The organism is Actinoplanes sp. NPDC019969 (assembly GCF_055562375.1).
The window spans coordinates 283005-340675 of record NZ_JBVHFK010000008.1; the positions used below are offsets into that span (position 1 = coordinate 283005).

Consider the following 57671-nt stretch of genomic DNA (forward strand, 5'->3'; position numbering starts at 1 on the left):
GCACCAGGTCGTCGCCTGCCCGGACGTGCGGCTCTACCTCGACTACCGGCAGTCCGAGCACCCGGACGAGCCGACTCCCGTCGGGACCCTGCTGACCCTCCAGGACGTGTACGCGTACGAGCCACCCGCCGACCCCCTCGTCATCGGCGCGCAGGCGAACATCTGGACCGAGCACATGGAGTCGCTGCGGCGCGTCGAGTACATGGCGTTCCCCCGGCTGTGCGCGTTCGCCGAAGTGGTGTGGGGGCCCGCCGAGCGCGACTTCGCCGACTTCTCCGCCCGGCTTCCGGGACATCTGGAACGCCTCGACGCGCTCGGGGTGAACTACCGGCCGCTGTCCGGGCCACGGCCGTGGGACGCCCGGCCGGACGCGCCGGGCTTCCCCCGTACCCTCGAAGATCGTCTCGCCGAACTCCACGAGATGACAGCGGACCTGCGGTGACCGTCCCAAGACCGCGTGTTGAGTTCGGCCGTCATGCGCGCCTCAACTCAACACGCTGGGGGTGTGCGGTTCGGTGTGTTGAGTTCGGCCGTCATGCGCGCCTCAACTCAACACGCGGGAAGCAGTGGGGCCAGTCGCTGCGCCAGGCGGAGCGGGCGGCCGGTGACCGCGCCGTCGCCCTCGAACGTCCACACCTCGGAGAGCACCGCCTGCACGAAACCCCAGGCCAGCACCCGCTCCTCCGGCATGCCGAGACCGTCGGCGAGCTGCTCGATCCGGGCCTCCGCGAGATGCAGGACGGTGTCGTCGGCGGCCTCCGGATCCGGGTTGTAGAGCAGCGCGCCGATCTCGTACCCCGGATCGCCGACCACGCCGTGCGGGTCGATCGCCAGCCACGGCTCCCGCTCCGCCGCGAGCACGTTGTCGTGGTGCAGGTCGCCGTGCAGCACCACCCGCTCGGCCGCGCTCGCGCACAACTCGGTGAACAGGCTCGCCGCCCGCTCGACGAGAACCCGGGGCATCGGATCGTCGCCGGGGAAGCGCGCCAGGTAGCCCCGGAACGAGGCGATCCGCCCGGACAGCTCGGGCAGCGCCACCCCGGCCGGCGCCGGCCGGTGCAGCCGCCGCATCATCGCGATCAGGGCGGCGGTCGCCTCCTCGTCCCGGTCCGGCACCAGGTCACGCAGCTGCGTCCCGGGCCGGGCCTCCTCCAGCAGCAGGGCGCCCCGGGCGTCGTCGCGGGCCAGCACCTCGACCGCGCCGCGCCCGGCGAAACACTCCAGCGCCGTCGCCTCGTCCGCCAGGTGGGCGGCCTCCGGCACGCCCAGCTTGAGCACCGCCGTCGTGCCGTCCGCCCGGCGCACCCGGCCCACCCAGTTCATGCTCAACGGCAGCGGCCCGGCCGGTTCCAGCGCCCAGTCCCGCATCACCTCGTCGCGTACCCGCGGCAGCCGGGCCAGCCAGCGGCGGCCGTCGTCACCCCAGCAGTTCTCGACGGTCTGAGTGAAGGTGTCCGGAAGCATGACGTCCGTTATAGAAGACTCTCTCCACGAGAAGGGGACCGGTGTGACCATCGACTGGCGCAGCAAGGGGTTCTGGCAGCCGGACGGCTCGCGGAGCGCGGCCGAGATCGCCGCCGGGCGGCCGGGCATCTTCGGCGGTGACTTCACCTGGCCGCTGCTGACCGTCCGGCAGGCCGCCGTGGAGGCGAACATCGCGACCATGGCCGCGTACTGCCGGCGGCACGGGTTCGACTTCGCGCCGCACGCCAAGACCACGATGGCGCCGGGACTCCTCGACGCCCAGATGCGGGCCGGGGCCTGGGGCATGACCGTGGCCACGCCCAACCAGGCGCTGGTGATGCGGCGGCTCGGGATCGACCGGGTGCTGATCGCCAACGAGATCCTCGACCCGGTGGCCCTGCGCTGGCTCGCGGGGGAGAGCGCCGCCGGGTGGGAGGTGTACTTCCAGGCCGACTCCGTCGCCGGGGTGGACGCGGCCGCCGCGACGGGTGGGCCGCTGCGGCTCCTGGTCGAGCTGGGGCATGCGGGTGGGCGTACCGGTGTGCGGGGTCTCGACGAGCTGGAGACGGTGGCACGGGCCGTCCACGCGGCGCCCGGGCTGGAACTCGCCGGAGTCACCGGGTACGAGGGCCAACTGCATGATCAGGACGAGGTCGACGCGTTCCTGGACGAACTGGTCGCCGGAGTGGCGCGGCTCGCCGGGGCCGGGCTGCTGCCGGACCGGCCGATCGTGTCGGCCGGTGGCAGCGCCTGGTTCGACCGGGTCGCCGGCCGGTTCACCGCCATCGGCGTCCCGGCGCGGCTGATCCTGCGCAGCGGCGCCTCGGTCACCCACGACGACGGGTTCTACCGGGAGAAGACCCCGTTCCTGCGGGTGCCCGGGGAGGGGCCGCTCGCGGCGGCGCTGGAGATCTGGGCGCAGGTCCTGTCCGTGCCGGAGCCGGGCCTCGCGCTGGCCGGGATGGGCAAGCGGGACGCCCCGTTCGACGAGGGCCTGCCGGTGCCGATGGAGATCCGCCGCGGGGACGGGACCGTGGAACCGGCCACCGGGCTGGCGGTGACCAAGCTGAACGACCATCACACGTACCTCGCCGTCGATGGTGTCGCTCTCGCGCCCGGTGACCTGATCCGGTTCGGCATCTCGCACCCCTGCACCGCCTTCGACAAGTGGCGGGACATCCCGGTGGTCGACGAGGACCGGCACGTCGTGGACGTGCTGCACACCTACTTCTGAGGCGGTTCCACCAGCAGCCGGGCGTACTCCGCCATCGACGTGCGGTACTGCGGCAGGTGGCGGGCCAGCGCGCCGACCGCGACGGAGACCGCCTCCCGCTCCCGGCCCACGTCGGTGAGCGCCAGCGCGAGGACGGTCTTCACCGCGTCGTCCAGGTGGTCGGAGCCGGCGGCCAGCTCGGCGGTGAGCAGGGTGACGCTCTCCGCCGAACGGTCCACCAGGCGCAGCGTGCTCGCCAGCTGGATGACCGCCTGCCGGCGGCGCTCCCCGCCGAGACCGTCGGCGAGCGCCTGCCGATAGAGCGCCACGGCCTGCTCGGGAAGGTCGGTGGCGTCGAAGGCCGACGCCCGCTCGAAGGCGCCGATCGGATCCCCGGCCGGCAACTCCGCGACCAGGTCGTCGATCGCCCGCCGTACCTCCGCAGGGGTCAGCCCGTCGAAGCCGTCCCAGACCGCGGCCAGCCGCTTCTCCCACTCCGCTGTGCTCACCGGGGAAGCCTCGCAGACCCGCCGTGACCCGGAAAAGCGGATGTGACGATCGACTACCGCCTGCCAGACTGCCGGCCGTGAAGACGTTGACGTTGTGGCGGCCGACCGGGCCGAACGAGCTCGCCCTGGTCCGGGACAGCGGCTGGCGGCGCTGGCCGCCGCGGCTGCCGGACCAGCCGATCTTCTACCCGGTGCTGAACGAGGAGTACGCGACGATGATCGCCCGGGACTGGAACGTCCCGGCGTCCGGCGTGGGGTACGTGACCCGGTTCGAGGTCGACGCCGCGTTCGCCGGGCGGTACCCGGTACGCCAGGCCGGCGGCGACTCCATCCTGGAGCTGTGGGTGCCCGCCGAGGAGCTCGAGGAGTTCAACGACCACATCGTCGGCCCGATCGAGGTGGTCAGCGAGTTCCGCTGAGCCGCAGTGCCCCGGGCGGGGGATGGCCCACTCGATCAATGAAGTTTACGTTGATTGAGCGCTTTACCCGCTGCGCCCTTGGAGTCCGTCATGTCGGCTTTTCCTGGTGCTCACTCCCCGCTGCCCCAGCGCCGCCCCGGCGCCCCGCCCCAGGAGGGGCCCACCGAGCCGCTCGGGGCGCTCCTGCCGACCAGCGCGCCACCGCCCGAGCAGGAACCCGCCCCGGTTGCCGAACCGCGCCGGACCGGAGCCCGGGCGGCGCTGGTGATCAGCGTCGTCGCGCTGCTCACCGCCGCGGCGGCCGGACTCCTCTCGTGGCGCACGTTCCGGACGGTCACGGCGCTCCGGCCGGTTCCGGCGCCGTCGGCACCGATGCCGGAACGGGCCCGGCAACCCGAGCCGGTCACCTACCCGGTCTCCTACGCCAAGGAGCCGTTGCGGCTCGACCTGGCGTGCGCGGCGGTCGTACACCTGGACCTGGACGAACCCCGGGCCGACGCCGCCGAAAGCCTGGCCGACCTCCGCTACGAGAGCCGGTGCGGCAGCCTGCCGCCCCGGTTGAGCCTCGGCGCCGGAGCCGCCGGCGGCAGCCGCCAGGCCGGCGCCGACAGCGACGCGGAAGCCTGCGAACGGGCCATCCGCACCAGCCCGCTCGGGCGCGGGCTCGAGGTCGAGGTCCGCAAGGGCGCCGCGCTCTGCGTACGGACCGCCGCCGTGCCGGCCGAACTGGTGCTCGTGGAGATCATCGACGTCGGCAGTTCCGGCACCGCGGGCCTGCGCGCGACCTCCTGGCGGGTGCCCAAGTAGATATGCGGTGGCCGGGGCACGGGGTGCTCCTGACAGAATGTCGGGTGCGCCCCGCGAACCCTGTTAGGAGACGTTTCCGTGATCCGTACCCATGACGCCGGCACTCTGCGCGCGAGCGACGCCGGCACGACGGTGACGCTCGCCGGGTGGGTCGCGCGCCGGCGCGACCACGGCGGTGTCATCTTCGTCGACCTTCGTGACGCCTCCGGCGTGGTGCAGGTCGTGTTCCGCGAGGAGGACGCGCACGCGCTGCGCAACGAGTTCTGCGTGAAGGTCGTCGGCGAGGTCAGCGCCCGCCCGGCCGGCAACGAGAACCCGGAGCTGGCCACCGGCGCGATCGAGGTCGTCGCCAGCGAGCTGACCGTGCTCTCCGAGGCGGCCCCGCTGCCGCTGCCGGTCGACGACACGATCACCGCCTCCGACGACCTCCGCCTCAAGTACCGCTACCTGGACCTGCGCCGTTCCGGCCCGGCGAAGGCGCTGCGCCTGCGCAGTCGCGCCAACCAGATCGCCCGCGAGATCCTGCACGCGCACGACTTCAACGAGATCGAGACGCCGACGCTGACGCGCTCGACCCCGGAGGGCGCCCGCGACTTCCTGGTCCCGGTCCGGCTCCAGCCCGGCACCTGGTACGCCCTGCCGCAGTCCCCGCAGCTGTTCAAGCAGCTGCTGATGGTCGCCGGCATGGAGCGGTACTACCAGATCGCCCGCTGCTACCGCGACGAGGACTTCCGCGCCGACCGCCAGCCGGAGTTCACCCAGCTCGACATCGAGATGTCGTTCGTCACCCAGGACGACATCATCGCGCTCGGCGAGGAGATCGTCGCCAAGCTGTGGAGCGAGCTCGCCGACTACCAGGTGCAGCTGCCGATCCCGCGGATCACCTGGACCGACGCGATGAACCGCTACGGCTCCGACAAGCCCGACCTGCGGTACGGGGTCGAGCTGGTCGAGCTGACCGAATACCTGCGCGGCACCGCGTTCCGGGTGTTCGCCGGCGCGATCGACGCAGGCGGCTACGTCGGCGCCGTCGTCATGCCGGGTGGCGCCTCGCAGACCCGCAAGGAGCTGGACGGCTGGCAGGACTGGGCGAAGGCGCGCGGCGCCCGCGGCCTGGCCTACGTGGTGCTCGACGCCGAGACCGGCGAGCCCAAGGGCCCGGTCGCCAAGAACCTGTCGCCCGAGCACCTGTCCGGCCTGGCCGACGCCGTCGGCGCCAAGCCCGGCGACGCGGTGTTCTTCGCCGCCGCCACGGAGCGCCGGGAAGCGCAGGAGCTGCTCGGCGCGGCCCGGATCGAGATCGCCAAGCGGGCCAAGCTGATCGACGAGTCGGCCTGGGCGTTCTGCTGGGTCGTCGACGCGCCGATGTTCGAGAAGACCGAGGAGGGTGGCTGGCACGCGGTGCACCACCCGTTCACGTCGCCGAACGAGGAGTGGGAGGCACGCTTCGAGGAGGCGCCCGACCAGGCCCTGGCGTACGCGTACGACATCGTCGTCAACGGCAACGAGATCGGCGGCGGCTCCGTCCGTATCCACCGCGGCGACGTGCAGAGCCGGGTCTTCGACCTGCTCGGCATCTCCGCGGAGGAGGCCGAGGACAAGTTCGGCTTCCTGCTGGAGGCGTTCAAGTACGGCCCGCCGCCGCACGCCGGCATCGCGCTCGGCTGGGACCGGACCTGCATGCTGCTCAGCGGCAACGAGTCGATCCGTGAGGTCATCGCCTTCCCGAAGACCCGCGGCGGCTTCGACCCGCTGACCACCGCGCCGACCCCGATCACCGCGCAGCAGCGGCTCGAGGCCGGCATCGACGCCAAGCCGAAGGCGGCAGCCGGGACGCCCGGCACCGACGGCCAGGCGGCGCCGGTCCAGCACTCGAACTGACGATCGCCGAAAGCCGGTTTCCGGGAACGCTCCCGGAAGCCGGCTTTCGGCGTTTCAGAACGACGGCCATCCGGGTATCAGCCAGTTCACAGGCTCTCAAACACCCCCCGGAGGAATTGATGCTCGCCATCGCCGCCGCCGTCGTTTTCGGCATCTCGCTCATCATCGACCTGCTCAACACCAACTTCGGCGCCCCCGCGCTGTTCAACGTGCCGACCCTGACGACGATCGGCCTGCTGCTCCTGGCCCTGTACCTGGCCGGTGTGGGCAGCGGCCCGCGCGCCTCGTCGGGCACCGGCTCCGGCCGTCGCTTCTACGGCCGCCGTCCGGGCCGCGGCTGACCTTTTCCTCTCCGGCCCGACCCCGCCCCCGGGTCGGGCCGGAGGCCGTTTCCCGACACGCTGCGTGAGGCCGTAGTGGCTGCTCGGGACCTTCCCACCGGCGTTTCGGATCATGCTCGGACGGCCGGTACTGTCGGTTGTGATGGATACGGAAGGGCTCTTCTCCCTCGCGCCGCCGGACGCGCCACCCCCGCCGCCGGCCGCGTCCCCCGCCTCGCCCGCCGCCGGATTCGGCCGGCCCGCCGGTGACGCGCCGCTGCCGGTGCGGATGCGGCCCACCTCGCTGGACGAGCTGATCGGGCAGGAGCATCTGCTCGCCCCCGGGGCCCCGCTGCGCCAGCTCGTCACCGGCTCCAGCCCGATGTCGGTGATCCTCTGGGGCCCGCCCGGCACCGGCAAGACCACCATCGCGCACCTGGTCGCCAACGCGACCGACCGCAAGTTCGTCGCCATGTCCGCGCTCACCGCCGGCGTCAAGGACGTCCGCGCCGTGATCGAGACCGCCCGGCGCGAACGGCGGTACGGCGGCCCGCCCACCGTCCTGTTCATCGACGAGGTGCACCGCTTCAGCAAGACCCAGCAGGACTCGCTGCTCGCCGCCGTCGAGGACCGCACCGTGACCCTGCTCGCGGCGACCACCGAGAACCCGTACTTCTCCGTCATCTCGCCCCTGCTCTCCCGCTGCGTGCTGCTCACCCTCCAATCCCTCGGCGAGGACTCGGTCCGCCGCCTGATCCGGCGCGCCGTCACCGACGAGCGCGGGCTGGGCGGCGCGGTCACGCTCTCCACCGACGCCGAGGACCATCTGGTACGCCTCGCCTCCGGCGACGTCCGCAAGGCCCTCACCGCCCTCGAAGCCGCGGCCGGTTCCGCGCTCGCCCAGGACGCGCCGGAGATCGACCTCGCCACCGCCGAGAAAGCCGTCGACGTCGCCGCCGTCCGCTACGACCGGGACGGCGACGCCCACTACGACGTGATCAGCGCGTTCATCAAGAGCATGCGCGGCAGCGACCCGGACGCGGCCCTGCACTACCTGGCCCGCATGCTGGTCGCCGGCGAGGACCCGCGGTTCATCGCCCGGCGCCTCGTGATCTTCGCGAGCGAGGACGTCGGGATGGCCGACCCGCAGGCCCTGCTGGTGGCCTCGGCCGCCGCCCAGGCCGTGCAGAACGTGGGTCTGCCCGAAGCCGGTCTCAACCTCGCCCAGGCCGTCGTGCACCTGGCCACGGCGCCGAAGTCCAACAGCGTCACCACCGCCCTCGGCGAGGCGATGGCCGACGTGCGGGCGGGCCGGGGCGGCGCGGTGCCGGCCCATCTGCGGGACGCGCACTACGCGGGGTCGAAAGGGCTCGGCCACGGCCGGGGGTACCGCTATCCGCACGACGATCCGCGAGGCGTGGTGCGCCAGCAGTACGTTCCGGACGATCTCGCCGGCACCGACTACTACCGCCCGACCGATCACGGCGCGGAGCGCGCGGTCGCGGAGCGGGTTCCCCGCTTGCGCCGGATCGTACGGGGTTCCGGCCCTTCATCCCGTCCGGCTTCCGCTGGCCCTTCTTCTCCGGGCACCGCGTCCTCTTCCGCACCCACCGCTCCTTCTGCGGCGGCCGCTTCCCCAGCCGCCGCCTCCCCACCCACCTCCCCTTCTTCGCCCATCGAGTCCGGGGCGGCTGCCGGGGGTGCGGAAGCGGCCGGTAGCCCCTCCCCGGATGGATCGCCTGCCGCGTTGGATCCCTCGGAGGCGGGTAGTGGGGAAATCAATTCCGCGTCGGTGAGCAGGGCGGTCACCGCTTCGGCGGGGGTGCCGGACCGCGCGGCGGGTGGTGCTCGGGCCGCGGATGAGTCACAGTCGTCGGCGGACTTGAAACAGGCAGCCGAGCAAGCGGTTGCAGCACGTCACGAAGCCGTGGCGGAAAGTGTCGGCGGTCCCGGAACGGTCGACGACGATGACGAGAGCGGCGACAGCGCCGGAGAGGAACAGCGGTGACAGGGCGGGGAGCCGATCGGCCCGACGACGACGCCGGTCCGCGCGAAGGGCAGGGCGGCAAGAACCGCCGGCGCTTCGGGCGCGGGGGCCGTGCCGAGCAGCCGGCTGTTCCCGTGGAGGTCCCGCAGGAGGAGACCGGCTGGCTCGACGATCTGCGTACGGCCAAGCACGACCGTGGCGCGATCGGCCCCGGCGCCATGCCCGGAGAAGCGCGCACCAGCAAGTCCGGGCGGTTCGCGCCCGGACCGGACGACGTTCCCGACGACGATTTCGCCTTCCCCGGCGGCTCGGACGACGACTTCACCGCCCCGCCCGTCCGGGGTAACGGCGATCCTGCCGGTGGCCGGCAGAACGCCGGCCCTGGTCCGGCGCAGGTTCCGCCCGGTGCGGCCTCTGGCCGGATTCCTCCCGGGGCAGCGCCTTCCGGACCGGCCGGTCAGGTGCCGGCGGGCCGTCCCGTGCCGGGTCATGGTGGTCCCGGCGTACGCGGGGGAGTCGGGTCTTCCGGCCCGGCAGCGGGTCAGCGTCCTGGCGCTCCGGGCCAGCCGGCAGCCGGTCAGCGTCCTGGAGCTTCTGGCCAGCCGGTGGCGGGTCAGCGTTCCGGCGTGCCCGGTCAGATGGCGGCCGGTCAGCGTCCCGGGGCGGTGCCGCCGGGTCAGATGGCGCCGGGACCGGTTCCTCCGGGACAGGCTCCTGGAGGCCCGGGTGCGGCTGCGGGAGCGCCCGGTCAGATGCCTCGTGGCCCGCGCGGTGGCGCGGTGCCGCCGGGGCAGGCTCAACCTGCCGGTGCTCAGCGTCCGGGTGCGGCGGGCCCGGTTTCGGGCGGTGCGATGTCCCCGGGGCACATCCCTCCGGGCGCGATGCCGCCCGGGCAGCTTCCGCCCGGTGGCGTACCCGGCCAGGTTCCCCCTGGTGGCGCGCAGATGCCGCCTGCCGGTGTGCCCGGGGGACAGCCGCCGTTCGATCAGCCGGGGCGTGGCCGTCGTGGCGCAGGTCCGGCCGGGCAGCGCCCGCCGGGCGGCCAGATGCCGCCGGGTCAGCCCGGCCCCGGTCAGCTGCCCAACGCTCTGAACCAGCCGGCTCAGATGCCGCCTGGCGGCACTCCGGGTCAGATCCCTCCGGCCGGTGCTCCCGGGCAGATGCCGCGCAGCGGTGGTCCGGGTCAGATTCCTGCGGGCGGTGCTCCTGGGCAGATGCCGCGCAGTGGCGGTCCAGGGCAGATGCCGCCGGGTGGGGGACCGGGGCAGGTTGCGCCGGGCGTGGCTCCTGGGCAGATGCCGCGCGGTGCTGGTCCGGGTCAGGTGTCTCCGGCGGCGCGTCAGGTGCCTCCGGGCGCTGGTCCTGGACAGGTGCCGCCGGGTGCGCGCCGGAACGGGCCGCAGCAGGGTGGCCGGGCGGCGGGCGGCCCCGAGACCGGTGGCGGCCGTCGTCAGATCGAGCCGGATCCGTCCGGGCAGATGTTTCCCGGCCAGGCGCCGGGGGCCGGCGGTGTCCCTGTTTCCGGCAATGCGCCCGAGCTGCCGGGATCACGGTCCATGCCGCCGTCCGCACGGGGTGCGGCGTCGAGCGCGGGACCGGTCTCTCCGGGGTCACGCCCGGTCTCGCCCGGCGCTCGTTCGGCCGGTCCGGGCATCCGGCCCACCTCTCCGGCGGGTCCCGCCCGCGACCGTTTCCGTGCGGTAGACCCGGTGTCCCCGGGCCGCCCCGACGCCGTGCATCAGTCGGGTCCGATCCCGACCGGTTATGACGCCGTGCATCAGTCGGGTCCGATCCCGACCGGCTATGACGCCGTCCATCAGTCCGGGCCGATTCCGGGGCGGCCGGACGCTGTTCATCAGTCGGGCCCGATTCCGGCTGGTTACGACGCGGTGCATCAGTCCGGGGCCATTCCGAACGGTCAGCAGGGGCACGGGGGTACCGGGACCTACGGAGGACCGGCGGCGGGGGACGAGCGGTCCAGCCGGGGCCGGAACCGGCGATCCCGAGCGGATGGGGCCGCTGAGGAACCGACCGGCCGGCACGGGCGGGGTGGCCAGCCCGGTCCTGCGGGGCCCGAGAGCGACGCCGGGCACCGTTCCGGCCGCCACGGCGCGCCCGACGGCGGGCCCCGGGTCGGCGGTGACACGGGTTCGCACGCGTATGTGCGTACCGGAACCGACACCGGCAGCCACGCTTTCGTGCAGACCGACACCGGCAGCCATGCCTTCGTGCAGACCGGGACCGACACCGGGGGACACGGGATCGTGCAGCCGGGTGGCGACACCGGGACGCACGGCGTCGTCCGGCGCCGGGGCGACGAAGAGCAGAACGAGGACGGCAGGGCGGGGCGTTCCCGCAGCGAGCGCCGCCGTCGTGAGGCGAGCCGGGGCAGCGATCCGGACGAGCCGGAGGCCGGTGGGTTCACCGGGACGCCGGACGTGCCGGCGCCGCGCCGTATCGGACCCGGCGACGGGCGCCCGGTGCGGGGCGCCGCGGTTGTTCCGCCGGTGGTTCCGGGGCGGCAGGGCGCCCGTACCCCGGCGGTGCCCGGACGTGCCGGCGCCATGGCGGACAGCACCTCCGGAGTGATCCAGCGTCCCGGAACCGGTCCGGTCCGGCGCGGAGCGGCCATCCCGCCGCAGACGGGCGAGGACCGCGGAGTCGCCGTACCCGAACAGGCCGGTCCCGGCCGTCGCGGATCCCGGGCGGAGGCGCCCGGCGCCGGCCCGTTCACCGTTGACGGCGAGGAGCACACCGGCCGGCATGGTGGCGTACGCCCGGACGGCCCTGGAACCGCCCGCGCCGCGGTACCCGCCGCCGGCGCTGTTCAGGCGATGGGGGCAGCCCCCGGCCGCGCCATGACCGGCCCGCCCGGCCCCGGTGTTCCCGCCGTGGGCCCCGGCGGAGGCCCGGCCCGTGGCGGTGCTCAGGTGCCCGGCCCCGGTCCGGCTCAGGGCGGTGCTCAGGTGCCCGGCCCCGGTCCGGCTCAGGGCGGTGCTCAGGTGCCCGGTCGCGGTCCCGCTCAGGGCAGTGCCCAGATGCCCGGTCCCGGCCCGGCTCAGGGCGCTGCCCAGATCCCCGGCCCGGGTCAGATCCCCGGCCCGGGTCCGCAGGCCCGTGGCGGTGCCCAGATGCCCGGCCCGGCGCGGGGTGGCGCCCAGGTTCCCGGTTCCGGTGGCGTTCCGGTGCCCGGCGCGGCTCAGGGCGGTCCGGGTCCGGCGCGTGGGGGCGCTCAGGTGCCCGGTCCTGGCCCGGCGCGTGGTGGCGCGGCGGTGCCCGGCAACGGGCCGGCCGGGATGCCCGGCCCTGATGGTGAGCCGACCGGTGGTTTCCGCGGTGGAGCGCCGGGCGACGGTGGGCCGGCCGGTGGCTTCCGGCGAGGAGCGCCTGGCGACAGCGAGTCGACGGGTGGATTCCCGGCGGGTCCGGATGGTGCGGCGCAGCGTCGTGGGCCGGTCGGCCCGGACGGTGTCCCCGGACCGGGTTCGGACGGACCGGCGCGGGCCCGGGGTGGCGCCGCGGTTCCGGGGCAGCCGGGAACCGGTCCGGACGGACCGGTACGTGCCGTCGGTGGCGTGGCTGTGCCGGGGCGTGCCCTTGGTGGCGCCACGGTGCCGGGACAACCTACCGGTGGCCCGGACGGCGCACCGGGCCGGAACGGACCCGGAACGGACGGCCCGCCACGGGACGGCGCCGCACCGAGCGGACCGGTGCGCGGCGGAGCGGCTGTGCCCGGCCGGGGCGCCGGAGGCCCCGACGGCGGCCCCGGAACGGCGAAGGGCGCGGCGGGCGTGGGCCCGGCAACCGGCGCGGCCGGCGTCGGGACGGCGACAGGTGCGGCGAGCGTCGGGGCGGCGAGTGTCCCCGGCGCCGGCCGCGCGCTGGTGGCTGCCGGCCCCGGGGCGCCGAGCGGTCCCGGGGCCGGGAACGGCAGGGCTGCCGCGGCGGTGCGGGGCGGTGCTCCGGGCGTACCGGAAGAGGACAGTGGGCAGCTGCCCCTCCGTGAGACGGACGCCGAACCGGAAGGCGGGCTGCGCGGCGCCGGGGCCGAACTGCGCCGCAAGATGCGCACCGAACGCCGGCTGCGGCTGGTGACGTTGATCTCTCTGGCGGCGCTGGTGCTGCTGGTTCTGCCGGCGTTCTTCAGTGTGCGGGCGATGTCGAGCGACCCGGTCTTCGCGTCGCTGAACGAGCTGCAGCTGGACAGCCGGTACTCGCAGGGGCCGGAGGATCAGGAGAGCGGCAGCACGTTCTGTTTCCTGAAGTGCTCGTTCCGGGAGCGGGAGGCCGACTCCACGGGGGATCTGAAGGAGACGACCGAGGCGTACGCGAAAGCCCTCGCCGCGGCCGGCTGGGACCAGTGGAAGAACCCCGCCTGCGAGACCCCGGCACGCCCGGAGGAGGACTCGCACACCTGCTGGCGGCGTGATGAACTCACTTTGGACCTATACGTGGGCCTGCCGGACTGTGCCGTGGACGAGTTCGCCGCGGGGCTGAACCCGACGGCCGGCGCGGAGGGCGCGGTGCCCGCGGACCCGGGCACGTGCACCGGATCGTCGGTGCGGATCAAGGTGCAGAACACCATCGCCGACCATCGGGGTGAGACGGACCCGGCGCCGGGGCCGAAGGGACAGCAGCCGGAGACGGTGCTGCGGACCGACGATCCGCTCTTACAGTCGACACCCAAGACGTCGTGACGCGCGTGGTGGTCACGGACGGTAGGGTCTGCTAGTCGTCCCGCCGAACCCCGTGACCACCCGAATAGGAGAACGCGCCACATGGATTCCGGAGATATCGCAGGGCTCGTCGCGGCGGGCGCCTTCGCCATGCTCGTCCTCGTGCTGGCCGTGCCGATCCTCAAGCTGGGGCGCACCATCGACGCCACGACCAACGCCATCAACGACCTGACCGACCGGACCGGGCCGCTGCTCACCAACGTGAACCACACGGTGGAGAACGTGAACACCGCGCTGGGTCAGGTTCAGGTCTCCTTGGACGGCGTGAACCTGCAACTGGCCAAGGTCGACACGATGACCGAGCACGCCCAGAACGTGACGGCGAACGTCGCGAACCTGGTCACCGTCGTGTCCGCCGCCGCCGCGAACCCGTTGGTCAAGGTGGCCTCGTTCGGATACGGCCTGCGCAAGGCCGCCGCCGCCCGCCGGTCCGCCGAGGATGAGCGCGAGGTCCGCGCCGCCATCAAGCAGCGCCGCAAGTCCGCCCGCTAGAGAGGTAGAGAGACGTCATGAAGCGCCTGCTGTGGCTCGGCGTCGGCTTGGCCGTCGGCGCCCTCGTGGTCCGCAAGCTCAATCAGAAGGCGAACGAGTTCACCCCTACGGGGATCGCCACCTCGCTGTCGGAATCCGCTGGCGGCCTCGTCGAGTCGCTGCGTAGCTTCGTGGAGGACGTCCGCGAGGGAATGGCCGAGCGGGAGCAGCAGATCAACGAGGCGTTCGCCGCGGGTGAGCTGTACGAGGACAAGTTCGCCGAGCTGCGTGACGACGCGTGGCCCGGCTCGCAGGAAGAGGGAAATCGATGAGAACGGCGGAAGTCAAGCGGCGCTTCCTGGCGCATTTCGAGGCGAACGGGCACACGGTGGTCCCGAGTGCCCCGCTGCCGGCCATCGACGACCCGAACCTGCTGTTCATCAACGCCGGCATGGTGCAGTTCGTCCCGTTCTTCCTGGGGCAGCAGACGCCGTCGTACGCGCGCGCCGCGAGCGTGCAGAAGTGCATCCGCACCCCGGACATCGACGAGGTCGGCAAGACCAGCCGGCACGGCACGTTCTTCCAGATGAACGGCAACTTCTCGTTCGGCGACTATTTCAAGGCGGGCGCGATCCCGCTGGCGTGGGAGCTGTCCACGAAGCCGGTCGAGCAGGGCGGTTTCGGCCTGGACCCGGAGAAGATCTGGGCCACCGTCTACCTGGACGACGACGAGGCCATCGAGATCTGGAAGCAGACCGGCCTGCCCGCCGAGCGGATCGTGCGCCGCGGCAAGAAGGACAACTTCTGGTCGATGGGCATCCCGGGCCCGGCGGGCCCGTGCTCCGAGCTGTACTACGACCGCGGTGCGGCGTACGGCCAGGAGGGCGGCCCGGAGGTCGACGAGGACCGGTACCTGGAGTTCTGGAACCTGGTCTTCATGCAGCACGAGATCACGAACGTGAAGTCGAAGGAAGAGTTCACGATCGTCGGTGACCTGCCGAAGCAGAACATCGACACCGGCATGGGCCTGGAGCGCATCGCGTCGATCCTGCAGGGCGTCGACAACCTGTACGAGATCGACGAGGTCCGCCCGATCCTGGCCAAGGCCGCCGAGATGACCGGCAAGGAGTACGGCAAGAACTCCGGTCACGCGGCGAACCAGAGCCACCCGGACGACGTGCGGCTGCGGGTGATCGCGGACCACGTCCGGACCGCGCTGATGCTGATCGGCGACGGCGTCACCCCGACCAACGAGGGCCGCGGCTACGTGCTGCGCCGGATCATGCGCCGGGCGATCCGGTCGATCCGGCTGCTCGGCTGGCAGGAGCGGGCGCTGCCGATCCTGCTGCCGATCGCGCGGGACTGCATGTCCCCGTCGTACCCGGAGCTGGCGACGGACTTCGAGCGGATCTCGACGTACGCGTACGCGGAGGAGGACCAGTTCCTCTCCACGCTGAAGGCCGGCACCACGATCCTCGACCTGGCGATCACCGAGACCAAGCAGTCCGGCGGGACCAGCCTGGCGGGTGGCAAGGCGTTCCAGCTGCACGACACGTACGGCTTCCCGATCGACCTGACCCTGGAGATCGCGCAGGAGCAGGGCCTGCAGGTCGACCAGGACGGCTTCCGCCGGCTGATGGCCGACCAGCGGGCCCGGGCGAAGGCGGACGCGGCGGCGCGCAAGACCGGCCACGCGGACCTCTCGGCGTACCGTTCGGCGCTGGACGCGGGCGGCGCGGTCCAGTTCACCGGCTACCAGGAGATCACCCGCGAGTCCACGGTGCGGGCGCTGATCGGCGGCTCGGGCCGGCTCGAGGTGGCCGGCGAGGGCGACTTCGTCGAGCTGGTGCTGGACGCCACCCCGTTCTACGCGGAGGGCGGCGGTCAGCAGGCCGACACCGGTGTGATCAACGTCGGCGGCGGCCGGCTGGAGATCGTCGACGTGCAGCAGCCGCTGCCCGGCCTGATTGTGCACAAGGCGCGCGTGGTGCGCGGCGAGGTGCGGCAGGGCGAGACGGCGCTGGCCGAGATCGACGTGACCCGCCGCAAGGCGATCTCCCGGTCGCACACCGCGACGCACCTGGTGCACCAGACGATGCGCAACTTCCTCGGCGAGTCGGCGACCCAGGCGGGCTCGCTGAACGCGCCGGGCCGGCTGCGGTTCGACTTCCACACCCCGGGCGCGGTCAACCCGTCGGTGCTGTTCGACGTGGAGCAGCAGATCAACGAGGTGCTGCTGCGCGACCTCGAGGTGAACGCGTTCGTCACCTCGCAGGAGGAGGCGCGGCGGCTCGGCGCGATGGCGCTGTTCGGCGAGAAGTACGGCGACGAGGTACGGGTCGTCGAGGTCGGCGACTACGCGCGTGAGCTGTGCGGTGGCACCCACGTCTCCCGCTCCGGCCAGCTCGGCCTGGTGAAGATCCTCACCGAGTCGTCGATCGGCTCCGGCGTGCGGCGGGTGGAGGCCCTGGTCGGCTTGGACGCGTTCGGCTTCCTGGCCAAGGAGCACCTGCTGGTGTCTCGCCTGGCCGACCTGTTCCGGGTGCCCGGCGACCAGGTCGCCGACCGGGTCGAGCAGACCGTCACGGCGCTGCGCGACGCGGAGAAGGAGCTGGAGAAGCTGCGGGCGCAGATGGTCCTCGGCGGGGCGGGCGCGCTGGCCGAACAGGCCAAGGACGTCCGCGGCGTGGCGTACGTCGGCACCGAGGCGCCGGAGGGCGCGGCCGGCAACGACGTGCGCACCCTGGCGCAGGAGATCCGCGGCAAGATCGACCAGGCGCGCCCGGCGGTGGTCGCGGTGACCGCCCGTGCCAACGGCAAGGCGTCCCTGATCGTGGCGATCAACGCGGCGGCCAAGGGCCGTGGCATCTCGGCGCAGGACCTGGTGAAGTCGGCGCTGTCCGGCCGTGGCGGCGGCAACGCCGACCTGGCGCAGGGCGGCGGCGTGCCGGCGGCGGACGCCCCGCGCCTGCTGGCGGCGGTCGAGCAGGCGGTCGCTGACAAGGCCTGATCAGTCGTAGGTGGGAGACGCCCCGGACGGTCCCGTCCGGGGCGTCTCTCGTACCCGGCGTACCTGAATGATCCTCATCATCATCTTGCTATCGTCGCGTGTCCGAATTTCCGTTCTTCCCGTTCCTTGGAGGAATGTTGCGCAAGATGTCTCTCCGGCTGCTCAGCGCTGCCGCCGGCGCCGTGCTCGCGGTCGCCGTCATGCCGGCCGCTGCTCAGGCCGCGACCGTCACCGCGAAGGTGGCGGGCGCCTCCGGCAAGGCCGTCCTGATCAAGAACGGTGACTGGCGGCTGTACGCCACCGACACCGCGTCCGACGGCCACTGCGCCCGTTGGCAGGAGCGGCAGGGCAGCGGCGCCTCGTGGAAGTGGGTCGGCTCGTCGTCGTGCAGCGGCTCCTCGGAGGCGGTCGGCTACGCCTACTCGAGCTACGACTACAAGATCTGCGTCACCGGCACCTCCCGCTGCTCGAACCCCATCGACCTCTGACAAAGGTCACGGAAAGTAGTCGCTGACGCGCGTTTCCGTGTGCCGATCCTTAGCGGATCTTTAGGCCTTGTGCCGGGCGGCGGCGCTCCGGCCAGCCATGGGGCTAAGCTCTTGGACGCGATCGGAAGGCGATCATCGAGAAGGTCGATCGCTACTCTTCGCATCAAGCGTTCGGTACGGGAGGCGCGTGTTGGTGCTGTGCAGAATGATGGCGTGAGTCAGCGCTTCGTTCGGGGCGTCCGCCTGGCGGTCGACGTCGGCCAGGTGCGGGTCGGGGTCGCCAAGTGCGATCCCGACGGCATCCTGGCCAGTCCGGTGGTGACCGTGCCGCGGGATCGGGAGACCGGTGACGACGGCACGCCGAAGGACATGACGGAGCTGGCGCGACTGGTGGCCGAGCACGAGGCGGTCGAGGTCGTGGTCGGGCTCCCGGTCGCGCTCAACGGGCGGGAGGGTGTGGCGGCCGGCCACATCCGGGCGTACGTGGAACGGCTGAGCCCGCTCCTCGCGCCGGTGCCGGTGGTTCTCACCGACGAGCGCATGTCCACGGTCGTCGCCAGCCGCCGGCTGTCCGAGCGTGGGGTGAAGGGTAAGCGCCAGCGTGCGGTCGTGGATCAGGCGGCCGCTGTGGAGATTCTGCAGAGCTGGCTCGACGCGCAGCGGAGGCAGACTTAATTGATCGGCGAGATGGAAGAGCTCAAGTTCGAGGACAACCCGGATCCCGGGCGATGGCGACATCGCAAGAAGGAGGGAGCCGGCCGGTCCGTCCTCGCGCTCGCCCTGGTCCTGGTGCTGTTCGGGGTGCTCGGGGGCGGCGCCTGGTTCGCCTATGACCGCTACGGCGGCTATTTCCTCGCCGCCGACTACGACGGTCCGGGCACCGGCGAGGTGATCGTCGCGGTCAAGAAGGGCGACGGTGGCTCCGCCATCGGCGAGACGCTCGAGTCCGCCGGTGTGGTGAAGAGTGCGCAGGCTTTCGTCAACGCGGCCAAGGACAATCCCGACAGTCAGAACATTCAAGTCGGATCGTACAAGCTCAAGAAGGAGATGAAGGCCAGCGACGCGCTGTTGATGTTGCTGGACCGGAAGAACCTCGCGGTCGACGGCGTGACCATCCCCGAGGGCTGGACGAAGATGCAGGTCTTCGAGGCGTTCTCCAAGGAGAGCGGCATCCCGGTCAAGGACTTCGAGACCGCCGCCAAGGACATCACGAAGCTCGGCGTCCCCGCGGCGTGGCTCACCCGCCGCGACGGCAAGAAGGTCGACAAGGCCAACATCGAGGGCTTCCTGTACCCGGCGACCTATGAGATCCCGGAGAAGACCACCGCCGCCGACATCCTCAAGATGATGGTGAAGAACTTCAACGCCGAGATGGCCAAGCTGAAGTTCGCCGAGACGGTGCAGGCCAACCTCAACATCTCGCCGTACGAGGCCCTCGTCGCCGCCTCGATCGCCCAGGTCGAGGCGCTGCTCGACGAGGACATGGGGCCGGTCGCCCGGGTGCTCTACAACCGGGCGTACACCGGCGACTTCCCGTGTAGCTGCCTCCAGCTGGACAGCACGGTCAACTACTGGCTGCGGCTGACCGGCAAGGGCGCGAAGTCCTCCGACAAGCTCCGGATCGACGAGATGCACAACCCGAACAACCCGTACCGCTACAACGTCAAGGGGATGGCGATCGGCCCGATCAGCAACCCCGGCGAGGTGGCGCTGAAGGGCGCGATGAACCCGCCGAAGAGCAACTACTTCTTCTTCGTGACGATCGACGCGAAGGGGACGACGGCGTACGGCGTCACCAACGACGACCACGAGGCCAACAAGAAGATCGCGTGCCGGAACGGCATCCCCATCTGCGGATGACCCTCGGGTGTTCGGCGCGGCCGGTGGGAGTTTCTCCGCCGGCCGCGCCCCGTTAGGTGGGTTGTTCCCATCCGCCCGTGCTGTCACGGGGCGCGTGACAGACGCCGGGGGTGGGCGGCGGAGCATCGATATGGGTATCGTGCGCGTCAGTGCCGGACGGCCGGACGGGGCAGCGGAGGCAGGCGACATGATCGACGAACTGGACGTGGCGTTCGAAGAGGACGCGGAATCGGGCGGGTCCCGGCGTGACCAGCGCGCGCGCAAGGGCCGGGGACGGTCCGCGATCGCCCTGTTCCTCACGCTTCTGCTGTTCGGCGTGCTGGGCGGCGGCGTCTATTTCGGCTACACCAAGGTCAAGAGCTTCTTCGTGGCCGCCGACTACGAGGGCTCCGGCAGCACCCCCATCCAGGTGACGATCGTGAAGAACTCGTCGCTCACCGAGATCGGCAACGAGCTGGTCCAGGCCGACGTGGTGAAGAGCACCAAGGCCTTCCTGAACGCGGCCGACGCCGAGCCACGCAGCAAGAACATCCAGTCCGGGACGTACGTGCTGCGCAAGCAGATGGCCGCCAAGCAGGCCGTGGCCCAGCTGCTCGACCCGAACACCCGGATCAGCCGGGGCGTCACGATCCCCGAGGGCAAGACCGTCAAGCAGACGTACGACCTGCTCGCCAAGGCCACCGGCATCGCGGTCAAGGACTTCGAGGCGGCGGGCAAGGACCCGGAGGCGCTCGGCGTGCCGGACTGGTGGTTCAAGCGCTCCGACGGCCGGCCGGTCGCCAAGACCATGGAGGGCTTCCTCTACCCCAGCACGTACGAGTTCGACCCGACCGCCAACGCCCAGCAGATCCTGCGGACCATGGTGGACCAGTTCCTCACCGTGACCGGCCAGCTCCAGTTCGCCGACAACGTGCCGAAGAACCTCGGCGGCATCGCCCCGTTCGAGGCGCTCATCGTGGCGTCCCTGGCGCAGGCCGAGGCGGGTGTCGCCGCGGATCTGCCGAAGGTGGCCCGGGTCGCCTACAACCGGGCGTACAAGAACAAGATCCCGCTGCAGTTCGACGTGACCACGAACTACTGGCTCCAGCTCAACGGCAAGGACGCCAAGCACTCGGGCAAGCTGACCGTGGCCGAGATGAACGACCCGAAGAACCCGTACAACTCGGAGATCGTGGTGGGCCTGCCCGTCGGGCCGATCAACAACCCGGGCAAGGCGGCGCTGACCGGCGCGATGAAACCGCCCACCGCCTCGTGGCTGTTCTTCGTCGCCGTCGACAAGCAGGGCCGCTCGGCGTTCGCGTCCACCGACGCCGAACACGAGAAGAACAAGGACAAGGCCTGCGCCAACGGGATCCCGCTGTCCGACTGCTGACGCCCGCGTGTGGGTGAGGGCGATTCGCACGGGTCCACCCGTAGAGTGAGGCCCGTGCAGAAGCCCGAGGAGACCCCGCCGACCGACGGGAAGCCGACCGCGCGGAAGGCCGCCGTCTGCGGCAAGCCGATCGCGCATTCGCTCTCGCCCTTCATCCACACCGCCGGTTTCACCGCGACCGGCCTGCTCGACTGGACCTACACGGCGATCGAGTGCGCCGAGTCCGAGCTGCCCGACCTCGTCGCCGGCCTCGGCCCGGAATGGGCCGGGCTGTCACTGACCATGCCCCTCAAGGAGGCCGCGCTGCGGCTGGCCGGCTCGGCGTCGCCGCTGGCCATCGCGGTCGGCTGCGCCAACACCCTGGTCCGCCAGGCCGACGGCGGCTGGCACGCGGACAACACCGACGTCGTCGGCATGGTGAGCGTGCTGCGGGAGGCCGGCCTCGGCGCCGGCACCGGCCGGCACGCCGCCAAGGTCGACCCGCCCCGGGTCACCGTGCTCGGGGGCGGCGGCACCGCCCGGGCCGCCCTGGGCGCCGCCGCGCAGCTGGGCGCCGAGACGGTGACCCTGGTGACCCGCCGTCCCGAGGCCCGCACCGAGCTGGAGCCGGTCGCCGTCGCTCTCGGCATCACCCTCACCGGGTTGGCCTGGGACGACGCGGCCACCGCGTTCGACGCCGACGCGATCGTCTCCACGGTTCCGAAGGGCGCCGCCGACCACCTGGCCGGGCAGGTCGCCTGGCGGCCCGGCAGTGTGCTCTTCGACGCCCTCTACGACCCCTGGCCGACCCCCCTGGCCGCCGCCGCCACCGCGCGGGACATCCCGGTCTTCTCCGGGCTGGATCTGCTGCTGGCCCAGGCGCTCAGCCAGTTCGAGCAGTTCACCGGCCTGCCCGAGGCGCCGGAGGAGGCCATGCGCAAGGCGCTCGGTGAGGCGGTCCGCAACCGCGCCTGAGTTCCGGAGGGCGGGATCCGGGTGGCCTGGGTGGACACCCGGTACCCGCCTCGTGCCAGACTGTTTCGGTGTTGCGCTGGCTGACTGCAGGTGAATCTCATGGTCCGGCGCTCGTCGCGCTGCTCGAGGGCGTTCCCGCCGGGGTCGAGGTGACGAGCGAGGACATCATGCGTGACCTCGTGCGCCGTCGTCTCGGCTACGGGCGTGGCGCCCGGATGAAGTTCGAGCAGGACGAGCTCGAGCTGATCGGTGGCATCCGGCACGGGGTGACCCAGGGTTCACCGGTCGCCATCCGGGTCGGCAACACCGAGTGGCCCAAGTGGCAGACCGTGATGGCCGCCGACCCGGTCGACCCGGCCGAGCTGGCCGCCCAGGCGCGCAACGCCCCGCTGACCCGCCCTCGCCCCGGTCACGCCGACCTGGCCGGCATGCAGAAGTACGGGCACACCGACGCCCGCCCGATCCTGGAGCGCGCCAGCGCCCGGGAGACCGCGGCCCGCGTCGCCGTCGGCGTCGTCGCCAAGCAGCTGATCAAGCAGGCGCTCGGCATCGACATCGTCTCGCACGTGATCGAGCTCGGCTCGGTCGCCGCCAAGCCCGGCCTGATCCCCACCCCGGACGACTTCGACCGGATCGACGCCGACCCGCTGCGCTGCCTCGACCCGGAGGCCAGCGCCCGGATGGTGGCCGAGGTCGACGCCGCCAAGCAGGACGCGGACACTCTCGGCGGCATCGTCGAGGTGCTGGCCTACAACGTCCCGCCGGGCCTCGGCTCGCACGTGCAGTGGGACCGCAAGCTGGACGCCCGGCTCGCCACCGCCCTGATGTCGATCCAGTCGGTCAAGGGTGTGGAGATCGGTGACGGGTTCACCCAGGCCCGCTCCCGCGGCTCGGTCGCGCACGACGAGATCATCGGGACGCCGGACGGCGTCAAGCGGATCACCGACCGGGCCGGTGGCCTGGAGGGTGGCATCACCAACGGCGAGCCGCTGCGGGTCCGGGCCGCGCTCAAGCCGATCTCCTCGCTGAACCGGGCTCTCCAGACGATCGACGTCACCACCGGCGAGGCGGCCACCGCGATCAACCAGCGGTCCGACGTCTGCGCGGTCCCGGCCGGCGCGGTGGTCGCCGAGGCGATGGTCGCGCTGGTGCTGGCCGAGGCGGCGACGGAGAAGTTCGGCGGCGACTCGGTCGCGGAGATCCGGCGCAACCTGCAGTCGTACCTCGACAATCTGATCATCCACTGATGGCCCCGGTCGCCGTCTTTGTCGGGGTGATGGGCGCCGGCAAGAGCACCGTCGGCGCGGCGGTCGCGGCCGAGCTGGGCGTGCCGTTCGCCGACACCGACACGATCATCGAGGAGCGGGCCGGCAAGCCGATCCCGGAGATCTTCGTCGACGACGGCGAGGACGCGTTCCGTGCCCTGGAGCGCGAGGTCGTGGCGGAGTCCCTGGCGACGTTCGGCGGCGTTCTCGCGCTCGGCGGGGGTGCGATCCTCGACGAGGGGACGCGGAAGCTCCTCGCCCCCCACATCGTGGTCTACCTGTCCGTCGAGCTGACCGACGCGGTCAAGCGGGTCGGGCTCGGCGCCGGCCGGCCGCTGCTGGCGCTGAACCCGCGCGCCACCCTGAAGCACCTGCTGGAGCAGCGCCGGCCGCTCTACCTGGAGGTGGCCACCCACACGGTCACCACCGACGGCCGCACCGAGCCCGAGATCACCGCCGAAGTGGTCGATCTGCTCCGACCCCGATAAGCGTGTTGAGTTCGGGCGCGTATGACGACCGAACTCAACACGCGGGGTCAGACGGTGCGCTGGGCGGTGGCCTTCGGCTTCTCCAGGGCGACCAGTTCGGAGACGGTGGCGAAGCGGTAACCGCGGGCCTTCAGCCCGGCGAACATGGCGTCGAGGCCGCGCAGCGACACCAGCCGGTGGTCCTTGCCGACGTCGTGGGCCAGGATGATCGAGCCGGGCCTGACGTTGTCGACGATGTCGCGGACCTGACCGTCCGGGTCGTTCTGGAAGTGCAGCTCACGCATCAGGTGCGACCACAGCACGATGTCGTAGCCGAAGGTGTCGGCGGCGAGCACCGTGGACCCGCCGAGGTGACCGTAGGGCGGGCGGAGCAGCGTCGTCTCCCGGCCGAACACCTTCGTGATCATGTCGTGGGTGCGGGACAGCTCCCGCTCCACACCGGCCCGGTCCAGAGTGGCCAGGTCGTCGTGCGACCACGAGTGGTTGGCGATCTCGTGCCGGCCCATCCGGTTGCGGACCAGGTCGGCGTGCTTCTCCAGGTTGCTGCCGACCATGAAGAAGGTGGCCGGCACGCCGGCCGCGTCGAGCGCGTCGAGCACCATCGGCGTCCAGTTCGGCGCGGGTCCGTCGTCGAAGGTGAACGCCACCACCGGCTCGTCGGTCTCGACGAAGTAGCGCACGTTCAGGTTCGCGGCCTTCAGCGCCTCGGGGGCGTCAGCCGCGGCCGCGTAGCCGCCGCTCACCGGTGGGCGGTCCCAGCCGAGCAGCTTGGGCACGCCGGCGACGCCGGTGGCGCCCAGCGCCGCGCCACCCGCGGTGAACAGTGCCGCTCGGAGCGCGGCACGGCGGTTCATGGTCATATAGATGATCTCCCCCGTGTTGCGGCCGTGAGAGTAGCGACCCGGCGCAACATGACCTTCGGCCGGGCCGTGGGCTCCCTCGGGGCAGGACGGTGACTCTCCCGGTGCGCCCTGGTTGCCGGAGCCGGCGTTTCGTCTGGTGGACCCCGCCGCGCCCGGCGGAGTTCCGCGGGCCGGGCCTAATAGGGTGGGGCCGTGGTGACGCGGATTGCGGTGACGGGCGACCGTCCATATGACGTGGTCGTGGGCCGAGGGCTGGCGGGCGAGCTGCCCGCGATGATCGAGGGCGCGGCCCGGGCGGCGGTGCTGTACCCGCCGCCGCTGCGGGAACGCGCCGAGGCCGTGGCGCAGGCGGCCGGCGTCGGGACGGTGGTGCCGATCGAGGTGCCGGACGCCGAGCGCGGCAAGTCGATCGAGGTCGCGGCCCGGTGCTGGGACGCCCTCGGCGAGGCCGGGTTCACCCGTACCGACGTGGTGGTGGGTGTCGGGGGTGGCGCCACCACCGACCTGGCGGGTTATGTCGCCGCCGCCTGGCTGCGCGGGGTCCGCTGGGTTCCGGTCGCCACGTCGGTCGCCGGCATGGTCGACGCGGCCGTCGGCGGCAAGACCGCGGTGAACATCGCCGCCGGCAAGAACCTGGTCGGCGCCTTCCACCCGCCGGCCGGCGTGATCTGCGACCTGGACGCCCTGGACACGCTGCCGCCCGCGGACATCGCGGCCGGCCTGGCCGAGGTGGTCAAGGGCGGGTTCATCGCCGACCCGCGGATCCTGGAGCTGGTCGAGGCGGACCCGGCGGCGGCCCTGGACCCGCGCAGCGACGTGCTGCGCGAGCTGGTCGAGCGCAAGATCCGGGTGAAGGCCGACGTGGTCGGGGTGGACCTCAAGGAGTCCGGGCTGCGGGAGATCCTCAACTACGGGCACACGCTGGGTCACGCGATCGAGCGACACGAGAAGTACACCTGGCGGCACGGCGACGCGATCGCGGTGGGCCTGATCTTCGCGGCCGAGCTGGGGCGGCTGACCGGACGGCTGGACGACGCGACGGCGGCGCGGCACCGGACGGTCCTGGAGTCGCTGGGGCTGCCCACGGCGTACCGGGAAGACGCTTTCGACGACCTGCTGCCCGCCATGCGCGTCGACAAGAAGGCGCGGGCGGCCACCTTGCGGTTCGTGGTCCTGGACGGGCTGGCGAAGCCGGGCATCCTGACCGGGCCGGACGAGGACCTGCTGCGTACGGCCTATGCGGCGGTGGCCCGATGATCTACGTGCTGAACGGGCCGAACCTGGGCCGGCTGGGCCTGCGGGAGCCCGGCGTGTACGGCTCCGCCACGTACCAGGATCTGGTCGACCTGTGCCAGAACGTCGCCGACGACCTGGGCGTGAGCGTGCAGGTGCGGCAGACGAACGCCGAGCACGAGATGCTGGAGTGGCTCTACCAGGCCGCGGACGAGGGCGCCGACGTGGTGCTCAACCCGGGGGCCTGGACGCACTACAACTACGCGGTACGCGACGCGTGCGCGATGCTGCGCGGCAAGCTGGTCGAGGTGCACATCTCGAACGTGCACACGCGCGAGGAGTTCCGGCACCATTCGGTGATATCCGCCATCGCCACCGGGGTGATCGCGGGCCTGGGATTCGACGGATATCGCCTGGCTCTGGAGCACATCGCCCGGTAGGCCCGATTCGCTCCGGGGACGTCCGCGTCGGTAGAGTGGTTCGGTCACCGATTCGTACAAGATCAAGGCAGGACATGGCTTCCACCAACGACCTGAAGAACGGCCTGGTGCTCAACCTCGACGGCGAGCTGTGGAGCGTCGTGGAGTTCCAGCACGTCAAGCCGGGCAAGGGTCCGGCCTTCGTGCGGACCACGCTGAAGCACGTGCTCTCCGGCAAGGTGGTGGACAAGACCTTCAACGCCGGCACCAAGGTCGAGACCGCGACCGTTGACAAGCGCACGATGCAGTACCTGTACCAGGACGGGGACGACTACGTCTTCATGGACCTGGACACCTACGACCAGATCCACGTGGCCGGCGGCACTGTCGGTGAGAACGCCAACTACCTGCTGCCCGAGGCCGAGGCCACGGTCGCGCTGCACGAGGGCGTGCCGCTCTACATCGAGCTGCCGACCAGCGTGTTCCTCGAGGTCACCTACACCGAGCCCGGCCTGCAGGGTGACCGTTCCACCGGCGGCACCAAGCCGGCCACCGTGGAGACCGGCGCCACCGTCAACGTCCCGCTCTTCATCACCACCGGTGAGAAGATCAAGGTCGACACCCGCGACGGCCGCTACCTCGGCCGCAGCTGATGGCGGAAGGTCCCAAGAAGGAACGGCTCGCGCGCCGCAAGGCGCGCAAGCGCGCGCTGGACGTCCTGTTCGAGGCCGACCTGCGTGATCTGCCGCCGGGCCAGGTGCTGCTCACCTACCTGGACCGGATCGCCCGCCCGCACCCTGAGCACCTCGAATACTCGAAGACGCTCATCGACGGGGTCGCGGAGCACCTGGACCGCATCGACGAGCTGATCGCCAGCTACGCCGAGGGCTGGACCATCGACCGGATGCCGGCCGTGGACCGCAACCTGGCCCGGATCGCCGTCTACGAGCTGCTCTACGAGGCGGACGTGGACGACCCGGTGGCGATCACCGAGGCGGTCGAGCTGGCGAAGGAGATGTCGACCGACGACAGCCCGCGTTTCCTCAACGGGCTGCTGGACCGGATAGCGGCGTTCGCCACGCGTTGAGCTTCTGTGCGAAACGGCCCGGACGATTCCCGTCCGGGCCGTTTCGCATATGCGCTGGTGTACGCGAAAGCCCGCGCCGGGGGGACGCGGGCTTTACGGGGGGCACTACGGGGTGTTGCTGATCTGTTAAGCGTTCTTCAGCTGGCGAAGAAGGCGCGCGGGTCGGCCACCAGGACGCCCTGCTCGGTCAGGCGCTCGATGAGACCGGACGGCGAGATGTCGTAGACGATGGCGAGGGCGCGCAGATCGTCGGCGCGGATGGAGAGGACGCGGCCGTTGTAGTCGCCGCGCTGCTGCTGGATCGCTCGGGCGTACCGCGCCACGTAGGCGAGGTCCTCGCCGGTGGTGTCGTACAGTTTCTCGAGGTCAAGCACGATCTTGTTGGTGGCTTCGAGCCGGATGCCACTGCCGTCGGGCAGCAGTTCCGAGACGGGCACACGGTAGAAGTCGGCCAGTTCGGCCAGGCGCGACACGGTGACCGCACGGTCGCCCCGCTCGTACGAGCCCACCACGACCGCCTTCCAGCGGCCGTTGGACTTCTCTTCGACCCCCTGCAGGGACAGGCCCTGCTGCTGGCGGATGGAGCGCAGGCGAGCGCCCAGCGACTTCGCGTACTCAGACGGCATATGGACACTCCCGGTACTGTGCTGGCCCGTGAGGGTTCCTTTCCTCACGGATCGCTACGCTGCGTGACGGTACGGAGTTTGCGACCGCCGGTCAAGTGTTGGTTACCGATGAGTCGCGCTGGCCCGCCCCAAAGTCACCGGCTGTATCCCTACACGAGGTGATTTGTCCGGTCTGCTCTAGTCAGACACGTCACCATGAGGCACGCGGCGTCCGCTGGTAACGTAGCGTCAGCCGATGGGTCCGCGTGCGCGCGACCCGTACCAGACATCCTTTAACGACCCGTCCCGTGAGGCGGGGAAGGAGGTCCGCCGTGGCGCAGCCACGCGCAGACGCGCCCAGCAAGATCATCTTGGCGGGGTCCGACCTGCACCGGGTCGTCGACCGCATCGCCCACCAGATCCTGGAGAAGACCTCCGGCGCGACCGGCACCGTTCTTCTCGGCATCCCCACCCGCGGCGTCCCGCTGGCCCACCGGCTCGCGGCCCGCATCCACGCCTTCGAGGGCGTCGAGGTCCCGGTGGGCTCCCTGGACATCACGCTCTACCGCGACGACCTGCGCCTCAAGGCCACCCGCGCGCTCGGCAAGACCGAGCTGCCGCCCGGGGGCATCGACGGCCTGCGGGTGATCCTGGTCGACGACGTGCTGTTCTCCGGCCGCTCGGTCCGCGCCGCCCTGGATGCCCTGAAGGATCTCGGCCGGCCCAGCTCGGTGCAGCTCGCGGTCCTGGTCGATCGCGGTCACCGGCAGTTGCCGATCCGCGCCGACTACGTCGGCAAGAACATCCCGACCGCGCTCAGCGAGAGCGTCAAGGTGACGCTCACCGAGATCGACGGCGCCGACGAGGTCAAACTGATCGGAGGCCTCACGTGATCAAGCACCTGCGCTCCGCCGCCGACCTGGACGCGGCCACCGCCACGCTGATCCTGGACACCGCCGCCGAGATGGCCGCGCTCTCCGGCCGCGAGGTGAAGAAGCTGCCCGCGCTGCGCGGCCGCACCGTGGTCAACCTCTTCTACGAGGACTCGACCCGGACCCGGATCTCCTTCGAGGCGGCCGCCAAGCGGCTCTCCGCCGACGTCATCAACTTCTCCGCCAAGGGCTCCAGCGTGTCGAAGGGCGAGAGCCTCAAGGACACCGCGCTGACCCTGCAGGCGATGGGCGCCGACGCCGTGGTGATCCGGCACTCGGCCAGCGGCGCGCCGCACCGGCTGGCGAACTGGGTGGACGGCTCGGTGGTCAACGCCGGCGACGGCACCCACGAGCACCCGACGCAGGCGCTGCTGGACGCGTACACGATGCGGTCCCGGCTGGGCCGCCTGAACGGCCTCAAGGTCGCGATCGTGGGTGACGTGCTTCACAGCCGGGTCGCGCGGTCCAACGTTCTGCTGCTCACGACACTGGGCGCGGACGTGACGCTGGTGGGACCCCCCACACTGATACCCCTGGATGTGTCGGCGGCCCTCTCGAAGACCACCAAAGTGTCGTACGACCTCGATAGCGTTCTGCCTGACTCGGATGTCGTGATGATGCTGCGGGTGCAGACCGAGCGGATGCAGGATTCCTACTTCCCCTCCGCCCGGGAATACAGCCGCCGCTACGGACTCGACATGCCGCGCATGAGGAAGCTGCCCGAGCACGCCGTCGTCATGCACCCCGGTCCGATGAACCGGGGCATGGAGATCGCGCCCGAGGTGGCCGACTCGCCCCGCTCCACCATCGTCGAACAGGTCGCCAACGGCGTCAGCGTCCGGATGGCCGTCCTCTACCTGCTGCTGGGAGGCAAGTGATGGCGTACCTGCTCAAGGGCGTCTCGATCCTCGGCGCCGCGCCGACCGATCTGCTCATCAAGGACGGTGTGATCTCCGACGACTCGCCGGAGGGCGCCGAGGTGATCGAGGCGGCCGGCCTGGTCGCCCTGCCCGGCCTGGTGGACGTGCACACCCACCTGCGCGAGCCCGGCCGGGAGGACGCGGAGACCGTCGAGACCGGCTCCCGCGCCGCCGCCCTGGGCGGCTACACCGCGGTCTGCGCGATGGCCAACACCTCGCCGGTCGCCGACACCGCCGGCGTGGTCGAGCAGGTCTGGCGCCTGGGCCGGGAGGCCGGCCTGGTCGACGTGCAGCCGGTCGGCGCCGTCACGGTCGGCCTGGCCGGCAAGCAGATGGCCGAGCTCGGCGCGATGGCCTCCTCGGCGGCCGCCGTGCGGATCTTCTCCGACGACGGCTTCTGCGTGGCCGACCCCAAGCTGATGCGCCGCGCCCTGGAGTACGTGAAGGCGTTCGACGGCGTCATCGCCCAGCACGCCGAGGAGCCGCGGCTCACCGAGGGCGCGCAGATGCACGAGGGCGAGGTCAGCACCCGCCTCGGGCTCACCGGCTGGCCGGCGGTCGCCGAGGAGGCGATCATCGCCCGGGACGTGCTCCTCGCCGAGCACGTCGGCAGCCGCCTGCACGTCTGCCACGTCTCCACCGCCGGGTCGGTCGAGGTGCTGCGGCAGGCCAAGGCCCGCGGCGTCCGGGTGACCGCCGAGGTCACCCCGCACCACCTGCTGCTCACCGACGAGCGCGCGGAGGGTTACGACCCGGTCTTCAAGGTCAACCCCCCGTTGCGGACGCGCACCGACGTCGAAGCCCTCCGGCAGGCCCTGCTGGACGGGGTCATCGACGTGGTGGCCACCGACCACGCGCCGCACGCCGTGCAGGACAAGGAATGCGAGTGGTCGTACGCGCGGCCCGGCATGCTGGGCCTGGAGACCGCGCTGCCGATCGTGCTGAGCGTCTTCGGCCCGAAATGGGACCTGATCGCCGACCGGATGTCGATCGCGCCGGCCCGCATCGCCGGGCTGGACGGGCACGGCGGCGACCTCACCCAGGCCGGCACACCGGCCAACCTCACGCTGGTGGACCCGTCGGTCCAGCGGGTCGTCGACCCCGCCGCACTGGCGAGCATCAGCCGCAACACGCCGTACGCGGGCATGACCCTGCCCGGTCGCATCGTGGCGACCTTCCTGCGGGGCGAGGCGACGGTTCTGGACGGGAAGGCAGTTAAATGAGCAAGGCGATCCTCGTCCTGGAGGACGGGCGCACCTTTCAGGGACAGGCTTACGGCGCCGTCGGCGAGACGTTCGGTGAGGCCGTCTTCACCACCGGCATGACCGGTTACCAGGAGGTCCTCACCGACCCCTCGTTCCACAGGCAGGTCGTGGTGCAGACCGCGCCGCAGATCGGCAACACCGGCGTCAACGACGAGGACGACGAGTCCGACCGCATCTGGGTCTCCGGCTACGTGGTCCGCGACCCGGCGCGGCGCCCCTCCAACTGGCGCTCCACCGGCGACCTCGGCGAGCGCCTGGCGGCCGAGGGCGTCGTCGGCATCAGCGGCGTCGACACCCGCGCCCTGACCCGCCACCTGCGTTCCCGGGGCGCGATGCGCGTCGGCATCTCGTCGGTGGAGCTGGACCCGCAGGCTCTGCGGCAGCGGGTGCTGGACCAGCCGCAGATGCTCGGCGCGGACCTCTCCGCGCAGGTCACGACCGCCTCGTCGTACACCGTGCAGGCCGAGGGCGAACATCGCTACACGGTCGCCGCGCTGGACCTGGGCATCAAGCGCAACGTCTCGCGCCGGCTCGCCGAGCGCGGCGTGACCACGCACATCTTCCCGGCCTCCTCCTCGATCGAGGACCTGCTGGCGGTCAGCCCGGACGCGGTGTTCTTCTCGCCCGGCCCCGGCGACCCGGCCACCGCCGACGGCCCGGTCGCCCTGGCGCAGGAGGTGATGCGCCGTCAGGTGCCGCTGTTCGGCATCTGCTTCGGCAGCCAGATCCTCGGCCGCGCGCTCGGCTTCGGCACCTACAAGCTGGGGTACGGGCACCGCGGCATCAACCAGCCGGTCCTCGACAAGACCACCGGCAAGGTCGAGGTGACCAGCCACAACCACGGTTTCGCCGTGGACGCGCCGATCGGGCAGCGCATCGACACCGAGTTCGGTGGTGTCGAGGTGTCGCACGTCTGCCTGAACGACAACGTGGTGGAGGGTCTGCGGGGCCTCGAGGTCCCCGCCTTCACCGTCCAGTACCACCCCGAGGCCGCCGCCGGCCCGCACGACGCCGACTACCTGTTCGACCGGTTCGTCGAGCTCGTGGAAAAGAAGGGCTGACGACATGCCGAAACGTGAAGATCTCAAGCACGTCATGGTGATCGGGTCCGGCCCGATCGTCATCGGCCAGGCCTGCGAGTTCGACTACTCGGGCACCCAGGCCTGCCAGGTCCTGCGGTCCGAGGGCATCCGGGTCTCCCTGGTCAACTCGAACCCGGCCACGATCATGACCGACCCGGAGTTCGCCGACGCCACCTACGTCGAGCCGATCACCCCCGAGTTCGTCGAGCTGGTCATCGCCAAGGAACGCCCCGACGCGATCCTGCCGACCCTCGGCGGCCAGACCGCGCTGAACACCGCGATCGCCCTGCACGAGAGCGGCGTCCTGGAGAAGTACGGCGTCGAGCTGATCGGCGCCAACGTCGACGCCATCCGCAAGGGCGAGGACCGGCAGCTGTTCAAGGACATCGTCGCCAAGGCCGGCGGCGAGACCCCGCGCTCGCGGGTCTGCCACTCGATGGACGAGGTTCGCGCGACGGTCGCCGAGATCGGCCTGCCGGTCGTCATCCGCCCGTCGTTCACCATGGGCGGCCTGGGCTCCGGCATGGCGCACACGCCGGAGGACCTGGAGCAGATCGCCGGCGCCGGCCTGGCCGCCTCCCCGGTGCACGAGGTGCTCATCGAGGAGAGCGTGCTCGGCTGGAAGGAGTACGAGCTCGAGCTGATGCGGGACAAGCACGACAACGTCGTGGTCGTCTGCTCGATCGAGAACGTCGACCCGATGGGCGTGCACACCGGCGACAGCGTCACCGTGGCCCCGGCCATGACGCTCACCGACCGGGAGTACCAGAACCTGCGCGACCTGGGCATCGCCGTGCTCCGTGAGGTCGGCGTGGACACCGGCGGCTGCAACATCCAGTTCGCGATCAACCCGGACGACGGCCGGATGATCGTGATCGAGATGAACCCCCGGGTCTCCCGCTCGTCGGCGCTCGCCTCCAAGGCCACCGGCTTCCCGATCGCCAAGATCGCGGCGAAGCTGGCCATCGGCTACACCCTCGACGAGATCCCCAACGACATCACGCTGAAGACCCCGGCGGCCTTCGAGCCGGCCCTGGACTACGTGGTCGTCAAGATCCCGCGGTTCGCGTTCGAGAAGTTCCCGGGCGCGGACAAGGAGCTCACCACCACGATGAAGTCGGTCGGCGAGGCGATGAGCCTGGGCCGCAACTTCGCCGAGGCGCTGAACAAGGCCATGCGCTCGATGGAGACGAAGGCCGTCGGCTTCTGGACCGCCGCCGACCCGGACGAGTCCCTGGACGAGACCCTCGCCGCGCTGAAGGTGCCGCACGACGGCCGGCTCTACACCGTCGAGCGGGCGTTCCGCCTCGGCGCCACCGTCGAGCAGGTGCACGCGGCCTCCGGGCGGATCGACCCGTGGTTCCTCGACGAGATCAAGGCCCTGGTCGACCTGCGCGCCGAGATCCTGGCCGCGCCGGTCCTGGACGAGGAACTGCTGCGCCGGGCCAAGCGGTCCGGGCTCTCCGACCGGCAGCTCGCCGTGCTGCGGCCCGAGCTGGCCGGTGAGGACGGCGTCCGTGCGCTGCGGCACCGGATCGGCCTGCGCCCGGTCTACAAGACCGTGGACACCTGCGCCGCCGAGTTCGAGGCGAACACCCCGTACCACTACTCGTCGTACGACGAGGAGACCGAGGTGGCGCCCAGCGACCGGCCCAAGGTGATCATCCTGGGCTCCGGGCCGAACCGGATCGGCCAGGGCATCGAGTTCGACTACTCGTGCGTGCACGCCGTCCAGGCGCTCCGCTCCACTTCTGTTCCCGGGTCTTCCGGCGAAGCCGGCAAGGCAGGCTCAGGCTTCGAGACCGTCATGGTCAACTGCAACCCGGAGACGGTGTCCACCGACTACGACACCGCCGACCGGCTCTACTTCGAGCCGCTCACCTTCGAGGACGTCCTCGAGGTGTTCCACGCCGAGGACAGCTCCGGCAAGGCGGCCGGCGGCCCCGGCGTGATCGGCGTGATCGTGCAGCTCGGCGGCCAGACACCGCTCGGCCTGGCGAACCGGCTCAAGGAGGCCGGCGTCCCGATCGTCGGCACCAGCCCCGAGTCGATCGACCTGGCCGAGGACCGCGGCCTGTTCGGCGCGCTGCTCAACGACAACGGGCTGCGCTCCCCTGACCACGGCACCGCCACCAGCTTCAGCGAGGCCAAGGCGATCGCCGACACCATCGGATACCCGGTCCTGGTGCGCCCGTCCTACGTGCTGGGCGGCCGGGGCATGGAGATCGTCTACGACGAGCCGACCCTGCAGGGCTACATCGAGCGGGCCACCGAGATCTCGCCGGACCACCCGGTGCTGGTCGACCGGTTCCTCGACGACGCCATCGAGATCGACGTGGACGCGCTCTGCGACGCGACCGGCGAGGTCTACCTGGGCGGCGTCATGGAGCACATCGAGGAGGCCGGCATCCACTCCGGCGACTCGGCCTGCTCGCTGCCGCCGATCAACCTGGCCGCCTCGCACATCGCCGAGGTGCGCCGCTACACCGAGTCGCTGGCCCGCGGCATCGGCGTGCGCGGCCTGATGAACGTGCAGTACGCGCTGAAGGACGAGGCCCTCTACGTCCTGGAGGCCAACCCGCGCGCCTCGCGGACCGTGCCGTTCGTCTCCAAGGCGACAGCGGTGCCGCTGGCCAAGGCGGCCGCCCGGATCATGCTCGGCGCCACCATCGCCGAACTGCGGGCCGAGGGCATGCTGCTGCCCGAGGGCGACGGCGGCACCACGCCGGACGGCGCGCCGATCGCGATCAAGGAGGCGGTGCTGCCGTTCAAGCGGTTCCGCACCCTCTCCGGCAAGAACGTGGACAGCCTGCTCAGCCCGGAGATGAAGTCGACCGGCGAGGTGATGGGCATCGACGCCGGCTACGGCCAGGCGTTCGCCAAGTCGCAGGCCGCCGCCTATGGCTCGCTGCCGACCAGCGGCAAGGTCTTCGTCTCGGTCGCCAACCGGGACAAGCGGTCGATGATCTTCCCGGTGAAGCGGCTCGCCGACCTGGGCTTCGAGATCGTCACCACGGCCGGCACCGGCGAGGTGCTGCGGCGGTACGGCATCGCGTGCGAGATCGTCCCGAAGCACTACGAGGCTCCGGACCGGCGCAACGCGGTCGAGCTGATCCTGGCCGGCGAGATCTCGCTGATCATCAACACGCCGCAGGGCTCGGGCGCCGGCGCCCGCCGCGACGGCTACGAGATCCGCAGCGCCGCGGTCACCGCCGACGTGCCGAGCATCACCACGGTGCCGGGCGCGGCCGCCGCGGTGATGGGCATCGAGGCGCTCCGGGCCGGCGACATGACGGTCCGGCCGCTGCAGGAGCTGCACAAGCTGCTGCGGGGTCACGAGTGAGCCTGTTCACGAACGTCGCCCGGCCGGCTCTGTTCCGGCTGGGCGGCGGGGACGCCGAGCACGCCCACGAGTGGACGCTGCACCGGCTCGCCGCGCTGCCCGCGCCGGCCCTGGCCGCCATGCGCCGGTGGTACGCGTTCTCCAACCCGGTCGAGGTCTTCGGCGTCCGGTTCCCGAACCGGGTCGGCCTCGCCGCCGGCATGGACAAGAACGGGATCGCCCTGCCCGCGTGGCCCGCGCTCGGCTTCGGCTTCGTCGAGGTCGGCACGGTCACCGCCAAGCCGCAGCCGGGCAACGACAAGCCGCGGCTGTTCCGGGCCAAGGCGTCCGAGGGCATCATCAACCGGATGGGCTTCAACAACGCCGGCGCGGCCGCCCTGGCCGGCCGCCTGGCCGCGCTGGGCCCGCTGGACGTGCCGCTCGGCATCTCGCTCGGCAAGTCCAAGGTGACGCCGCTGGAGGACGCGGTCGAGGACTACCTGACGTCCTACCGGCTCCTGCACCCGTACGCGGACTACATCGCGGTCAACGTGTCCTCGCCGAACACGCCCGGCCTGCGCGCCCTGCAGGACAAGGACGCCATCGGCGCGCTGCTCAAGGCCCTGGCCGGGCCGGTGCCGGTGCTCGTCAAGATCGCGCCGGATCTGACCGAGCCGGCCATCGCCGAACTGCTCGAGGTCTGCCTGGAGCACGGCGCCGCCGGGATCATCGCGACCAACACCACCCTGTCGCGGGACGGTCTCGCCTCCGCCGACCAGCACCTCGCCGGGGAGGCCGGTGGGCTCTCCGGCGCGCCGCTGACCGTACGGGCCCGGGAGGTCGTCCGGTTCGTGCACACCGAGAGCGGCGGCCGGCTGCCGATCATCGGGGTGGGCGGGATCATGTCGGCCGACGACGCGTCCCGGATGCTCGACGCCGGGGCGGCGCTGCTGCAGCTCTACTCCGGTTTCATCTACCAGGGCCCGGACCTGGTCCTGGCGGTCGCCCGCGGCGCCCGCCCGTCGCGAGCCGCAGCCGCGCGATGACCGCGGCCGGGCGCGATGACGATCTCGCGCTCGATCCCCTGCCCGGGCTTCTCGGCCCGGGCAGGGCCGGCGCGGAAACCGGCGACGCCCCCGCGGGCGCGGACGCCATTTCCAGCACGCGAGCTGACTCCGCCTTCTCCGCCCCCGGTACCTCCGCCGCCTCTGGTGCGGCTTCCGCCCCTGGCGCCGCCTTCGGTCCGGGAGCAGGGAGGACGTTCGGTGCTGCCGTGACTTCCGGACCGGGGACAAGCGGCACGGCCGGTGAGGCTGACCTGCTGGCGCTGGACCGGGCGCACGTGTGGCATCCCTACGGGCCGATGCCCGGCCGCTCCGAGCCCCTCCTCGTGGAGAGCGCCGAGGGCGTGCGGCTGCGCCTGGCCGGCGGGCGGGAGCTGATCGACGGGATGTCGTCCTGGTGGGCGGCCGTCCACGGGTACCGGAACCCGGTCCTGGACGCGGCTCTGGCCGAGCAGGCCGGGCGGATGAGTCACGTGATGTTCGGCGGGCTCACCCATGAGCCGGCGATCCGGCTCGCGGCCGAGCTCGTGGAGGTCACGCCGGACGGCCTGGAGCACGTTTTCCTCTGTGACTCCGGCTCGGTCGGGGTCGAGGTGGCGATCAAGATGGCGCTGCAGGCACAGAAGGCACGGGGACGGCCCGGGCGGCGCCGCCTCGCGACGTGGCGCGGCGGGTATCACGGCGACACGTTCCATCCGATGAGCGTCTGTGACCCGGTCGGCGGCATGCACTCGCTCTGGACGGGGGTGCTGCCGGTGCAGGTCTTCGCCGGTCCGCCGCCCGCGGAGTGGAACGAACGTTACGCCCTCGAGCTGGTCTCCATGATCGAACGTCACTCGGACGAGATCGCGGCAGTGATCGTCGAGCCGGTGGTGCAGGGTGCGGGCGGGATGCGGTTCCACCATCCGGAGTACCTGCGGGTGCTCCGGGAGGTGACCGCCGCGCACGGGATCTTCCTGATCTTCGATGAGATCGCGACCGGGTTCGGCCGCACGGGACGCCTTTTCGGGGCTGATCACGCCGGGGTGAGCCCGGACATCATGTGTCTCGGCAAAGCGCTGACCGGGGGTTACCTGACCCTGGCAGCGACGCTGTGCACCCGCGAGGTCGCCACGGCGATCTCGGCGGGGGAGGGCGGCGGGCTGGCGCACGGCCCGACGTTCATGGGCAACCCCCTCGCCTGTGCGGTCGCCCTGGCCTCCCTGAAGCTCCTGCGAACCAGCGGGCGTGCGGGACACGGCGCTCGGGCAGGGGAGGGCGCGCACGACGGCCCGCCGGGCGGGAGCGGGTGGGCGACGAACGTACCGAGAATCGAAACCGCTCTCCGGAGCGGCCTGGAACCGCTCCGCGGACGCCGTGGGGTCGCCGACGTGCGGGTCCTGGGCGCCATCGGCGTCGTGCAGCTGGACCACCCGGTGGACATGGCGGCGGCGACCGCGGCGGCGGTGGCCGAGGGCGTCTGGCTGCGGCCGTTCCGGGACCTGATCTACACCATGCCGCCGTTCGTCACCGACGACGCGGATCTTGCCCGCATTACCGCGGGAATCACCGCCGCGGTGGCGGCTGGCTGACACGAGAGAAGGAATTGTTCATGGAGACCTTCGGCGAACGACTCCACAAGGCGGTTGCGGAGCGTGGCCCCCTGTGCGTCGGCATCGATCCGCACGCATCTCTTCTGGAGCGGTGGGGTCTCTCCGACGACATCACCGGCCTGGAACGCTTCGCCCGTACGGTGGTCGACGCGCTGGCCGATCGGGTGGCTGTCCTGAAGCCACAGTCCGCATTTTTTGAGAGATTTGGCTCACGTGGCGTCGCTGTTCTTGAGTCAACTATCCGACAGTCCCGAGAGGCCGGTGCTCTTGTCCTTCTGGACGTGAAGCGGGGCGACATCGGCTCGACGATGGCCGCGTACGCCGACGCGTATCTGAATCCGGTGAGTACTCTCTGTTCTGACGCGATTACTGTAAGTCCCTATCTCGGAGTCGGATCTTTGCAGCCGGCGTTCGACCTGGCGGCCGCTCACGGCGGTGGCGTCTTCGTCCTGGCGCTCACCTCGAACCCCGAGGGCCCGGCCGTCCAGCACGCTGTCACGCCCGCCGGCAAAACCGTCGCGCAAACCGTGATCGATGAGATTTCCCAGGTCAACGCGGGTGCGCGGCCGCTCGGCAGCCTCGGCCTGGTGGTCGGCGCGACGATCGGCGAGACCGGCCACGACCTCTCCGCGGTCAACGGCCCGCTGCTCGCGCCGGGCCTCGGAGCGCAGGGCGGAAGGCCCGATGACCTGCGCGCGGTCTTCGGCGAAAGCCTGCACAACGTGTTGCCGTCGTACTCACGCGAGGTTCTCGCCGCGGGCCCGGAGATCGCCGATCTGCGGGCCGCCGCGGACCGCGTTCTGGCCGGCGTGCGCGCCGCGCTCGGGTGAAACGGCCTGCTTACCAGCCTGCCGGAGAGCCGGGACCGGGGTACCCCCACGTTGCCGAAAGCCGATTTGACCGCTAGTTTTCCCGGCGCTGGGAACCACATGCCCCTTTGGTCACCCGGCACACCACGTTTCACGACAAGCGCCGGTATGAACTACCGCCGCTCTGGGACCTGAGGAGAACTGGTGCCGCTCCCGTCACTGAGCCCCGAACAGCGCCAAGCTGCGCTCGAGAAGGCCGCGGAAGTTCGCAAGGCTCGGGCTGAGCTGAAGGAACAGCTCAAGTCCGGCAAGACCACCCTCGCCGCCGTGCTCGAGCGCGCGGAAGGCGACGAGGTCGTCGGCAAGCTGAAGGTCTCGGCCGTGCTTCAGGCGCTGCCGGGCATCGGCAAGATCCGTGCGACCCAGATCATGGAGAAGCTGAAGATCGCCGAGAGCCGCCGGCTCCGGGGTCTCGGCGACCAGCAGCGCAAGGCCCTCCTGGGGGAGTTCGCTGCGAACTGACTCATCGGCTCGTGTAGGAATGAGCCGTGAGCATGGATGACGACGCGCAGCCGGCAGCCCGCCTCACTGTTCTTTCCGGCCCCTCAGGGGTCGGGAAGGACAGTGTGATCGAGCTGATCCGGCTGCGCTCGCCGTGGATCAAACTCTCGGTGTCGGTGACAACCCGCAAGAAGCGCGACTACGAGACCGACGGCGAGCACTATCACTTCGCAACCAGGGCCGAGTTCCAGCGACTGATCGACGGTAATCAGCTGCTGGAGTGGGCCGAATTCGCGGGCAACCTCTACGGCACACCCCGCGCGCAGGTCGAGGGCTGGCTCCAGGAGGGCCGGCCCGTTCTCTTGAAGATCGACCTGCAGGGCGCCCGCCAGGTGCGGGCCGCCATGCCGGACGCCCAGCTGGTCTTCCTCGCCCCACCGAGCGTCGAGGAGCTGCAGCGCCGCCTGATCGGCCGGGGCACCGACGACGAGGAGACGATCAAGCGCCGCCTCGCCCATGCCGACGAGGAGCTGGCCGCCGAGTCGGAATTCGATGTCACCGTGGTGAACGACTTCGTCGAACGTGCTGCTGACGAGCTGGTAGGATTGCTCGGTTCGTTATACCTGGCACACGAGCATTAAGGATTTACCACGTGGGAACCATCGCGAACCCCGAAGGCATCACCAACCCGCCCATCGACGAGCTGCTCGACAAGACCTCGTCGAAGTACTCGCTGGTGATCTTCGCGGCTAAGCGCGCCCGCCAGGTCAACGCTTACTACAGCCAGCTCGGCGAGGGCCTCCTGGAGTATGTCGGCCCCCTGGTGGAGACCACTCCGCAGGAGAAGCCGCTCTCCATCGCGATGCGGGAGATCAACGCCGGCCTGCTGACCGCCGAGGCGACTGACAACCCGTGATCTGAACTTCCGCTCATTGATCCCGCGTCCCGCATGATGGGCGCGGGATCAATTGTTATCCGAGGCCGTTGAAGTGCCGATGGGGGAGTTGTGACCGAGATCGTGCTGGGCGTGGGCGGGGGGATCGCCGCCTACAAGGCGTGCGAGCTGCTGCGCCTGTTCACCGAGTCGGGGCACGGCGTCCGGGTGGTCCCCACCGCGTCGGCGCTCAAGTTCGTCGGTGAGCCGACCTGGGCGGCCCTCTCCGGGCGTCCGGTCGCCACCGGCGTCTGGGACGACGTGCACGAGGTGCCGCACGTGCGGATCGGCCGCGCCGCCGAGCTGGTCGTGGTCGCGCCGGCCACCGCCGACCTGCTGGCCAAGGCGGCCCACGGGATCGCCGACGACCTGCTCACCAACACGCTGCTCACGGCCACCTGCCCGATCGTGTACGCGCCGGCCATGCACACCGAGATGTGGGAGAACCCGGCGACCCGGGCGAACGTGGCGACGCTGCGGGAGCGTGGGGCGATCGTGATCGAGCCCGCCGTCGGGCGGCTGACCGGGAAGGACACCGGCAAGGGGCGGCTCCCCGACCCCTCGGCGATCTTCGAGATCGCGGTGCGCGTACACCGCAGGGGTGTTGATCTCGATCTCGCCGGCCGGCACGTCGTGGTGACCGCCGGCGGCACCCGCGAGCCGCTCGACCCGGTCCGGTTCCTGGGCAACCGTTCCTCCGGCAAGCAGGGGTACGCCTTGGCCAAAGCGGCTGCCGCACGCGGCGCACGGGTGACACTCGTCGCGGCGAACGTGTCGCTGCCGGACCCCGCAGGAGTGGATCTCGTCCGCGTCGGCACCACCGAGGAACTGCGCAAGGCCACCGTGGAGGCGGCCGCCTCGGCGGACGTCGTGGTGATGGCCGCGGCGCCTGCCGACTTCCGGCCCGCTACGGTCGCCGAGCAGAAGATCAAGAAAACTGACGGGGGTACGCCCGACGCGATCCACCTGGTCACGAACCCGGACATCGCGGCCGAACTGGGCGCGGCCAAGCGTCCCGGTCAGATCCTCGTCGCTTTCGCCGCGGAGACTCACGACGCGCTGGAGAACGCACGTGGCAAGCTGGTCCGTAAGCGTGCCGACCTGATCGTCGTGAATGAGGTCGGGGTCGACCGGGTCTTCGGGCAGGATCGCAACACCGTCACACTGCTGGGGGCGGACGGCTTCACCGCCACTCACGGGGAACTACCCAAAGACGATGTGGCCGATATGATTTTCGATCAAGTGGCCGCCCGCCTGGAAGCCCAGGTCCTCCACGCTCAGCGACCCTGACTACACTTCCGCGTTACGTTGTAATTCGACAAATCTGAGGAGCACCGTGGCACGCCGCCTGTTCACCTCCGAGTCGGTCACGGAAGGCCACCCGGACAAGATCGCTGACCAGATCAGCGACGGGATTCTCGACGCCCTGCTCGCGCAGGACCCCCGCAGCCGGGTCGCGGTGGAGACGCTGATCACCACCGGACAGGTGCACGTGGCGGGTGAGGTCACCACGCAGGCGTACGCCGACATCCCCAGCATCGTCCGCGACACCATCCTGCGCATCGGCTACGACTCGTCGAAGAAGGGTTTCGACGGCGCGTCCTGCGGCGTGAGCGTGTCCATCGGCTCGCAGTCGCCCGACATCGCGCAGGGTGTCGACACCGCCATCGAGGAGCGCGAGGGCGAGGCCGGCGACAAGCTGGACAGCCAGGGCGCCGGCGACCAGGGCATGATGTTCGGTTTCGCCTGCTCGGAGACGCCGGAGCTGATGCCGCTGCCGATCGCGCTCGCCCACCGGCTGGCCCGGCGGCTGTCCACCGCGCGCAAGGACGGCACGATCCCGTACCTGCGCCCGGACGGCAAGACCCAGGTCACCATCGAGTACGACGGCCTGCGCCCGGTCCGCCTCGACACGGTCGTCGTGTCGTCGCAGCACGCCGCGGACATCTCGCTCGAGTCGCTGCTGACCCCGGACGTGCGTGAGCACGTGATCGGCCCGGAGCTGGAGGGGCTCGGCCTGGACACCGAGGGTTACCGGCTGCTGGTGAACCCGACGGGCCGGTTCGAGATCGGTGGCCCGATGGGTGACGCGGGCCTGACCGGCCGCAAGATCATTGTTGACACGTACGGTGGTTACGCGCGGCACGGTGGTGGGGCGTTCTCCGGCAAGGACCCGTCGAAGGTGGACCGGTCGGCGGCGTACGCCACCCGCTGGGTCGCCAAGAACGTCGTCGCCGCCGGCCTGGCCGAGCGGTGCGAGATCCAGGTCGCCTATGCGATCGGCAAGGCGCACCCGGTGAGCCTGTTCGTGGAGACGTTCGGCACCGAGAACGTGCCGGTCGAGCGGATCGAGAAGGCCATCAACGAGGTGTTCGACCTGCGCCCGGCCGCGATCATCCGGGACCTGGACCTGCTGCGCCCGATCTACCAGCAGACCGCGGCGTACGGCCACTTCGGCCGGGAGCTGCCGGACCTCAAGTGGGAGAGCACCGACCGCGCCCAGGACCTGAAGAACGCCGCGTCCTGATCGCTCTCGTCTCGCCGGCCGGCGTCCCCCTCGTGGGACGCCGGCCGTCTTGCGTCGATCCGGGGTTTCCACGCCGGTACGTGGTGGTCGGAACGACGGCTCGCGCGCTCGGCCGTCGTCGTGGCTGGTTGCCGGCGTGCCGGAGCCGGTCCGGGCTCGGCCGTCGCCCATGGTGGTTATGCGGGTGGTGAGACCTGCTTGGGCGACGGCTCGTGCGCTCGGCCGTCGCGGGAAGGTCCGGCTGGGGCGGTGGTGGCTGGTCGTCAGTGCTGCCTCGGGCCGCGTGAGACAGCACTGACGGCCAGCCGGAAGACCCGGGCTGGTTCTCATGGCTGTCTCCCGCCCGGCGAGACAGCCATGAGAACCAGCCGCACAAGATCTAGCGCTGGCCGCCGTGGCTCGCCAGGACGGATCAGGTTGCGGATCTTGTGCGTGGCGGGCCGGGGCGGGATGCGCAAGATCGGCGACTCGCTGGATCTTGGGCGGGAGGCTCCGGCGATCCGGAGCGGCCCGCACAAGGATCGCCGACAGCTGGATCTTGGGCGCGCCGGGCGGGCGGTGATTGCTCAAGATCGTTGGCGGGTCGTGGGAAGTGTCAGAGGGGGCGGGCAGAATGCTCGGTGATGGCAAGCAAGGGGAGTCGAAGTGAGCGGGAGCCGGCGGAGCGGCTGCCCGTCGCCAGAGTGTGTGTCGACATGTCGTTGGCGCATCTCGACCGGCCGTTCGACTATCTGATCCCGGCAGCCGACGATGAGGCGGCGCAGCCGGGCGTGCGGGTGAAGGTCCGGTTCGCGGGTCAGTTGGTCAGCGGATTCCTGCTCGACCGGGTCGAGAGTTCCGGGCACGGCGGAAAGCTGGCGTTCCTGGAGAAGGTGGTGTCGCCCGAGCGCGTGCTCGACCCGGAGATCGCCCGGCTGGCGCGCGTGGTGGCCGACCGCTATGCGGGAAACCTCGCCGACGTTCTGCGCCTCGCGATCCCCCCACGCCACGCCCGGGTCGAGACCCAGTCACCGCCGGCGACGACAGCCGGCGATGCGGTCCCGCCGGATCATGCCGGGGCGGAGTCCCCGTCGTCCGCCGCGGCGGTCCTGCCTGGGCATGCGTCTGCGGCGGCTCCGGCCGGTGAGGCGGTTGCCGGATCGTCATCGCCGTCTGCGGTGACGAGCGGCAGCGCGAACCCGGCGGAAGCGGAGATTCCAGGCGCGGTGGGTCCTGCTGGCGTGCCGGTCGGGGTGGAGCCGGGCGAGCTTGCGGTTGCGCCAGGGCGGCCTTCGGGCATCCCCGCGATCATGTCGGCCGAATCGGAGCCAAGGGTCGGGGCCGCTGCTCACGATGGGCCTGCGGCGGGCGGTCTGGGGAGCCGGGCGGCTGCTGCCGACGGGCCTGTGGTGGGTGGCCCGGAGGACGTGCCGCGTGAGCTGCGGGCTGCGTCGGGCGAGCTGGCGGCTGTGCCGGCCGGTGTGGGCTCGGATGAGGGCCGGGCGGGGGCCGGTTCCGGGGTGATGGGGAGGGCGGCGGCCGCGCGGATCAAGGGGCCGGCGGCCGGGGGATGGGATTCGTACACGGCGGGGCCCGCCTATCTGCGAGCCGTCGAGGAAGGCCGGCCGGCGCGGGCCGTCTGGTCGGCGCTGCCCGGGGAGGACTGGCCGCTGCGGATCGCGGAGGCGGCGGCGGCGACCGTGCGTGGCGGGCGCGGGGTGGTGATCGTCGTCGCGGACGCGCGGGATCTGGAGCGGGTCGATCGGGCGCTGAGCGAGGTGCTCGGTGAGGGGATGCACGTCGCGCTGAACGCGGCGCTCGGGCCCGCGGTGCGGTACCGGCGTTTCCTCGCGGCCAGCCGGCACCAGGTGCCGGTGGTGGTGGGGACCCGGGCGGCCATGTGGGCGCCGGTGGCCGGCCTCGGGCTGGTGGTGATCTGGGACGACGGGGACGACCTGCACTCGGAGCCGCGGGCGCCGTACCCGCACGCGCGGGACGTCCTGCTCACCCGGGCGCGGCTGGCGGACTGTGCGGCGCTGGTGGGCGGGTTCGCCCGTACCGGAGAGGCGCAGTTGCTCCTGGAGACGGGATGGGCCCGGGAGATCGTCGCGGACCGGGCGGTGCGGCGGCGACGTGGCCCGGCGATCTCGCCGACCGGTGACGACTCGCAGCTGGCGCGGGACCCGGGCGCGGTGACCGCCCGGCTGCCGACGGTGGCGTGGGAGGCGGCGCGGCAGGCTCTGCACGCGGGCGCGCCGGTGCTGGTGCAGGTGCCGCGGCGGGGCTATCTGCCGTCGGTGGCCTGTGCCGAGTGCCGTGCTCCGGCCCGCTGCCCGCACTGTTCCGGGCCGCTCGGGTTGCAGGGCGCCCGGGACGTCCCGGTCTGCCACTGGTGCGGGCGGGGTTCACCGGCCTGGGAATGCCCCAACTGCCATGATCGGCGGCTGCGGGCCTCGGTGATCGGGGCCCGGCGGACGGCGGAGGAGATGGGGCGGGCGTTCGCCGGTTTCCGGGTGCGCACGTCGGGCCGGGACGAGGTGCTGAGCACGGTTCCGGCCGAGCCGGCCCTGGTGGTGGCGACGCCGGGGGCCGAGCCGGTCGCCGACGGGGGGTACGGCGCGGTGCTGCTCCTCGACACCTGGGCGCTGCTGAGCCGCGCCGATCTGCGGGCCGCGGAGGAGACCATGCGCCGCTGGCTCAACGCGGCGGCGCTGGCCCGGCCGGGCGCGGACGGTGGGCGGGTGGTCGTCGTGGCCGATGGTTCGCTGGCGCCGGTGCAGTCGCTGATGCGGTGGGATCCGGGGTGGTTCGCCGAGCGGGAGCTGTCCGAGCGACGGGACCTGGGGTTCCCGCCGGCGGCCCGGATGGCGAGCCTGACCGGCCAGACCGCGGCGGTTCACGACCTGCTGGCGCTGGCCCGGCTGCCGGACGGCACCGAGGTGCTCGGCCCGGTTCCGGCCGCCGACGATCAGGAGCGGATGCTGCTGCGGGTGTCCCGGTCGCAGGCCCCCGAGCTGGCACGCGCGCTGCACGAGGCGGCTTCGGTGCGGAGCGCCCGCAAAGCCCCGCTCCCGGTGCGTATCCAGGTCGACCCCGCCGACCTTTTCTGACCCGCCGGGGGCCGGTCGGGAGGGAGGACAGGGCGGCAGGGGAGTGGGCCGCCACTGTCACTCGCAGCGTTGCGCGCGTCACTCCGTAGACTGGGCAGGTGCTGCCCACCAGAGTCAGGAGTCTCGCCGCGTGACCGTCCAGCCCATCCGTCTTTTCGGCGACCCCGTGCTGCGTACGGCGGCCGATCCTGTCGTCGATTTCGACAAGGAACTGCGCAATCTGGTGAAGGACCTGATCGAGACGATGCGGGACGAGGGCGGCGCCGGTCTGGCCGCCCCGCAGCTCGGGGTCGGCCTGCGCGTGTTCAGCTTCGACGTGGACGACGTGATCGGGCACATCGTCAACCCGGTGCTCACCTTCCCCGACTCCGAGGAGCAGGACGGGCCGGAGGGCTGCCTGTCGATCCCCGGGATCTACATCGACACCAAGCGCCGGCAGAACGTGATCGCCAACGGTTTCAACGAGTTCGGCGACCCGGTTCAGCTGGTCGGCACGGGGCTGATGTCCCGGTGCGTGCAGCACGAGACCGACCACCTGGACGGGGTGCTGTTCCTGGACCGGCTGGACGCCGCCGCCCGCAAGGACGCGATGAAGCAGATCCGGTCCGCCGACTGGTACGACGCCGCCAAGCCGCCCACGATCAAGGAGAGCCCGCACAACCGGGGCGTCTTCGGGTCGGGTCTCTTCAGCCCGGGCCGGTGACCTGATGCGCCTGGTCTTCGCCGGCACCCCGGCTGTCGCCGTGCCCGCCCTGGACGCGATCGCGGCCTCCCGCCACGAGCTGGTCGCCGTGGTGACCCGCCCGGACGCTCCGGCGGGCCGGGGCCGCCGCCTGGTCCGGTCCCCGGCCGGCGCCTGGGCCGACGAGCGCGGCATCGAGGTGCTGACCCCGGAGCGCCCGCGTGACCCGGAGTTCCAGGAGCGGTTGCGGGAGATCGCGCCGGACTGTGTGCCCGTGGTGGCGTACGGCGCCCTGGTCCCCCCGTCGGCTCTGGAGATCCCGAAGCACGGCTGGCTGAACCTGCACTTCTCGCTGCTGCCGGCCTGGCGTGGCGCCGCGCCGGTGCAGCATGCGGTGCTGCACGGCGACGAGGTGACCGGCGCGAGCGTCTTCGAGCTGGAGGCGGGGCTGGACACCGGCCCGGTCTACGGGACGCTGACCGAGCAGATCCGGTTCTCCGACACGTCCGGGCACCTGCTGGAGCGGCTCGCCGTGGATGGCGCGGGCCTGCTGGTGGCGGTGCTGGACGCGATCGAGGCGGGTACCGCGCGGGCGCATCCGCAGCCGGCCGACGGTGTCTCGCACGCGCCGAAGCTGACCGTCGAGGACGCCCGGATCCGCTGGGACGACCCGGCGTTCGCGGTGGACCGGCGGATCCGGGCGTGCACTCCGGCGCCGGGCGCGTGGACGACGCTGCGGGACGAGCGGCTGAAGCTGGGGCCGGTGCGCCCGATCGCGAACGGCCCGGCCGGTTTGCGCCCGGGCGAGTTGCTGGTGGAACGTAAGCAGGTGCTGGCAGGGACGGCAACGACGCCGGTGATCCTGGGCGAGGTGCGGGCGGCGGGGAAGAAGCCGATGTCCGCCACCGATTGGGCGCGGGGCATGCGGATCGAAGCAGGGGAGAAGCTGGCGTGACGGTACGGAATGCGGTTGAGGAGATGCAGGCGTGACGGAGCACAGGGCGTCGCGCCCGCACGGTGGACGGCCGAGCCGGCCGGCCGGTCCGGGTCACCCCCGGGACGGGCGCAGCGGCCGGGCTCCGCGCGCCGGGCGGCCTCCGGCTGACCCGGCACGGCAGGCGGCGTACGAGGCCGTGGCCGCCGTGCACCGCGACGACGCGTACGCGAACCTGGTCCTCGCCGACATCCTGAACGGGATGGGCCTGCACGGGCGGGACGCGGCGTTCGCGACCGAGCTGACGTACGGGACCCTGCGCGCGCTGGGCACCCTCGACCTGATCATCGCCGAGGCCGCCGGCCGCGAGGTCGCCCGGATCGACCCGCCGGCCCGTGACGCGCTGCGGCTCGGCGTCTATCAGCTGCTCTACACCCGGGTGCCGTCGCACGCCGCGGTGAACCAGACCGTGGACCTGGTGCGCTCGGTGGCGCCGGGCGCGGCCGGGTTCGCCAACGCGGTGATGCGGACGGTGTCCGAGTCCCCGTTCGAGACGTGGCTGGAGCGGCTCGCCCCGTCGTACGAGACGGATCCGATCGGCCACCTGTCGGTCATCCACCACCACCCGCAGTGGATCATCCGGTCGTTCGCCGAGGCGCTCGGCGGCGACCTGGAGGAGACCGCCCGGCTGCTGATCGAGGACAACCAGCCACCGGCGGTGCACCTGTGCGCCCGTCCGGGCCGGGCCGACGCGGTGGAGCTGGCCGACGAGGTGGACGGGGTGCCGGGCGCCTTCTCGCCGTACGCGGTCTATCTCAACGGCGGCGCCCCGCGCGATCTGGCCGCGATCCGTGACGGCCGCGCGCATGTGCAGGACGAGGGCTCGCAGCTGGTCGCGGCGGCGCTGCTGGCCGCCCCGGTCGAGGGCCGGGACACCCGCTGGCTGGACCTGTGCGCCGGTCCGGGTGGCAAGACCGGCCTGATCGGCGCGATCGCCGCGGGCCGGGGCGCCGAGGTGACCGCGGTGGAGGTGGCCGAGCACCGGGCCCGGCTGGTCGATCTCGCGACCGAGGGCATGCCGGTGACGGTGCTGCCGATGGACGGGCGCTCGGTCGGCCGTGACCCGGACCTGCCGGAGGAGGGCTTCGACCGGGTGCTGGTCGACGCGCCGTGCACCGGGCTGGGTTCGCTGCGGCGCCGGCCGGAGTCGCGGTGGCGGCGTCAGCCGGCGGACCTGCCGGCGCTGACCCGGCTCCAGCGGGAGCTGCTGGTGGCGGCGTTGCGGGCGGTGCGTCCCGGCGGCGTCGTGGCGTACGTGACGTGTTCCCCGCACATGGTGGAGACGCAGGTCACGGTGAGCGAGGGGGCCCGGCGTAGCGGCGTCGAGGTGGACTTCGTGGACGCCCGGCCGCTGCTGCCGCCGGGCATGCCGGGGCTGGGCGCGGGCCCGACGGTGCAGCTGTGGCCGCACCGGCACGGCACGGACGCGATGTTCCTGGCGGTCCTGCGCAGGACGAGCTGATCGAACGGACGGGAGGGCGTCGTGCCCTCCCGTCCTCGTCCGGGTCCTAGACTTCGACTCGTGGAACCCATCATCGCGCCGAGCATTCTCGCCTCCGACTTCTCCCGGCTCGCCGAGGAGGTGCGCGCCATCGAGGGAGCGGCCGACTGGGTGCACGTGGACGTCATGGACAACCACTTCGTGCCGAACCTGACGATCGGCCTGCCGGTGGTGCAGAGCCTGCGCAAGGCGACGGACATCCCGTTCGACGTGCACCTGATGATCAACGACCCGCAGCGGTGGGCGCCGGGCTACGCCGAGGCCGGGGCGTACAACGTCACCTTCCACGCCGAGGCCTGTGACGACCCGGTGGCGCTGGCGAAGACGCTGCGTGCGGCCGGCGCCAAGGCGGGCCTGGCGATCGACCGGGACACCCCCGTCGAGCCGTACCTGGAGCTGCTGCCCTACCTCGACACCATCCTGATCATGACGATCAAGGCGGGTTTCGGCGGTCAGGCGTTCATGCCGGAGCTGCTCGGCAAGGTTCGTGACGTGCGCCGCCGCGCGGACGTCAACGACCTGCAGATCCGCATCGAGGTGGACGGCGGCATCGCGGCCGACACCATCGAGCAGGCCGCCGAGGCGGGCGCGGACGCGTTCGTGGCGGGCACCGCGGTGTACGGCGCCGCCGACCCGGCCGAGGCGATCCGGAAACTGCGCGCGCTGGCCGCGGGCCGGATGGGACTGGCGTGACGGCTCCGGCAGAGACCATCATCGAGACATGAGCACGGCTGAGTCCCCACCGGAGATCGATCCCGAGCTGGACCCCGAAGAGGGGCCGGACCTCATCCTGGTGGTCGACGACGACAAGGACATCGCGAGCTTCGTCGAGTTCAATCTCAAGATCCGTGGTTTCGAGGTGATCCGCGCCAAGGACGGGCAGGAAGCGCTCGACCTGATGGAGACGCACCGCCCCGACCTCGCGGTGATCGACTGGATGATGCCGCGGATGGACGGTGTCGAGCTGGTCCAGCGGTTGCGGGCCGAGCCGCTCACCTCGGCCCTTCCGGTGATCATGCTGACCGCGAAGGGCATGACGGTGGACAAGGTCTACGGCCTGTCCGCGGGCGCCGACGACTATCTGGTCAAGCCGTTCGACCTGGAGGAGCTGATCGCCCGGGTCTCCACCACGCTGCGGCGGCACAAGGACGCCCGGGAGGTGTCCCCGCTGACCGGCCTGCCCGGCAACGCGCGGGTGCGGCGGGAGATCGGCGAGCGGATGCGGGCCGGCGGGGAGTACTCGGTCGGCTACATCGACGTCGACAGATTCAAGAGCGTCAACGACGTGTACGGGTTCGACCGCGGCGACGACTTCATCATCGCCCTGGCCCGGAGCCTGCAGCGGGCGGCCGGTCAGGCCGGCAAGCCGTCGATCTTCCTGGGCCACATCGGCGGCGACGACTTCGTGTTCATCTGCTCGCCCGATCAGGTGCTTCCGCTGACCCAGCGGACGGTGACCGACTTCGAGGCCGCCGCCGACCGGCTGTACGAACCGGGCGACGCCCAGCGGGGGTACATCGAGGTGCCCGACCGGCGCGGCAACAAGCAGAAGGCGGCCCTGGTCACGCTGTCGATCGGAGTCGCGCAGGCGACCGCTGACGGCCGCCGGTTCACCGATCCGCGGGTGGTCATCGCGGTGGCGTCGGAGATGAAGAAGGTGGCGAAGTCGCAGCCCGGGTCGTACGTGGCGATCGATCGGCGGCGGAGCGAGGCGGACTGAGGCGGCCCGCCGCTGGTTGGATCTCTGTGATACAGCAGGTATCTTGTGCGCGCTATGGCTTCGATCCCGCAGGCGCCGCCGAGCGCCCCCACTCGGTCCCTGTCGCGCATGGGCTGGCTCGACGCCCTCCGGGGTTACGCGGCTCTCGTCGTCGCGCTCTATCACCTGGCACCGTCGGTGATCGGGACGGAGCGGCACCGCGCGATCCACGAATACATCGACTTCGGCCGGTACGGCGTCCTCGTCTTCTTCCTGGTCAGCGGGTACGTGATCCCGATGTCCCTGGAGCGGCACGGTTCGGTGCGCAAGTTCTGGGTGGGCCGCCTGTTCCGGATCTACCCGGCCTATCTGGCGACGATCGCCGCGCTGGCCGTCATCACGTACGCCGGCATGCACCCGCTGAACGCGAGCCTGCGGAACGAGACGGTCACCGGGGTCCTCGGCCACGTGACGATGCTGACCGACCATCTCGGCCTGCGCGGGCTGGCCTGGCCGTTCTGGACGCTGTCCTACGAGATGATCTTCTATCTGGTCGTGGCGGGCATGTTCGTGCTGAAGCTGCACCGGTTGAGCGTGTGGTGGGCGGGCGGCCTGGCGCTGATCGCCGCGGCCGGCGCGACCCGGCTGCCGGACGACCTGCTGGGCGGCGACTTCACCACCCGGCGGATCACCGCGGCGGCGCTGCTGCTGGTCTTCACGGCGAGCCTGGCGGCGTACGTCAGCGGCCGCCCCGCCCTGGTCCGTGCCGCCGCGGTGGCCGGTGTGTGCTTCCTCGCCCTGCCGCTGCTCAACGGCCACGCGACCTCGTTCAGCAACGCCATCTCGTCGTCGCAGGCGGCGCAGCTGGTGGCGGTGCTGTTCGCCGGCACGGTGATCTACCGGCTGCACCACCGGCAGGTGGCGCCGTGGGCGGGTGGCGTGGCGCTGACCGCGGTGCTGTTCGTCAGCATGGGGATCGCCTGGCTGAACACCGGCAAGTCGCAGCACCTGATCAGCGGCTCGATCACCGCGCTGGCGGTGGCGGTGACGTTCGCGGTGGCGTTCGCGCTGCGGCACCGGGACGTGCCGCGCCCGCTGACCTGGCTCGGTGAGGTGAGCTACTCGCTGTACCTGCTGCACTGGGTGGTCCTGCACGTCGTCCTGCACTACCTGACGGCGGCGGGCTGGCGGGGCAGCCTCGCGGGCCGGGCCGGCATCGCTGTGGTCTTCCTGGTGGCGACGCTGGCCGTCGCCTGGGCCTGTTACCGGTTCGTCGAGATCCCCGGGCAGACCGCCGGCCGGCGCGTGATGAAGCGACTGGAGCGTTCGATCGGCGGGGGCGGAGGGAAACCGCCCGCCGATCCGAACGCGCCGACCCAGGCATTGCCGCTGGTCACGCCACGGGTGCCGGCTCCCGCGGTTGTTCCCGCTCCCGGCCAGATGTGAAGTAGATCGCGCGGTGGGTGGCAAAATCCCGAGGTCGTGGAAGACTCGGGGTTAACCCACCACGCGCTGGCGGGACTCGGTGTAATTCCGAACCGGCGGTGATCCGACGCGCAAGCGACGGTAAGCCCGCGACCCGATCGCCTTCACCGAGGCGAGCGGTGGACCTGGTGAGATTCCGGGGCCGACGGTTGATCAGCCTCTGCTGGTCAGACAGTCCGGATGGGAGACAGCGCGCGGAATCGGAGGGTCGTGCCCACAGCGGCATGGTCTCGCCGGGGTGCGCGAAGCGTACCCCTCGTGTCCGATTCTTGGCGTTTTCTCCCGCAACCTCCAGCGCGTGATCATTACCGCGCGAGAGGACCGGGGCATGGTGACCGAGGACGAGGCGATGCGCCGCGCTGTCGCGCTGGCCGCCCGGGGCCTCGGCACGACCAGCCCGAACCCGGTGGTCGGCTGCATCCTGCTCGGCCCGGCGGGCGAGGTGGTCGGCGAGGGCTTCCACGCGTACGCGGGCGGCCCGCACGCCGAGATCGTCGCCCTGGCCCAGGCCGGTGAGCGGGCCCGGGGCGGGACCTGCGTGGTGACCCTGGAGCCCTGCAACCACACCGGCCGCACCGGCCCCTGCTCGGACGCGCTGATCAACGCGGGGATCCGGCGGGTGGTCATCGCCGTGGACGACCCGACGCCGGTGGCCGCCGGTGGCGCGGCGACGATGCGGGCGGCGGGCATCGAGGTCGCCACCGGGGTGCGCCGGGCCGAGGCCGAGCTCGGCAACGTGGCCTGGCTGACCGCCGTGCGGCGGGCCCGGCCCTACGTGACCTGGAAGTTCGCGGCCACCCTGGACGGGCGGTCGGCCGCCGCCGACGGCACCAGCCAGTGGATCTCGTCGGCCGAGTCGCGGGCCGACGTGCACGTGCTGCGCAGCACGGTGGACGCGATCGTCGCCGGCGTCGGCACCGTGGTCGCCGACGACCCCCAGCTCACCGTGCGCGACCTGCGCGACGGCACGCTCGCCATCAAGCAGCCGTTGCGGGTGGTGGTCGACTCGTCCGGACGGACCCCCGCCGCCGCCCGGGTCCGCGACGCGGCCGCCCCCACCTGGATCGTCACCAGCGCCGAGGTCGGCGCCGGACCGGACGGCAGGGTGGACCTGACCGCGCTGCTCGGCGCCCTCTTCGGCCGCGGCGTGCGCAATGTGCTGCTGGAGGGCGGCCCGACCCTGGCCGGAGCTTTTCTCGCGGCCGGACTGGTCGATCGGGTGATCGGATACGTCGCTCCGAAACTGCTCGGCGCCGGCCGGACCGCCCTGGTCGACGCCGGCATCGGCACCATCGCCGACGCCGTCGAACTGGACTTCACCGAGATCACGCAGATCGGCGGCGACCTGCGCTTCACCGCTACACCCCTCCCCAAGCCCAGGCCGTCCGACCGCCCCGCCCACCACCCCGAACACGGAATCGAGGTCTTCTGACCATGTTCACCGGAATCGTCGAGGAGCTTGGCGAGATCGTGCGCCTGACCGAGGGCGCCGAGGACTCGGCCGTCATCGCCGTCCGCGGCCCGCTGGTCACCTCGGACGCACGGCACGGCGACTCGATCTCGGTGAACGGCTGTTGTCTCACCGTGATCGACAACGTCGACGGGGTGTTCACCGCGGATGTGATGGGCGAGACGCTCCGGCGTACCTCGCTCGGGGTCCTGAGAACCGGGAGCAACGTCAACCTGGAGCGTGCCGCGGCGCTGGGGAGCCGCCTCGGCGGTCATCTGGTGCAGGGCCACGTCGACGGCGTCGCGACGATCATCGCGCGCGAGCCCGCCGACCAGTGGGAGGTGGTGCGCTTCTCGCTGCCGCCGGAGCTGGCGAAGTACGTGGTGGAGAAGGGCTCGATCACCGTGGACGGGGTCTCGCTCACCGTCATGGAGGTCACCGCGGACAGCTTCGCGATCGGGATGATCCCGGCCACCTCGAAGCTGACGGTGCTGGGCAGCAAGGCCATCGGAGATCCGGTCAACCTCGAGGTCGACGTGATCGCCAAGTACGTCGAGAAGATGCTGGGGAGCCGCAATGTTTGAGGACATCGAGCGCGCCATCGCCGAGATAGCGGCGGGCAGGCCCGTGATCGTGGTGGACGACGAGGACCGGGAGAACGAGGGCGACCTCATCTTCGCCGCCGAGCACGCCACCCCTGAGCTTGTCGCCTTCATGGTGCGCTACACGTCGGGCTACATCTGCGTGCCGCTGCCCGAGGTCGAGGCGGACCGGCTCGACCTGCCGCCGATGTTCCACACCAACCAGGACGCCCGGGGTACGGCCTACGCCGTCACCGTCGACGCGAAGCACGGCGTCAGCACCGGCATCTCCGCCGCCGACCGGGCGCACACCATCCGCCTGCTGGCCGCCGCCGAGAGCGAGCCGGGCGACTTCAACCGGCCCGGCCACATCGTCCCGCTGCGCGCCAAGCCGGGCGGGGTGCTGCGCCGGCCGGGGCACACCGAGGCCTCCATCGACCTGGCGGTGCTCGCCGGGTGCCGGCCGGCCGGGGTGCTCTGCGAGATGGTCAACGACGACGGCACCATGCAGCGCCGTCCCGACCTGGAGAAGTTCGCCGCCGAGCACGACCTGGTCCTGATCACCATCGCCGACCTGGTCGCCTACCAGCGGGCCCGGGCCGAGCGGCAGGTGGAGCGGGTGGTCGAGACGGTGCTGCCGACCGAGCACGGCGTGTTCACCGCCGTCGGCTACCGGACCGCCGCCGACAACGGCGAGCACGTGGCGCTGGTCTTCGGCGACCTCGGCGACGGCGAGGACGTGCTGGTCCGGGTGCATTCGGAGTGCCTCACCGGGGACGTCTTCGGCTCCCGGCGCTGCGACTGCGGCCCGCAGCTGGACGCGGCTCTGGAGCGGGTCGCGGCGGCCGGGCGCGGGGTGGTCCTCTATATGCGCGGTCACGAGGGCCGCGGCATCGGCCTGCTGCACAAGCTCCAGGCGTACCAGCTGCAGGACCGCGGTTTCGACACCGTCGACGCCAACCTGGAGCTGGGCCTGCCCGCGGACGCCCGCGACTACGGCACCGGCGCGCAGATCCTGGCCGATCTCGGGATCCGTTCGATGCGCCTGCTCACCAACAACCCCGCGAAGAGAGCCGGGCTCGAGGGGTACGGGCTCCGCGTGACCGGCCGCGAGGAGCTGCCGGTCCGGTTGCACCCGGAGAACGTCCGGTACCTGCGCACCAAGCGCGATCGGATGGGTCACCTCTTCGCCGAGTTGGCCTGAACATCCCCGCACGGGGTGAAGAATGACGATAAAGGGGGATGAACATGGCCGGCTTCGGTGATCCGCACATGCAGACCGTCGACGCTGCCGGGCTGCGGCTCGGCATCGTCGGCTCCCGTTGGCACAACGACCTGGTCGACCACATGATCAAGCGGGCCGAGGCGGCCGCGGCGGCCTGCGGCGTCACGGAGGTGATCACCGCCCGGGTGGCCGGCTCGGTGGAGCTGCCGGTGGTCGCGCAGGCGCTGGCCCGCAAGGTCGACGCGGTGGTCGCGCTCGGTGTGGTGATCAAGGGCGAGACCCAGCACTTCGAGTACGTCTGCGACGCCGTCACGGCCGGCCTGACCAGGGTCGCGCTGGACGAGAGCACCCCTGTCGCGCACGGTGTGCTGACCGTGCACAGCCTCGGTCAGGCCCGGGACCGGGCCGGTCTGGAGGACTCGATCGAGGACAAGGGGTGGCAGAGCACCGTGGCGGTGCTGGACGCCGTCCTCGCCATCCGGGAGATCGAGAAGTCGTAGCGGCTTCACAGGGTGAGGGGGAACACGACACCCGGACTTCACCTTCGCAGCACCTTCTGTTAACCATATAGGGGTGTCGGCGACGCCCGGCACCGGAATCATTCCGTGGTCCGAAACCCCCCATCCCGAGAACTGGTGCCACTCAACGTGATCCCACGGCTCAGTATCGTCGTGCCGTTTTACAACGTAGAGCGCTATTTCGGCCCCTGCCTGGACTCCTTGGCCCGGCAGACGTTCCGGGATTTCGAGGTGGTGCTGGTCGACGACGGGTCTTCCGACAGCAGCGCGGAGATCGCCCGCGCCTTCTGTGCCGAGGACCGGCGGTTCCGCATGATCTCCCAGGAGAACCAGGGCATGGGCCCGGCCCGTAACGTCGGCATCGCCGACGCCCAGGGTGAATACCTGACGTTCGTCGACAGCGACGACCTGGTGCCGCGTCACGCGTACGAGCTGCTGGTCGGCTCGCTCGACCGGACCTCGTCGTCGCTCGCCGGCGGCAACGCCCGGCGGTTCAACAACACCTCCGGCGTCCGCCAGTCGTACGTTCACCGCATCGCCTACGCGAAGGACCGCCTGGCCACCCACATCCTGGAGTGGCCGGAGCTGGCCATCGACCGGATGGTCTGGAACAAGGTGTACCGCCGCCGGTTCTGGGACCAGTTCAAGTACGAGTTCCCCGCGATGCGGTACGAGGACTATCCGGTGGCGCTCAAGGCCCACCTGGACGCGGTGACCGTGGACTGCCTGGGCGCGCCCACCTACTACTGGCGCGAGCGCGAGTCCGGTGAGTCGGTCACCCAGCTGAAGTTCCAGTTCGGCAACCTGGAGGACCGGGTCGTCTCCGCTGAGATGATCATGGACATGGTCGACAAGCGGGCCCTCGAGCTGCGCAGCACGGTGCACAAGCACCTGGCCCTGATCGACCTCACCACCGTGGTCCAGGCCTTCGGCTCGGCGCCGGAGAGCGACCTGGAGAAGGTGCTGGAGCTCGGCCGCCGCCTGACCCGCCGCCTCGACCCCAAGGTGTTCGAGAGCGCCTCGGCCTTCCAGCGCCTGGAGTATTACGGCCTCCAGTCCGGCGACGTGGAGCTGCTGCAGCGCCTCGCCCGGTTCCGGGCCGAGGGCGGTCTGGCCGTCGGCTCCCAGGCGCAGCGTCACCCGGTTCTGCCCTGGCGCTACCGCGGCCACTTCCCCGGCCTGCCGGACGCCGCCGGCGTGCCCGCCGAGGTCTACCGGCTGTCCCGCAGCGAGCTGGTGCTCCAGGCCGCCGCCACCGAGCTGAGCTGGACCGACGACGCGCTGATCGTCCGCGGCACCGCCGAGATCAACCACCTGCCGACCACCGAGGACTCGTCGCTGACGATCGCCCTGGTCGCCGGGCTCCGCGAGACGCCGCTGGAGACCGAGCGCTTCCCGCTGCCCGACGCGCGGGGCAACACGCGGCTCGCGGGCTGGGTGGCCCGGGTGCCGCGCGCGATGCTCGCCGCGATGCCGGCGGGCCGCGAGGCGTTCCGCCTGATGGCGAGCATGCGCAGCGGTCAGGTGCGGCGTAAGCGGCTGGTCACCATGCAGATGCTGTTCCCGTACGGGGACCGGATCGGTGACACCTGGTTCCAGCCGGTGAAGGCCAACGACGGGCGGCTGCTGCTGCGCCGGATGCTCGGCGAGCACGAGCTGACCGGCGCCGCGGCCGACGGTGACACGCTGGTGCTGACCGGCACCCTCCCGGCCGGCTCCACCGACCGTGAGATGCGCCTGACCCGCGCGGCCAAGGAGATCCTGGTGCCCCTCGAGGTCGGTCCGGGCAACCGTTTCACCGCCCGGATCCCGGTCGGCGAGGTGGCCGACGCCACCGACCCGGACGACCCGTTCCTCGGCCGGACCGTGCTCATCCCGAAGATCGGCGACTCGCTGGTCCTGATCACCGGCCTGACCCAGGCGGTGAGCGTCGTGCACGGCGACCGGGTGCTCAGCGTCTCCCGCTCACCCGGCCAGTACCTCAACCTGATCGAGGGCCCGGCCCGGGTGGTGACCTCCGGGACCGCCGCCGACGGGACCACCGTCAC

General features: G+C 71.5%; 52 protein-coding genes and 1 riboswitch (2 of these 53 cut by a window edge). Of the genes, 48 read left to right on the forward strand and 4 right to left on the reverse strand.

Features of this window, described 5'->3' with window-relative positions:
- Positions 1 to 442 carry the final stretch of a beta-N-acetylhexosaminidase gene (locus ACZ3II_RS24945; RefSeq protein ID WP_465520128.1) on the forward strand. It extends 968 nt beyond the left edge of the window, so the window shows 442 of its 1410 coding nt (coding positions 969-1410); the start codon falls outside the window, past its left edge; it ends in the stop codon at positions 440 to 442.
- A gap of 107 nt (positions 443 to 549) precedes the next feature.
- Here ACZ3II_RS24945 and ACZ3II_RS24950 read toward each other — a convergent pair whose 3' ends face one another.
- Positions 550 to 1464 carry an aminoglycoside phosphotransferase family protein gene (locus ACZ3II_RS24950; protein ID WP_465520129.1) on the reverse strand — a complete coding sequence of 305 codons (915 nt, stop codon included), beginning with the start codon at positions 1462 to 1464 and terminating at the stop codon, positions 550 to 552.
- A gap of 43 nt (positions 1465 to 1507) precedes the next feature.
- Here ACZ3II_RS24950 and ACZ3II_RS24955 point away from each other — a divergent pair, with 43 nt between their 5' ends.
- Positions 1508 to 2698, forward strand: coding sequence for an alanine racemase (locus ACZ3II_RS24955; RefSeq protein ID WP_465520130.1), 1191 nt, complete (start codon positions 1508 to 1510; stop codon positions 2696 to 2698).
- On the opposite strand, the gene ACZ3II_RS24960 is transcribed toward ACZ3II_RS24955, so the two are convergent.
- Positions 2689 to 3186, reverse strand: a complete 498-nt coding sequence (locus tag ACZ3II_RS24960) for a tetratricopeptide repeat protein (protein ID WP_465520131.1) — start codon at positions 3184 to 3186, stop codon at positions 2689 to 2691. The genes ACZ3II_RS24955 and ACZ3II_RS24960 overlap by 10 nt on opposite strands.
- 77 nt (positions 3187 to 3263) lie before the next feature.
- Here ACZ3II_RS24960 and ACZ3II_RS24965 point away from each other — a divergent pair, with 77 nt between their 5' ends.
- The 17 genes from ACZ3II_RS24965 to ACZ3II_RS25045 all read left to right on the forward strand — a co-directional run bounded on the left by ACZ3II_RS24965 (position 3264) and on the right by ACZ3II_RS25045 (position 23244).
- Complete coding sequence (locus tag ACZ3II_RS24965; protein WP_465520132.1) at positions 3264 to 3605, forward strand: hypothetical protein; 342 nt, start codon at positions 3264 to 3266, stop codon at positions 3603 to 3605.
- A 90-nt stretch (positions 3606 to 3695) separates the two neighbouring features.
- A complete protein-coding gene (locus ACZ3II_RS24970) occupies positions 3696 to 4412 on the forward strand; it encodes a hypothetical protein (RefSeq protein WP_465520133.1) in 717 nt (238 codons plus the stop codon).
- 78 nt (positions 4413 to 4490) lie between these two features.
- Positions 4491 to 6293, forward strand: coding sequence for an aspartate--tRNA ligase (gene aspS / locus ACZ3II_RS24975; protein WP_465520134.1), 1803 nt, complete (start codon positions 4491 to 4493; stop codon positions 6291 to 6293).
- A 119-nt stretch (positions 6294 to 6412) separates the two neighbouring features.
- Positions 6413 to 6634, forward strand: coding sequence for a hypothetical protein (locus ACZ3II_RS24980; RefSeq protein ID WP_465520135.1), 222 nt, complete (start codon positions 6413 to 6415; stop codon positions 6632 to 6634).
- Between the two features lie 142 nt (positions 6635 to 6776).
- Positions 6777 to 8621, forward strand: a complete 1845-nt coding sequence (locus ACZ3II_RS24985; RefSeq protein WP_465520136.1) for a replication-associated recombination protein A — start codon at positions 6777 to 6779, stop codon at positions 8619 to 8621.
- Between the two features lie 468 nt (positions 8622 to 9089).
- Entirely contained in the window at positions 9090 to 9692 is a 603-nt protein-coding gene (locus tag ACZ3II_RS24990; protein ID WP_465520137.1) for a hypothetical protein, read from the forward strand.
- Positions 9693 to 12328: 2636 nt separating this feature from the next.
- On the forward strand, positions 12329 to 13297 hold the full coding sequence (locus tag ACZ3II_RS24995) for a hypothetical protein (protein ID WP_465520138.1): 969 nt from the start codon (positions 12329 to 12331) through the stop codon (positions 13295 to 13297).
- Between the two features lie 81 nt (positions 13298 to 13378).
- Complete coding sequence (locus tag ACZ3II_RS25000) at positions 13379 to 13828, forward strand: DUF948 domain-containing protein (protein WP_465520139.1); 450 nt, start codon at positions 13379 to 13381, stop codon at positions 13826 to 13828.
- Between the two features lie 17 nt (positions 13829 to 13845).
- On the forward strand, positions 13846 to 14139 hold the full coding sequence (locus ACZ3II_RS25005) for a hypothetical protein (RefSeq protein ID WP_043528521.1): 294 nt from the start codon (positions 13846 to 13848) through the stop codon (positions 14137 to 14139).
- A complete protein-coding gene (gene alaS / locus ACZ3II_RS25010) occupies positions 14136 to 16817 on the forward strand; it encodes an alanine--tRNA ligase (protein WP_465520140.1) in 2682 nt (893 codons plus the stop codon). Before ACZ3II_RS25005 ends, alaS begins: the two co-directional genes overlap by 4 nt.
- A gap of 146 nt (positions 16818 to 16963) precedes the next feature.
- A complete protein-coding gene (locus ACZ3II_RS25015; RefSeq protein WP_465520141.1) occupies positions 16964 to 17305 on the forward strand; it encodes a hypothetical protein in 342 nt (113 codons plus the stop codon).
- Positions 17306 to 17518: 213 nt separating this feature from the next.
- A complete protein-coding gene (gene ruvX / locus ACZ3II_RS25020) occupies positions 17519 to 17980 on the forward strand; it encodes a Holliday junction resolvase RuvX (RefSeq protein ID WP_465520142.1) in 462 nt (153 codons plus the stop codon).
- Between the two features lie 12 nt (positions 17981 to 17992).
- Entirely contained in the window at positions 17993 to 19165 is a 1173-nt protein-coding gene (gene mltG / locus ACZ3II_RS25025) for an endolytic transglycosylase MltG (protein WP_465520143.1), read from the forward strand.
- 187 nt (positions 19166 to 19352) lie between these two features.
- Positions 19353 to 20537 carry an endolytic transglycosylase MltG gene (gene mltG, locus ACZ3II_RS25030; protein WP_465520144.1) on the forward strand — a complete coding sequence of 395 codons (1185 nt, stop codon included), beginning with the start codon at positions 19353 to 19355 and terminating at the stop codon, positions 20535 to 20537.
- Positions 20538 to 20591: 54 nt separating this feature from the next.
- Complete coding sequence (locus ACZ3II_RS25035) at positions 20592 to 21491, forward strand: shikimate dehydrogenase (RefSeq protein ID WP_465520145.1); 900 nt, start codon at positions 20592 to 20594, stop codon at positions 21489 to 21491.
- Positions 21492 to 21559: 68 nt separating this feature from the next.
- Positions 21560 to 22738 carry a chorismate synthase gene (gene aroC / locus ACZ3II_RS25040; protein WP_465520146.1) on the forward strand — a complete coding sequence of 393 codons (1179 nt, stop codon included), beginning with the start codon at positions 21560 to 21562 and terminating at the stop codon, positions 22736 to 22738.
- A complete protein-coding gene (locus ACZ3II_RS25045) occupies positions 22738 to 23244 on the forward strand; it encodes a shikimate kinase (RefSeq protein ID WP_465520147.1) in 507 nt (168 codons plus the stop codon). Before aroC ends, ACZ3II_RS25045 begins: the two co-directional genes overlap by 1 nt.
- 47 nt (positions 23245 to 23291) lie before the next feature.
- Here the strand turns inward: ACZ3II_RS25045 and ACZ3II_RS25050 are convergent, their stop codons facing one another.
- Positions 23292 to 24104, reverse strand: coding sequence for a polysaccharide deacetylase family protein (locus ACZ3II_RS25050; RefSeq protein ID WP_465520148.1), 813 nt, complete (start codon positions 24102 to 24104; stop codon positions 23292 to 23294).
- A gap of 195 nt (positions 24105 to 24299) precedes the next feature.
- Here ACZ3II_RS25050 and aroB point away from each other — a divergent pair, with 195 nt between their 5' ends.
- The 4 genes from aroB (at position 24300) to nusB (ending at position 26846) form a co-directional block, all read left to right on the forward strand.
- On the forward strand, positions 24300 to 25364 hold the full coding sequence (gene aroB, locus ACZ3II_RS25055) for a 3-dehydroquinate synthase (RefSeq protein ID WP_465520149.1): 1065 nt from the start codon (positions 24300 to 24302) through the stop codon (positions 25362 to 25364).
- Entirely contained in the window at positions 25361 to 25780 is a 420-nt protein-coding gene (gene aroQ / locus ACZ3II_RS25060; protein ID WP_465520150.1) for a type II 3-dehydroquinate dehydratase, read from the forward strand. The genes aroB and aroQ overlap by 4 nt, the downstream gene beginning before the upstream one ends.
- Positions 25781 to 25854: 74 nt before the next feature.
- The gene (gene efp / locus ACZ3II_RS25065; protein WP_465520151.1) at positions 25855 to 26412 is read left to right on the forward strand and encodes an elongation factor P; all 558 of its coding nucleotides are present in this window, start codon (positions 25855 to 25857) and stop codon (positions 26410 to 26412) included.
- A complete protein-coding gene (gene nusB, locus ACZ3II_RS25070; RefSeq protein WP_465520152.1) occupies positions 26412 to 26846 on the forward strand; it encodes a transcription antitermination factor NusB in 435 nt (144 codons plus the stop codon). The genes efp and nusB overlap by 1 nt, the downstream gene beginning before the upstream one ends.
- Before the next feature lie 137 nt (positions 26847 to 26983).
- Here nusB and bldD read toward each other — a convergent pair whose 3' ends face one another.
- Positions 26984 to 27472, reverse strand: coding sequence for a transcriptional regulator BldD (gene bldD, locus ACZ3II_RS25075; RefSeq protein WP_014446326.1), 489 nt, complete (start codon positions 27470 to 27472; stop codon positions 26984 to 26986).
- Between the two features lie 287 nt (positions 27473 to 27759).
- Between bldD and pyrR the strand changes: the two genes are divergently transcribed.
- The 25 genes from pyrR to ACZ3II_RS25200 form a co-directional block, all read left to right on the forward strand.
- Entirely contained in the window at positions 27760 to 28344 is a 585-nt protein-coding gene (pyrR, locus tag ACZ3II_RS25080) for a bifunctional pyr operon transcriptional regulator/uracil phosphoribosyltransferase PyrR (RefSeq protein ID WP_465520153.1), read from the forward strand.
- The gene (locus ACZ3II_RS25085) at positions 28341 to 29261 is read left to right on the forward strand and encodes an aspartate carbamoyltransferase catalytic subunit (RefSeq protein ID WP_465520154.1); all 921 of its coding nucleotides are present in this window, start codon (positions 28341 to 28343) and stop codon (positions 29259 to 29261) included. The genes pyrR and ACZ3II_RS25085 overlap by 4 nt, the downstream gene beginning before the upstream one ends.
- Positions 29258 to 30526, forward strand: a complete 1269-nt coding sequence (locus tag ACZ3II_RS25090; RefSeq protein WP_465520155.1) for a dihydroorotase — start codon at positions 29258 to 29260, stop codon at positions 30524 to 30526. Before ACZ3II_RS25085 ends, ACZ3II_RS25090 begins: the two co-directional genes overlap by 4 nt.
- Positions 30523 to 31629 carry a glutamine-hydrolyzing carbamoyl-phosphate synthase small subunit gene (gene carA, locus ACZ3II_RS25095; protein ID WP_465520156.1) on the forward strand — a complete coding sequence of 369 codons (1107 nt, stop codon included), beginning with the start codon at positions 30523 to 30525 and terminating at the stop codon, positions 31627 to 31629. The genes ACZ3II_RS25090 and carA overlap by 4 nt, the downstream gene beginning before the upstream one ends.
- Positions 31630 to 31633: 4 nt before the next feature.
- Positions 31634 to 34993, forward strand: a complete 3360-nt coding sequence (gene carB, locus ACZ3II_RS25100; protein ID WP_465520157.1) for a carbamoyl-phosphate synthase large subunit — start codon at positions 31634 to 31636, stop codon at positions 34991 to 34993.
- Positions 34990 to 36018 (forward strand): quinone-dependent dihydroorotate dehydrogenase, encoded by a 1029-nt coding sequence (locus ACZ3II_RS25105; protein ID WP_465520158.1) that lies wholly within the window; start codon positions 34990 to 34992, stop codon positions 36016 to 36018. Before carB ends, ACZ3II_RS25105 begins: the two co-directional genes overlap by 4 nt.
- Positions 36019 to 36245: 227 nt before the next feature.
- Positions 36246 to 37607 carry an adenosylmethionine--8-amino-7-oxononanoate transaminase gene (bioA, locus tag ACZ3II_RS25110; protein WP_465520159.1) on the forward strand — a complete coding sequence of 454 codons (1362 nt, stop codon included), beginning with the start codon at positions 36246 to 36248 and terminating at the stop codon, positions 37605 to 37607.
- 20 nt (positions 37608 to 37627) lie between these two features.
- Entirely contained in the window at positions 37628 to 38458 is an 831-nt protein-coding gene (pyrF, locus tag ACZ3II_RS25115) for an orotidine-5'-phosphate decarboxylase (protein ID WP_465520160.1), read from the forward strand.
- A 183-nt stretch (positions 38459 to 38641) separates the two neighbouring features.
- Positions 38642 to 38959: an integration host factor, actinobacterial type gene (mihF, locus tag ACZ3II_RS25120; RefSeq protein WP_043528493.1), complete on the forward strand. Its 318-nt coding sequence runs from the start codon at positions 38642 to 38644 to the stop codon at positions 38957 to 38959.
- Between the two features lie 32 nt (positions 38960 to 38991).
- Positions 38992 to 39579, forward strand: a complete 588-nt coding sequence (gmk, locus tag ACZ3II_RS25125; protein WP_465520272.1) for a guanylate kinase — start codon at positions 38992 to 38994, stop codon at positions 39577 to 39579.
- Between the two features lie 11 nt (positions 39580 to 39590).
- Entirely contained in the window at positions 39591 to 39854 is a 264-nt protein-coding gene (rpoZ, locus tag ACZ3II_RS25130) for a DNA-directed RNA polymerase subunit omega (protein ID WP_015623990.1), read from the forward strand.
- A gap of 90 nt (positions 39855 to 39944) precedes the next feature.
- Positions 39945 to 41162, forward strand: a complete 1218-nt coding sequence (gene coaBC / locus ACZ3II_RS25135; RefSeq protein ID WP_465520161.1) for a bifunctional phosphopantothenoylcysteine decarboxylase/phosphopantothenate--cysteine ligase CoaBC — start codon at positions 39945 to 39947, stop codon at positions 41160 to 41162.
- Positions 41163 to 41208: 46 nt separating this feature from the next.
- On the forward strand, positions 41209 to 42399 hold the full coding sequence (gene metK, locus ACZ3II_RS25140) for a methionine adenosyltransferase (RefSeq protein ID WP_465520162.1): 1191 nt from the start codon (positions 41209 to 41211) through the stop codon (positions 42397 to 42399).
- A 695-nt stretch (positions 42400 to 43094) separates the two neighbouring features.
- Positions 43095 to 45488 carry a primosomal protein N' family DNA-binding protein gene (locus ACZ3II_RS25145; RefSeq protein WP_465520163.1) on the forward strand — a complete coding sequence of 798 codons (2394 nt, stop codon included), beginning with the start codon at positions 43095 to 43097 and terminating at the stop codon, positions 45486 to 45488.
- 130 nt (positions 45489 to 45618) lie between these two features.
- A complete protein-coding gene (gene def, locus ACZ3II_RS25150; RefSeq protein ID WP_465520164.1) occupies positions 45619 to 46191 on the forward strand; it encodes a peptide deformylase in 573 nt (190 codons plus the stop codon).
- 4 nt (positions 46192 to 46195) lie between these two features.
- The gene (fmt, locus tag ACZ3II_RS25155; RefSeq protein WP_465520165.1) at positions 46196 to 47125 is read left to right on the forward strand and encodes a methionyl-tRNA formyltransferase; all 930 of its coding nucleotides are present in this window, start codon (positions 46196 to 46198) and stop codon (positions 47123 to 47125) included.
- Positions 47126 to 47156: 31 nt separating this feature from the next.
- A complete protein-coding gene (locus ACZ3II_RS25160) occupies positions 47157 to 48626 on the forward strand; it encodes an RsmB/NOP family class I SAM-dependent RNA methyltransferase (protein WP_465520166.1) in 1470 nt (489 codons plus the stop codon).
- Positions 48627 to 48686: 60 nt separating this feature from the next.
- Positions 48687 to 49358, forward strand: a complete 672-nt coding sequence (gene rpe, locus ACZ3II_RS25165) for a ribulose-phosphate 3-epimerase (RefSeq protein ID WP_465520167.1) — start codon at positions 48687 to 48689, stop codon at positions 49356 to 49358.
- Positions 49359 to 49386: 28 nt separating this feature from the next.
- Positions 49387 to 50385: a GGDEF domain-containing response regulator gene (locus ACZ3II_RS25170; protein WP_465520168.1), complete on the forward strand. Its 999-nt coding sequence runs from the start codon at positions 49387 to 49389 to the stop codon at positions 50383 to 50385.
- Between the two features lie 54 nt (positions 50386 to 50439).
- Positions 50440 to 51810 carry an acyltransferase family protein gene (locus ACZ3II_RS25175; protein ID WP_465520169.1) on the forward strand — a complete coding sequence of 457 codons (1371 nt, stop codon included), beginning with the start codon at positions 50440 to 50442 and terminating at the stop codon, positions 51808 to 51810.
- A gap of 61 nt (positions 51811 to 51871) precedes the next feature.
- Positions 51872 to 52045, forward strand: a riboswitch (FMN riboswitch).
- A 132-nt stretch (positions 52046 to 52177) separates the two neighbouring features.
- The gene (gene ribD / locus ACZ3II_RS25180) at positions 52178 to 53281 is read left to right on the forward strand and encodes a bifunctional diaminohydroxyphosphoribosylaminopyrimidine deaminase/5-amino-6-(5-phosphoribosylamino)uracil reductase RibD (RefSeq protein WP_465520170.1); all 1104 of its coding nucleotides are present in this window, start codon (positions 52178 to 52180) and stop codon (positions 53279 to 53281) included.
- A 2-nt stretch (positions 53282 to 53283) separates the two neighbouring features.
- On the forward strand, positions 53284 to 53883 hold the full coding sequence (locus ACZ3II_RS25185; RefSeq protein ID WP_465520171.1) for a riboflavin synthase: 600 nt from the start codon (positions 53284 to 53286) through the stop codon (positions 53881 to 53883).
- The gene (locus ACZ3II_RS25190; protein WP_465520172.1) at positions 53876 to 55084 is read left to right on the forward strand and encodes a bifunctional 3,4-dihydroxy-2-butanone-4-phosphate synthase/GTP cyclohydrolase II; all 1209 of its coding nucleotides are present in this window, start codon (positions 53876 to 53878) and stop codon (positions 55082 to 55084) included. Before ACZ3II_RS25185 ends, ACZ3II_RS25190 begins: the two co-directional genes overlap by 8 nt.
- A gap of 44 nt (positions 55085 to 55128) precedes the next feature.
- Positions 55129 to 55605, forward strand: a complete 477-nt coding sequence (gene ribH, locus ACZ3II_RS25195; RefSeq protein ID WP_465520173.1) for a 6,7-dimethyl-8-ribityllumazine synthase — start codon at positions 55129 to 55131, stop codon at positions 55603 to 55605.
- Between the two features lie 147 nt (positions 55606 to 55752).
- Positions 55753 to 57671, forward strand: partial view of a glycosyltransferase gene (locus ACZ3II_RS25200; RefSeq protein ID WP_465520273.1) — the 5' portion only. The gene runs 307 nt beyond the window's last position; only the first 1919 of its 2226 coding nucleotides appear in the window; its start codon is at positions 55753 to 55755; its stop codon lies beyond the right edge, outside the window.

What these genes read in the sequence shown, in the direction of transcription:
- ACZ3II_RS24950 (WP_465520129.1), bottom strand. Translation starts at nt 1,464, where the DNA reads ATGCTTCCGGACACCTTCACTCAGACCGTCGAGAACTGCTGGGGTGAC.
- ACZ3II_RS24970 (WP_465520133.1), top strand. Translation starts at nt 3,696, where the DNA reads ATGTCGGCTTTTCCTGGTGCTCACTCCCCGCTGCCCCAGCGCCGCCCC.
- ACZ3II_RS24980 (WP_465520135.1), top strand. Translation starts at nt 6,413, where the DNA reads ATGCTCGCCATCGCCGCCGCCGTCGTTTTCGGCATCTCGCTCATCATC.
- ACZ3II_RS24985 (WP_465520136.1), top strand. Translation starts at nt 6,777, where the DNA reads ATGGATACGGAAGGGCTCTTCTCCCTCGCGCCGCCGGACGCGCCACCC.
- ACZ3II_RS24990 (WP_465520137.1), top strand. Translation starts at nt 9,090, where the DNA reads ATGGTGGTCCCGGCGTACGCGGGGGAGTCGGGTCTTCCGGCCCGGCAG.
- ACZ3II_RS25000 (WP_465520139.1), top strand. Translation starts at nt 13,379, where the DNA reads ATGGATTCCGGAGATATCGCAGGGCTCGTCGCGGCGGGCGCCTTCGCC.
- ACZ3II_RS25005 (WP_043528521.1), top strand. Translation starts at nt 13,846, where the DNA reads ATGAAGCGCCTGCTGTGGCTCGGCGTCGGCTTGGCCGTCGGCGCCCTC.
- alaS (WP_465520140.1), top strand. Translation starts at nt 14,136, where the DNA reads ATGAGAACGGCGGAAGTCAAGCGGCGCTTCCTGGCGCATTTCGAGGCG.
- ACZ3II_RS25015 (WP_465520141.1), top strand. Translation starts at nt 16,964, where the DNA reads ATGTCTCTCCGGCTGCTCAGCGCTGCCGCCGGCGCCGTGCTCGCGGTC.
- mltG (WP_465520143.1), top strand. Translation starts at nt 17,993, where the DNA reads ATGGAAGAGCTCAAGTTCGAGGACAACCCGGATCCCGGGCGATGGCGA.
- mltG (WP_465520144.1), top strand. Translation starts at nt 19,353, where the DNA reads ATGATCGACGAACTGGACGTGGCGTTCGAAGAGGACGCGGAATCGGGC.
- ACZ3II_RS25045 (WP_465520147.1), top strand. Translation starts at nt 22,738, where the DNA reads ATGGCCCCGGTCGCCGTCTTTGTCGGGGTGATGGGCGCCGGCAAGAGC.
- ACZ3II_RS25050 (WP_465520148.1), bottom strand. Translation starts at nt 24,104, where the DNA reads ATGACCATGAACCGCCGTGCCGCGCTCCGAGCGGCACTGTTCACCGCG.
- aroQ (WP_465520150.1), top strand. Translation starts at nt 25,361, where the DNA reads ATGATCTACGTGCTGAACGGGCCGAACCTGGGCCGGCTGGGCCTGCGG.
- efp (WP_465520151.1), top strand. Translation starts at nt 25,855, where the DNA reads ATGGCTTCCACCAACGACCTGAAGAACGGCCTGGTGCTCAACCTCGAC.
- nusB (WP_465520152.1), top strand. Translation starts at nt 26,412, where the DNA reads ATGGCGGAAGGTCCCAAGAAGGAACGGCTCGCGCGCCGCAAGGCGCGC.
- bldD (WP_014446326.1), bottom strand. Translation starts at nt 27,472, where the DNA reads ATGCCGTCTGAGTACGCGAAGTCGCTGGGCGCTCGCCTGCGCTCCATC.
- carA (WP_465520156.1), top strand. Translation starts at nt 30,523, where the DNA reads ATGAGCAAGGCGATCCTCGTCCTGGAGGACGGGCGCACCTTTCAGGGA.
- carB (WP_465520157.1), top strand. Translation starts at nt 31,634, where the DNA reads ATGCCGAAACGTGAAGATCTCAAGCACGTCATGGTGATCGGGTCCGGC.
- pyrF (WP_465520160.1), top strand. Translation starts at nt 37,628, where the DNA reads ATGGAGACCTTCGGCGAACGACTCCACAAGGCGGTTGCGGAGCGTGGC.
- gmk (WP_465520272.1), top strand. Translation starts at nt 38,992, where the DNA reads ATGGATGACGACGCGCAGCCGGCAGCCCGCCTCACTGTTCTTTCCGGC.
- ACZ3II_RS25145 (WP_465520163.1), top strand. Translation starts at nt 43,095, where the DNA reads ATGTCGTTGGCGCATCTCGACCGGCCGTTCGACTATCTGATCCCGGCA.
- fmt (WP_465520165.1), top strand. Translation starts at nt 46,196, where the DNA reads ATGCGCCTGGTCTTCGCCGGCACCCCGGCTGTCGCCGTGCCCGCCCTG.
- ACZ3II_RS25170 (WP_465520168.1), top strand. Translation starts at nt 49,387, where the DNA reads ATGAGCACGGCTGAGTCCCCACCGGAGATCGATCCCGAGCTGGACCCC.
- ACZ3II_RS25175 (WP_465520169.1), top strand. Translation starts at nt 50,440, where the DNA reads ATGGCTTCGATCCCGCAGGCGCCGCCGAGCGCCCCCACTCGGTCCCTG.
- ribD (WP_465520170.1), top strand. Translation starts at nt 52,178, where the DNA reads ATGGTGACCGAGGACGAGGCGATGCGCCGCGCTGTCGCGCTGGCCGCC.
- ACZ3II_RS25185 (WP_465520171.1), top strand. Translation starts at nt 53,284, where the DNA reads ATGTTCACCGGAATCGTCGAGGAGCTTGGCGAGATCGTGCGCCTGACC.
- ACZ3II_RS25190 (WP_465520172.1), top strand. Translation starts at nt 53,876, where the DNA reads ATGTTTGAGGACATCGAGCGCGCCATCGCCGAGATAGCGGCGGGCAGG.
- ribH (WP_465520173.1), top strand. Translation starts at nt 55,129, where the DNA reads ATGGCCGGCTTCGGTGATCCGCACATGCAGACCGTCGACGCTGCCGGG.